The sequence below is a fragment of the Brenneria goodwinii genome (genome assembly GCF_002291445.1).
Classification (GTDB): Bacteria; Pseudomonadota; Gammaproteobacteria; order Enterobacterales; family Enterobacteriaceae; genus Brenneria; species Brenneria goodwinii.
Window position 1 is genome coordinate 4548636 of sequence record NZ_CP014137.1, and the last position, 57671, is coordinate 4606306.

Consider the following 57671-nt stretch of genomic DNA (forward strand, 5'->3'; position numbering starts at 1 on the left):
CGAAGAATGTTATCACGGGAGACACACGGCGGGTGCTAACGTCCGTCGTGAAGAGGGAAACAACCCAGACCGCCAGCTAAGGTCCCAAAGTCATGGTTAAGTGGGAAACGATGTGGGAAGGCCCAGACAGCCAGGATGTTGGCTTAGAAGCAGCCATCATTTAAAGAAAGCGTAATAGCTCACTGGTCGAGTCGGCCTGCGCGGAAGATGTAACGGGGCTAAACCATGCACCGAAGCTGCGGCAGCGAACGTATCACCCAAGACAATTTGGCAATGTGGAATGACGATTGATGGCGCGAAGCGACATCAATGCGTTTTACAAAGTCGAGTTGGCTTAGGGATACGTTCGTTGGGTAGGGGAGCGTTCTGTAAGCCGTTGAAGGTGGCCTGTGAGGGCTGCTGGAGGTATCAGAAGTGCGAATGCTGACATAAGTAACGATAATGCGGGTGAAAAACCCGCACGCCGGAAGACCAAGGGTTCCTGTCCAACGTTAATCGGGGCAGGGTGAGTCGACCCCTAAGGCGAGGCCGAAAGGCGTAGTCGATGGGAAACGGGTTAATATTCCCGTACTGGTTGTTACTGCGAAGGGGGGACGGAGAAAGCTAGGTTGGCCGGGCGACGGTTGTCCCGGTTTAAGCGTGCAGGTGGGTGTTTTTGGTAAATCCGGAACACTGTTAACACTGAGGCGTGATGACGAGTCACTACGGTGATGAAGTAACCGATGCTACGCTTCCAGGAAAAGCCTCTAAGCACCAGGTAACAATCAATCGTACCCCAAACCGACACAGGTGGTCAGGTAGAGAATACTCAGGCGCTTGAGAGAACTCGGGTGAAGGAACTAGGCAAAATGGTGCCGTAACTTCGGGAGAAGGCACGCTGGATTTGGTGAAGTCCCTCGCGGACGGAGCTGAGACCAGTCGCAGATACCAGCTGGCTGCAACTGTTTAATAAAAACACAGCACTGTGCAAACACGAAAGTGGACGTATACGGTGTGACGCCTGCCCGGTGCCGGAAGGTTAATTGATGGGGTAAGCCTTCGGGCGAAGCTCTTGATCGAAGCCCCGGTAAACGGCGGCCGTAACTATAACGGTCCTAAGGTAGCGAAATTCCTTGTCGGGTAAGTTCCGACCTGCACGAATGGCGTAATGATGGCCAGGCTGTCTCCACCCGAGACTCAGTGAAATTGAACTCGCTGTGAAGATGCAGTGTACCCGCGGCAAGACGGAAAGACCCCGTGAACCTTTACTATAGCTTGACACTGAACCTTGAGCCTTGATGTGTAGGATAGGTGGGAGGCTTTGAAGTGTGGACGCCAGTCTGCATGGAGCCAACCTTGAAATACCACCCTTTAATGTTTGATGTTCTAACGTGGGCCCCTGAGCGGGGTTGCGGACAGTGTCTGGTGGGTAGTTTGACTGGGGCGGTCTCCTCCCAAAGAGTAACGGAGGAGCACGAAGGTTAGCTAATCCTGGTCGGACATCAGGAGGTTAGTGCAAAGGCATAAGCTAGCTTGACTGCGAGAGTGACGGCTCGAGCAGGTGCGAAAGCAGGTCTTAGTGATCCGGTGGTTCTGCATGGAAGGGCCATCGCTCAACGGATAAAAGGTACTCCGGGGATAACAGGCTGATACCGCCCAAGAGTTCATATCGACGGCGGTGTTTGGCACCTCGATGTCGGCTCATCACATCCTGGGGCTGAAGTAGGTCCCAAGGGTATGGCTGTTCGCCATTTAAAGTGGTACGCGAGCTGGGTTTAGAACGTCGTGAGACAGTTCGGTCCCTATCTGCCGTGGGCGTTGGAAGATTGAGAGGGGTTGCTCCTAGTACGAGAGGACCGGAGTGAACGCACCACTGGTGTACGGGTTGTGATGCCAATTGCATTGCCCGGTAGCTAAGTGCGGAAGAGATAACCGCTGAAAGCATCTAAGCGGGAAACTTGCCTCGAGATGAGTCTTCCCTGGGACTTCGAGTCCCCAGAAGGGCCGTTGAAGACGACGACGTAGATAGGCCGGGTGTGTAAGCGCAGCGATGCGTTGAGCTAACCGGTACTAATGACCCGAGAGGCTTAACCTTACAACACCGAAGGTGTTTTAGAGACGACGAAGATATTTTAGCTTGTTCAAAGATTGGTTCTGATGGTTGCAGAGAAAACTGCGACGGTTGGGATAAAACAGAATTTGCCTGGCGGCGATAGCGCGGTGGTCCCACCTGACCCCATGCCGAACTCAGAAGTGAAACGCCGAAGCGCCGATGGTAGTGTGGGGTCTCCCCATGTGAGAGTAGGGAACTGCCAGGCATCAAACACGGATTATCGGATTGACCTTCGATAGTCGACGGATCCCGGAAGTGGATCTGAGCAGTGGAAAGCTGGCCCTGAGGGGCGGTATCAGGAAGATACACGTAACAGAATCGGTGGAGCGGTAGTTCAGTTGGTTAGAATACCTGCCTGTCACGCAGGGGGTCGCGGGTTCGAGTCCCGTCCGTTCCGCCACCCTATTTAGGGGCGTAGTTCAATTGGTAGAGCACCGGTCTCCAAAACCGGGTGTTGGGAGTTCGAGTCTCTCCGCCCCTGCCAGATAAAAACCCTTCATATACTAATGAAGGGTTTTTTTTCGTCTTGATTTTTCTTTTCACGCCTTTGTTTTTCCTCCTGATCGTTTCCCGATTAGCTATCTATTCATATCAGTCCAATATCTATATTTATATTCGCCATATTTTTTAATTTAAGAAATAGGCTGAAAATTTTATTTAGGTATGAATCAGATTTATTTATTGCCTGATATTGTCAATCTAAATTCAGATCTTAGAACAAGCGCCAATGATAATATGTTATATGACAGGTTCTTATGATATTGATATCAACAGTCACTCCTTTTTATTAAGCGGAAGGGGTGATGAGTCTGGCGGATACGCTCGTTTAGACGGGGGTTCTAGCCGAATAGGAATGAGACAATGGTGCTCTTGCGGAAGGGAACGATAGTTTAACGCTATCATTCGTCTGGGTATTTACGCGCATCTGAAGAATATATTTAACGATGTCACAACCAATCCTATAAATATTAGGCATATTTAATCCCCAAGCGCTTCTTCGGTACAACAGAACGTCAATTTTTATCGAGGCCATCCGTTGAAATGCATTTATTTATACTTGTCATACTTCAAGTTGCCTATGCGTTGGCTGCATTACTCGGTCCTTCCCTGGACCTCGCCCCGTTGGGGCCAGCGCAGGCGCTGTTCAAAACGTCATACGTTTTGTCCTGCAACTCGAATTATTTAGAGTATATTGGCCGTGGATCAATCCGTTTTGGCATTTTTTAAACAGCGTAATCATTAATATGATGGCTGCTGGATTGCGAAAAATATTAAGCACGTTCTGGTCGGTCAGGCGTGCTTAGCTAATGGTATCAATACAAACTATGCGGTGATCATGATCGGTGTTTTTAGCAATTGTCGGATCAGCGCCTGCTGATCGCTATTTTGTAACCAAACGGCATAAAACGGGCGCACGACGGGCTGTGTATCTTCCAGAACCTTCAACTGCGTGTATTGTTGCGCCCAATGACTGGGTAAAAACGCGCAGCCGCCGGTTGTTTCAAGTAGTTGACGGGTCAGATGTGCTGAGGTTGTTATCAGCACCGGAACCATATCGCTGACTAGCAAACGGCTTTCCTGCTGATGAAAGTCTGCCCCCCATTCCAGCTTGATATAAGGCAATTTTTGCACGGCCTCGTTACTCACCGTGGTAAACAGCGACAGTGAGAAATTACCGAGTAGCTGACTCGCGAGCTCGTCCATTTTGGGCTGTTCTGTGGTGATAAGCAGATCCAACTGACGTTCGTGAAGTTGTTTTACCAGTGAATGGCGTAGCGCGATGCGTGCTTCCAGTTGCAGCATTGGCCGTTGTTTATAGAGCGCCTGTAGCCACGGTGTCAGATACGTTTCCCACAGTGAGGCGGTCGCCCCAATTGAAAGAAGGCTATGCTGCTGCGATCGAACAACCTCTTTTTTTGCCAATTGCCAGGTGCCGATTAGATTTTCCGCATAGGGTAAAAGTCGTTCTCCTGCTGGCGTCAGGCGGATATTATTGCGATGACGGGTGAATAAATTTGCACCGAGTTGGTTCTCTAACTGACGAATGCGAAAACTGACGGCAGACTGTGTCAGGTAGAGCGATTCCGCGGCTCGACCGAAGTGTCTTGTCCTGCTGACTTCCAGAAAGGTTTTCAGTAATTCGGTATCCACGCCTATCTCCAAAAATTTTTGTCGTAATGATTTAAATGTTTTGTTTTACACATTGTCAAGCCTATCTAATACTCCGCGCCATAAACAGCACGACCATAAGAGACTTAGGAGCGTGTAAGATGGCGGAAAGCTTCTCTACCAATAATCGTTTTTTCGATAACAAGTTTTACCCACGTGGTTTTTCCCGGCACGGCGACTTTACCATTAAAGAAGCGCAACTGCTGGAACGCCATGGTTATGCTTTTAACGAACTTGATCTGGGTAAACGTCAGCCAGTCACTGAGGAAGAGGTCCAGTTTGTCGCAATGTGTCGTGGCGAACGTAAGGCTGAAACGGACATGGAAAAAATATGGTCTAAGTATATGGATCGTATTCGTCGTCCTAAACGCTTCCACACATTGTCTGGCGGTAAGCCGCAAATGGACGCTGTGGAAGAGTACATCGAAAGTGACGATTAATAAAAACGGGGCGTAAGCCCCATTTTTATTTCGGGCTTGGCTCTGTCCGTCTTCATTGCAGGTTTTTGTGAAGCCGTATGAGCAGTCGGTCCATACATCGGTAGCTAAGAGCTTCTGCAAGATGTGCTCTGTGTATATTCGCTTGCCCGCTAAGGTCGGCGATGGTTCGGGCCACCTTCAGTATCCTGTGCCAGGCCCGCACGGATAACCCCAGTTTGCTCATCACTTCTTCCAGATAGGCCGCGTCATCCGCTGATAGCCGGCAATATTTTTCTACCTCGTTGGGCCTCAACCGTGCGTTAATTTTATTGGCTCGTTCAAGTTGTCTCTGTCGGGCGGAGAAAACACGTTCTCTGACGATCGCGCTGCTTTCCCCATGGCAAACCTGCTGACGCAATATACCTGGCGGCAGCAAAGGCACCTCGATAGAAATATCAAAACGATCCAGAAACGGGCCGGAAAGTTTGCTGAGATAACGTAAGATCTGCTGTGCCGGCAGGCGGTTATGAATGCCCTGATAATGGCCGGAGGGGCTGGGGTTCATTGCCGCAACCAACTGAAATCTGGCGGGGTAGCAAACTTTTGCCCGGGCGCGGGAGATAATGATCTCTCCTGACTCCAGCGGTTCGCGGAGTGAATCCAAAACGCGCCGTTCAAATTCGGGTAACTCATCAAGAAACAGCACGCCGTTGTGCGCCAGAGAAATTTCCCCGGGCTTAGGCAGAGAGCCGCCGCCGACCAGCGCCGTCATCGATGCGCTATGATGTGGCGCTCTGAATGGACGGGTACGCCATCGCGTCATGGTGGCATCGATATTTATCAGGCTATTGATTGCCGCGCTTTCCAACGCTTCTTCATCGCTCAGCGGCGGCATCAGATTGCCAAGCCGGCTGGCTAACATGGTTTTTCCCGTTCCCGGCGGACCGAGTAACAGCAGGTTATGTCCACCGGCCGCGGTAATCTCCAATGCCCGCTTGGCCTGTTCCTGACCGATAATTTCTTTCAGGTCGAGTATATCGTCGTCGACCTGTTCTTCCTGTTGATCGCTGCTGCAACGGCGCAGCTCTTCCTCACCTTGCAGAAATGCACAAACCTGCAGCAGGTGTTCGGCCATTAGGGCTTCTCCCTGAGGGATCAGCGTCATTTCCTGTCTGTTATCTTCCGGCAGGATTAACTGTCGGCCTGATTTTATGGCTTCCAGCGCGGCGGGAATTGCGCCGTTGACGGCCCGTAGCGTGCCTGAGAGGCCCAATTCGCCGAGAAACTCATAGTGGGTTAACCTTTCCCCTTTTATCTGCTCTGAAGCGGCGAGAATGGCTAAGGCGATGGGGAGATCATAACGTCCGCCCTCTTTGGGAAGATCGGCCGGAGCCAGATTGACCGTAATACGTTTGGCCGGAAATGAGAAACCGCAATTGATGAGTGCGCTGCGCACACGATCGCGTGCCTCTTTGACGGTAGTTTCAGGCAATCCAACCAGCGTGAGGGCGGGTAATCCGCTGCTGATATGTACCTCAATGGATACCTCCGGCGCCTGCACGCCGATCGTTGCCCGAGTATAGGTAACTGCCAGTGACATACTGTTCCCCTTTTGCTAAGGGGGGAATGATGCGTAATAACGGGCGAACAGTGGATGAACGGATGGCACTTTTGCGTGTCTGTTTCGAATAAATATTTTATTTATCAGCTCATTGCTTAATGAGTGCGTAGCTTGTCGCAAAACGGGATAGTGGCACGGCGCCGTGCTTATCAAGCGGACGCCGCCGCCTCTGCGGCGCAATCCTGATTTGGCATCTACATCTTGCAGAGCAAGCTGATATAATCATCATCGGCACCACCCCGGTTGGGTCATGACGCACGCTACCAGCGTAACCGTGTTATCATTAGTATGCTAATCAATCGCTGAACCGTTCAGATTCCCCGATTGTAACGAAATTCATCAGAATACCTGCTACCTGATGATTATATTCTACTTTTTGGTCGTTCTTATTCTGCCTGACAGAAAAACACCGAAAAAATTGTTGTCATATCATGCCTGATTGTGATAACTCTGTAGATATTCATTCGGCATTAGATTAGTGAACACTCAATTTATGAAAGCCTTCTCCCTAGTGATTAGCCTAGTCGTGATTAGCGTGGTGGTGATTATTATCCCACCGTGCGGGGCAGCACTTGGACGACGAATGGCTTAAATCAAGCCCGAATTCAAGAAAACCCCCGCACCGAAAGGTCGGGGGTTTTTTGTTGGGTAGAATCTATAACGTAAGGGAACAGATGATGGTTAGTCGTGCAACATTCTGTTATTCCCGCAACAAGAAGTTGGGGAAATAACGATGACAGGGGCTCAGTGGGTGGTACAAGCGTTGCGGGCGCAGGGAGTGGAGACCGTGTTTGGTTATCCCGGAGGCGCGATCATGCCGGTCTATGATGCACTGTATGACGGCGGAGTAGAGCATCTATTGTGTCGTCACGAGCAGGGGGCTGCAATGGCGGCAATCGGCTATGCCCGTGCAACCGGCAACGTCGGGGTGTGCATTGCGACATCCGGCCCTGGCGCGACAAACCTGATCACCGGGTTGGCCGATGCATTGCTGGATTCTGTTCCTATCGTGGCTATCACCGGTCAGGTGGGTTCCGCGCTTATCGGTACGGATGCCTTTCAGGAGATTGACGTGTTAGGCCTGTCTCTGGCCTGTACCAAGCACAGCTTTCTGGTTGAGTCATTGGAGTCGCTGCCTGAAGTGATGGCCGAGGCGTTCGCGATCGCCAGCAGTGGTCGTCCGGGCCCAGTGCTGGTTGATATTCCCAAAGATATTCAGTTAGCTGAGGGGGATTTCACACCGAATTTCGCGCCCGTTGATACCCACTTTGATTTGCCCGAACAAGCGATTGCACTGGCGCGGGAAATGCTGGCAAAAGCGCAGAAGCCGATATTGTACGTCGGCGGCGGCGTTGGCATGGCGCGGGCGGTTCCGGCGTTGCGTGCGTTTATCGCCACGACTGAAATACCGTCCGTTGCGACGTTGAAAGGGTTGGGAAGCGTGGATGCCAATCATCCCTATTATCTAGGTATGATTGGAATGCACGGTACGAAAGCCGCAAATCTGATGGTGCAGGAGTGCGATCTGTTGATTGCCGTCGGCGCCCGTTTTGACGACAGAGTTACCGGCAAGCTGAATACGTTTGCGCCGCATGCCGGCGTTATTCATATGGATATCGACCCCGCTGAAATGAGCAAGCTGCGTCAGGCTAATGTTGAGCTGCAAGGGGATCTGAACGCGTTGCTACCGGCGTTGCAACAGCCGCTGAACATCGAAGCATGGCAGCAACAGGCGGTGATGATGAAAGCCGAATACCCATGGCGTTATGACCATCCCGGACAGGCAATTTATGCGCCTGCATTACTGAAGGCCATCTCCGATCGCAAAACGGCGAATACGGTGGTGACGACGGATGTCGGTCAGCACCAAATGTGGACGGCTCAGCATATGACGTTCACCCGCCCTGAGAATTTTATCACCTCCAGCGGCCTGGGCACCATGGGATTCGGCGTGCCCGCCGCCGTGGGAGCCCAGGTTGCCCGGCCTGATGATATGGTGATCTGTATTTCGGGTGACGGCTCTTTTATGATGAACATTCAAGAGTTGGGCACCATCAAGCGAAAACGGTTGCCGCTGAAGATTGTTCTGCTGGATAACCAACGATTAGGCATGGTTCGACAGTGGCAACAGCTGTTTTTTGATGAACGCTATAGTGAAACCAACCTCTCTGATAATCCCGATTTCCTCACGCTGGCAAGCGCCTTTGATATCCCAGGCCAGCGTATCAGCCGTAAAGACCAGATCGACGACGCGCTAGACGCCCTGTTTAACAGCGACGGGCCATACCTGCTGCATGTTTCCATTGATGAATACGAGAATGTCTGGCCGCTGGTGCCGCCCGGCGCCGGTAATGAAACGATGCTGGATAAAACAGAATAATAGCTGGAGAAAATAGAATGACACACCATCGGCTTTCGATTCAGGCCCGCTTTCGCCCAGAGATTCTGGAACGTGTATTGCGCATCGCCCGTCACCGTGGTTTCCGGGTCTGCGCCATGAACATGGTGCAGAGCACCAATACCAACGATCACATCAATATTGAACTGACCGTTGCCAGTCATCGTCCGATAGATTCATTGTCGGCGCAGTTGAGTAAACTGCTGGATATTGCTTATGTTGAAATTCAGCCAATGACAACATCTCAGCAGTTCAGCGCCTAACATACAGAGTAAGGAAAATAAAGAATGACAAGTAAAGCCGACTACATTTGGTTTAACGGGGAAATGGTTCCATGGGCCGATGCCAAAGTTCACGTTATGTCTCACGCCTTGCATTACGGCACTTCCGTATTTGAAGGTATTCGTTGCTATAACACGAATAACGGACCGGCGGTGTTCCGTCATCGTGAACATATGCAGCGTCTGCACGACTCGGCCAAAATCTATCGTATGCCGTTGCAGCAGAGCGTTGATGAACTGATGGAAGCCTGCCGTGAGACAATACGTAAAAATAGTCTGACCGGCGCCTATATCCGTCCGCTGGTATTCGTCGGCGATGTCGGCATGGGCGTTAACCCGCCGGACGGCTACAAACCGGATGTGATCATTGCGGCTTTCCCATGGGGCGCCTATCTGGGCGAAGACGCGCTGGATCAGGGGATTGATGCCATGGTGTCGTCGTGGCACCGAGCCGCCGCGAATACCATTCCTACCGCCGCGAAAGCGGGCGGGAACTATCTGTCCTCTCTGTTGGTCGGCAGTGAAGCCCGTCGTCATGGCTATCAGGAAGGGATTGCGCTGGATGTGCATGGCTACGTGTCCGAAGGCGCGGGCGAAAACCTGTTTGAAGTGAAAGACGGTATTCTTTTCACGCCGCCGTTTACCTCTTCCGCGCTACCGGGTATTACGCGCGATGCCATCATCAAGCTGGCGAAAACATTAGGTCTTGAGATCCGTGAACAGGTGTTGTCGCGTGAATCGCTGTATCTGGCTGACGAAGTATTCATGTCCGGCACCGCGGCCGAAATCACGCCGGTTCGCAGCGTCGACGGTATTCAGGTCGGTATCGGCAAATGCGGGCCGGTAACCAAAAAACTACAACAGGCATTTTTCGGCCTGTTTACCGGCGAAACAGAAGATAAATGGGGCTGGCTGGATCCGGTTAACCGTTAATCGGCCCATTATGACAGACAGATTCTGGTGACGGCGCGCTTTGCCGTCACCCATTAAGTTAATACTGGAGTAACAAGAGTATGCCTAAGTACCGTTCAGCCACAACCACGCACGGCCGTAACATGGCCGGCGCCCGAGCCTTGTGGCGAGCCACCGGAATGACCGACGACGATTTTGGCAAGCCGATTATCGCGGTGGTTAACTCATTCACCCAGTTCGTACCGGGTCATGTGCATTTGCGCGATATGGGCAAATTGGTTGCCGAGCAAATCGAAGCCTCCGGCGGCGTGGCGAAAGAGTTCAATACTATTGCGGTTGATGACGGTATCGCTATGGGGCATGGCGGCATGCTCTATTCTCTGCCTTCACGTGAACTGATTGCCGATTCGGTTGAGTACATGGTGAACGCGCACTGCGCCGACGCCATGGTGTGCATTTCCAACTGCGACAAAATCACCCCGGGAATGATGATGGCCGCGCTGCGGCTGAACATTCCGGTGATTTTCGTATCCGGCGGTCCGATGGAAGCGGGCAAAACCAAGCTGTCCGATCAGCTGATCAAGCTGGATCTGGTCGATGCCATGATCCAGGGGGCGAACCCAAACGTCAGCGATGCCGATAGCGAACAGATTGAACGTTCCGCCTGCCCGACCTGCGGCTCCTGTTCCGGAATGTTTACCGCCAACTCCATGAACTGCCTGACCGAGGCGCTGGGCCTGTCGCTGCCGGGCAACGGTTCACTGCTGGCGACCCACGCCGATCGTAAAAATCTGTTTCTGGAAGCCGGTACGCGCATCGTCGAATTGACCAAACGCTACTACGAACAAGATGATGAAAGCGCGTTGCCGCGCAGCATTGCCACCAAGGCGGCGTTTGAGAATGCCATGACGCTGGATATCGCCATGGGCGGATCGACTAATACCGTTCTGCATCTGCTGGCTTCGGCGCAGGAAGGGGAGATCGATTTCGCTATGGAAGATATCGACCGTCTGTCACGTAAAGTTCCCCACCTGTGCAAGGTTGCGCCGAGCACGCAGAAATACCATATGGAAGACGTGCACCGCGCCGGCGGGGTGATCGGCATTCTGGGCGAACTGGATCGCGCCGGCCTGCTGCATCGTGACGTGCGCAACGTGCTGGGCAAGAGCCTGCCGGAAACCATCGAAGCATATGATGTGATGGTGACGAAAGACGACGGCGTGAAACGCATGTACTCCGCCGGTCCTGCCGGTATCCGCACCACGCAGGCGTTTTCTCAGAGCTGCCGCTGGGATTCGCTGGATGTCGACCGTCAGGAAGGCTGTATTCGCTCCCGTGAGTTTGCCTATAGTCAGGACGGCGGTTTGGCGGTGTTGTACGGCAATCTGGCGGAAGACGGCTGTATCGTGAAAACGGCGGGTGTGGACAAAGGCAGCCTGGTTTTCCGCGGCCCGGCGAAAGTTTATGAAAGCCAGGATGATGCGGTTGAAGCGATTCTGGGCGGCAAGGTCGTGGCCGGCGACGTGGTGGTCATTCGTTACGAAGGGCCGAAGGGCGGTCCGGGCATGCAGGAAATGTTGTATCCCACCAGCTTCCTGAAATCGATGGGATTGGGCAAGGCCTGTGCGCTGATCACCGACGGTCGTTTCTCCGGCGGAACATCCGGTTTGTCCATCGGCCATGCTTCTCCCGAAGCCGCCAGCGGCGGACTCATCGGGCTGGTGGAAGATGGGGATATGGTCGCTATTGATATTCCTGGGCGCAGCATCGCCTTGGAAGTGCCGGAAAATGAACTGGCAAGCCGTCGTGAAGCCGAACTGGCGCGGGGCGATGCGGCCTGGACGCCGCGTAATCGCAACCGTCCGGTCTCTTTTGCGCTGCGCGCTTATGCCAGCCTGGCAACCAGCGCCGATAAAGGCGCCGTCCGTGACAAGAGTAAGCTGGGAGGCTAACCATGGCTGTGTCGCAACCACTTCCCTCCGCTCCCTGCGGGGCGGAGTATCTGCGGGCGATCCTGCGTTCGCCGGTTTATGAAGTCACGCAGGTTACGCCGCTGGAGAAGATGGACAAACTTTCTTCACGGCTGGGTAATGTCATTTTGGTGAAACGTGAGGATCGGCATGCGGTGCACAGCTTTAAGCTGCGCGGCGCGTACGCGATGATGGCCGGGCTGAGCGATGAGCAGAAATCCCACGGCGTGATAACCGCTTCCGCCGGCAACCACGCGCAGGGCGTGGCGCTTTCCGCCAGTAAACTGGGCATTAACTCACTGATCGTCATGCCGGTGGCGACGGCCGATATCAAAGTCGACGCGGTGCGCGGCTTTGGCGGCGAGGTGCTGCTGCATGGCGCGAACTTCGACGAGGCGAAAGCCAAAGCCATTGAACTGTCGCAGCAGCAGAACATGACGTTTTTGCCGCCGTTCGATCACCCGGCGGTTATCGCCGGGCAGGGTACGCTGGCGATGGAACTGTTGCAGCAGGACGCGCATCTGGACCGGGTATTTGTGCCGGTCGGCGGCGGAGGGCTGGCGGCAGGGGTCGCCGTGCTGATCAAACAGCTGATGCCGCAGATTAAAGTTATCGGGGTAGAAGCGGAAGACTCCGCCTGCCTGCGCGCCGCGCTGGATGCCGGTCATCCGGTCGATCTGGCGCGGGTGGGGCTGTTTGCCGAAGGCGTGGCGGTTAAGCGCGTCGGCGACGAGACGTTCCGCCTGTGCCGGGAATATCTGGACGACGTGATCACCGTCGACAGCGACGCCATCTGTGCGGCGGTCAAAGACCTGTTTGAAGATGTGCGTGCGATCGCCGAGCCTTCCGGCGCGTTGGCGCTGGCGGGAATGAAGAAATACATCCAGCAGCATCAGATTCAGGGCGAACGCCTGGCGCACGTGCTGTCCGGCGCCAACGTCAACTTCCACGGTCTGCGCTATGTTTCCGAACGCTGTGAACTGGGCGAACAGCGGGAAGCTCTGCTGGCGGTGACGATCCCGGAGAAAAAGGGCAGTTTTCTCAAGTTTTGCCAACTGCTGGGCGGCCGATCCGTTACCGAATTCAACTATCGCTATGCGAATGAAAAAGATGCCTGCATTTTTGCCGGCGTGCGGCTGACGCGCGGTCATGCCGAGCGTGACGAGATCATCGCCGAGCTGTCTGCGGGCGGCTATGAGGTTGTGGATCTGTCCGATGACGAAATGGCCAAGCTGCATGTGCGTTATATGGTGGGAGGACGGCCTTCAAAAGCACTGCGGGAAAGGCTGTATAGCTTTGAATTTCCTGAATCGCCGGGCGCGCTGTTGAAATTCCTGCATACGCTGGGTACGCATTGGAATATTTCCCTATTCCACTATCGCAGCCACGGTACGGATTTCGGCCGGGTATTGGCTGCGTTCGAGCTGGAAGAGCGCGATCCGGAGTTTGAGAAACATCTGCACGATCTGGGCTATGAGTGCCATGATGAGACTAATAACCCGTCATTTCGTTTCTTTCTGGCAGGCTAGCTTTTGACGCGTTGCCGAACCGCGTTCCCGGTGGTGTTTCACTGGCGGGAGCGCTATCTTTATGTCATTCGATGGGCAACACTGATGATGTAAAACGATGGCAACGCATTTTAATGGTTTTTCCCAGCAGGGATTGACGTTTCTCCAACAGGTTCGTCAGCAGAATGATAAAGGGTGGTTTGACGAGCACCGCCAGGTTTATGAAGAGCAACTGCTGTCGCCATTTCGTGCGCTGGTGGATGCGTTGAGTCTGACCATGTTGCCGATCGACGATCGGTTTGAAACCCGCCCGGCAATCGGCAAAACGCTGTCCCGTATTCACCGCGATACCCGTTTTTCCCACGATAAATCACGCTATCGCAGCCAGATGTGGCTGACCTTCAAACGCACGCGTAAAGACTGGACGGATGCGCCATCCTATTTTTTTGAGATCGCTCCGGATTTTTGGCGTTATGGTTTGGGCTATTACTGCGCAACGCGTAACACGATGGAACTGTTCCGCCAAACGGTGCGCGGCAACCCGCAGCAATTCCTTGCCGTCGCCAACTGCTTACAGGATAGGTTCGTACTGGAAGGGGAAAGTTACAAACGCCCGCTGATTAAAGATCTGCCGGCGGAGTTGGCCGACTGGTATAACCGTAAATCTTTCGCCGCTATTCATACCAGCCAGGATATGGAGCCGCTTTTCTCCGGTGATTTGGTCACGACGCTGGCGCAGGGGTTTACCCAGCTTGAGCCGCTTTACCACTACCTGATGAATATCGAAACCATGAAAAAAGCCGCGCAGGAAACGGAGGCATCGGGCCCGCGCATACTCTCTGCGGATAAATGGTTTGAACGGTAGGCGGGGAGTCATGCCGATCGTTTAAGAAACGAAATCCCGAAACGCCTTTTCAACCGCAAAAGACAGGGGCGCGGCATCGCGTCAGTGCGTTTGGCGGTAAGCCCAGGGAGACTGAGGATAGGAATGACGCCACAGGCCCAGCCGCTGTTGGCGAGCCGCGTTTTCATGGCGCATTAATTCATGGTTGTCGCGGTGGTATTTGTATACCCATGCCTGACCATTGCGCAGCAGATTGACGTTGATATTGCGGTTCCGGTAATAGACCGTTCCCAGGTAGCGATCGTACCGATCTTTTTCATCATATCGTACCGTCACCCATCTCCCGCCGACTTGCCTGTCCAGCGCCCGACGAGACTCCTTACCATAAGGCTGGTGATATTCCGGCGCATCGATGCCCAGCATGCGGATACGATAGTTGGTGCCGTTGTGTCGCACCACGATGGTGTCGCCATCAACGACTTTTACCACCTTGCCGCCGATGGTAGCCGCCAGCGCGGGGACGGAGAGCAACAGCATCATCACTGCCAATAAATACGATTTCATCAATACTTCCCTGTAACGCGATTCGGCCGCCGCATGGCGAGAGGAAAATATCACGATTTATCCTGTAATGTTTCCCAGAATGCCGCGATAAGCGGTTCACTGAGGCGTTTTTTCTGCACGCAGACACCCAGCTCAAAAGGCTCCATGCCTTGTTCGGCAAATATGGAGACGCGGTTGCGTACCGGTTCAGGACTGTTTTCCAGCACCACATCCGGAATAAGCGCGATGCCGCAGCCTAGCGCGACCATGGACACCATCGCCTCATGGCCTGATACGGTGGCGTAGATTTGCGGGTTGGTGAGATGCTGGCGGCGAAACCAGAGATCGATACGCTTACGCACCGGGCCGTGTTCCGGCAGGACGAAAGGGATCTGCGTCCAGTCAGGATTCGGCTGTCTGACCTGAGTCTGAACCGGGCAAGGCAACGCCGGAACGATCAGCACCAGCGGGATTTGACCTATCGGCATGAAATCGACGCTGGCGGGCAGCGTTTCCGGGTGTCCGGCGATGCCCAGATCGGCATCGTTGGACTGTACTTTTTCAACGGCATCGGCGGCATCGCCGGTCGTCAGTTTGATTTCCACCAGCGGATGCTCGGCGCGGAAACGATCCAGAATCGGCGGTAAGTGGCTGTAAGCGGCGGTGACGGAGCAAAAAATCCGCAGTTCGCCGCTTAACGACGGCCCACGTTGGCCAATGGCGTGTCTTAGCTGTTGGTATTGCAGCAGCGTTTGCTGGGCGAACAGCTTCAGATGTTCTCCCGTATCGGTTAGCCGTACGGTGCGGTTATCGCGCAGGAATAGCGTTTGGCCGATTTCACCCTCCAGCCGTTGAATTTGGCGCGATAGCGTAGAAGGACTGATGTGCATCGCCTTGGCCGTGTGGCCAAAATGCCGGCTTTCCGCCAAATGCAGAAATAATTTGAGATCACGTAAATCCATGCGATGCGGGCCTCGTTTTTATCTTGCGGATCTTGCAATATGACGTTGTTAATATATCAATTTAAGCAACGCTTTTCCTGTCATATCATGGTGAAATAATAGCTTCCCGATAGTGGGAAACCTTCCTCTGAATAACAGACAAACAAAACATCATACGGAGTACCACATGGCTAACTATTTCAACACATTGAACCTGCGTCAGCAGCTGGCGCAATTGGGTCAGTGTCGTTTTATGGGACGTGACGAATTCGCCGATGAAGCGGGTTACCTGAAAGGTAAAAAAGTGGTGATCGTCGGCTGTGGCGCACAGGGCCTGAACCAAGGGCTGAACATGCGTGATTCCGGTCTGGATATCGCTTATGCATTGCGTCAGGAAGCGATCGCCGAAAAACGCGCGTCATGGCGTAAAGCAACCGAAAATGGTTTTACGGTCGGCACCTATGAAGAACTGATCCCGCAGGCGGATTTGGTGGTTAACTTGACGCCGGACAAACAGCACTCCGCCGTCGTCAAGGCCGTTCAGCCGTTGATGAAACAAGGCGCCGCGCTGGGCTACTCTCATGGTTTCAACATTGTTGAAGTGGGCGAGCAAATCCGTAAAGACATCACCGTGGTGATGGTGGCGCCGAAATGCCCGGGCACGGAAGTGCGTGAAGAGTACAAACGCGGATTCGGCGTGCCGACGCTGATCGCGGTTCACCCGGAAAATGATCCGAAAGGCGAAGGCATGGCGATTGCCAAAGCCTGGGCGGCGGCAACCGGCGGTCACCGCGCCGGCGTTCTGCAATCCTCTTTCGTCGCCGAAGTGAAGTCCGACCTGATGGGCGAACAGACTATCCTGTGCGGTATGCTGCAGGCCGGTTCTCTGCTGTGCTTCGACAAACTGGTCGCTGACGGCGCCGATGCCGCCTATGCGGAAAAACTGGTTCAGTTCGGTTGGGAAACCGTTACCGAAGCGCTGAAGCAAGGCGGCATCACCCTGATGATGGACCGTTTGTCCAACCCGGCTAAACTGCGCGCCTATGCGCTGTCCGAACAGCTGAAATCCATTATGGCGCCGCTGTTCCAGAAACACATGGATGACATTATTTCTGGTGAATTCTCCAGCGGTATGATGGCCGACTGGGCGAACGACGACGTTAAATTGCTGACCTGGCGTGAAGAAACCGGCAAAACCGCCTTTGAAAATGCGCCGCAGTTTGACGGGAAAATCTCTGAACAGGAATACTTTGATAACGGCGTGCTGATGATCGCTATGGCGAAAGCCGGGGTTGAACTGGCGTTCGAAACCATGGTCAGCTCGGGCATCATTGAAGAGTCCGCCTATTATGAATCTCTGCATGAACTGCCGCTGATTGCGAACACCATCGCGCGTAAGCGTCTGTATGAGATGAACGTGGTTATCTCCGACACCGCCGAATACGGTAACTACCTGTTCGCCAACGCGGCAGTACCGTTGCTGAAAGAGAAGTTCATGTCTTCTCTGCAGCCGGGCGATTTAGGTAAAGCGGTTGCGGCGACCGCAGTGGATAACGCGCAACTGCGTGATGTCAATGAAGCCATCCGCAACCATCCGATCGAAGCCGTTGGCCGCAAACTGCGTGGCTACATGACCGATATGAAACGTATCGCCGTCGCGGGTTAATCTAGCGTCAGGCTATAGCGAAAAAAGCACAGCTCCGCTGTGCCTGAGTTTGATGACAAACCTTCCCAAACCCGTCATTCCCGCCTACTACTGCGGGAATGACAGCGCTAGAGCCGTGAAGGATGACAGAGGTATATTAGGGGCTTTGTCAGCAGTCAGAGGCCGTGTAAACGGCCTTTTTTATGTATTGAATTTGTGAGATTCATCAGTGACAGACCATAAAATGGCAGGCCAGATTGACTGCCGTATCACTGCCTGTCACAGCGCAGCCGCAATGGCTTTCCCTGCTGTTTCCGTATTGCCTTTGCCGCCCAAATCCCGGGTAAGGGGCGCCTGTTCCGGTCCCTGCGACAGTACCGTTTCAATCGCCTGCAACACCGCCGCTCCCGCTGCGGGATATCCCAGATGTTCCAACATCATGCCGCCACACCAGATCTGCCCGATGGGATTCGCCAGTCCTTTACCGGCAATATCGGGAGCAGAACCATGGACCGGCTCAAACAGGCTGGGGAAATTTCGTTCCGGATTAATATTGGCTGAAGGGGCGATACCGATGGTTCCAGTGCAGGCGGGACCTAAATCAGACAGGATGTCTCCGAACAAATTGCTGGCGACCACGACGTCAAACCAATCGGGGTGCAGAACAAAATTGGCGGTCAGGATATCGATGTGAAATTTATCGACTTTGATTTCCGGATACTGTTTTGCCATCTCGGCTACCCGTCCGTCCCAGTAAGGCATAGTAATCGCAATGCCGTTGGATTTTGTGGCGGAAGTCAGATGCTTTTTCGGGCGTTTCATTGCCAGTTCGTAGGCGAACTTAAGGATTCGATCGACACCGACGCGCGTCATCACCGTTTCCTGAATGACAATTTCACGGTCGGTGCCGGCGAACATGGCGCCGCCGACGCTGGAGTATTCTCCCTCGGTATTTTCCCGCACCACATAGAAGTCAATGTCGCCTGGGTTGCGTCCGGCCAGTGGCGCTTTGACGCCAGGCATTAATCGACAGGGACGCAGGTTGACGTATTGATCGAATTCCCGGCGAAATTGTAGTAGCGATCCCCATAAAGAGATGTGGTCTGGCACGATATCCGGCCAGCCGACCGCGCCGAAGTAGATCGCATCGTAATGGCTCAGGGTTGCAAACCAGTCATCCGGCAGCATTTTTCCATGCTTCAGGTAATAGTCGGCGCTGGCGAAATCAAACCAGTCCCATTGTATGGCGATACCAAATTTTTCTGCGGCGCGCTGTATGACGCGCACGCCTTCAGGCATCACTTCTTTGCCAATGCCATCACCGGGGATCACGGCGATTCTGTGTTTTTTTCCGGACATCGGGGATTCCTTTTTTCACTGTAGGGGGAGAATTGAGTGTATTTCCTTGGCAAATGGTGAACAATTGGCCTAAATGGCAAGGCATTGTTGAATTTAAGAGAAGAATCTATGTCGACGGTTAACGATTTATTCTTTTTCAGCCGGATTGCGGCCTCAGGTAGCCTGACCGCCGTCGCTCGCGAACTGGGGCTCTCTCTGCCTGCGGTCAGCAAGCGGCTGACGCAATTGGAAAAACGTCTTGGCGTACAGTTGATACAGCGGACTACCCGGCGTTTGGATCTCACGGCGGAAGGGATGCTTTACGCTGAGGGCGCGTTGCCGATACTGAAAGAGATTGCTGAACTGGAAAGCGCGGTGGCTAAAAATCAGCGCTCGCTCTGCGGCAAGCTCAGCGTGAATGCCTCTTTCGGGTTTGGTCGTCGGTATGTGGCGCCGCTGATTTCGTCTTTTTCACGGTTACATCCCGGTCTTGAGGTTCAGCTTCAGCTCTCCAGTCAGCCAATCAATCTGCTGGATGCCGCCATTGATATTGATATCCGCGTTGGCGAGCCGCCTGATTCGCGTCTGATTGCGCGAAAGTTGCTGGATAATCCCCGTATTTTGTGTGCGTCGCCAGCTTATATTGACCGTGTCGGTACGCCGCAGACCGTCGCCGATTTGTCCGTCCATAACTGCATTGTGCTGAGACAATATGAAAGTGACTATGCGTTATGGCGTTTCTATCGGTCGGGCAAAGAGTTTACCCATAAAGTTTATGGCAGCCTGTCGAGTAACGACGGTGAGGTAATCATGCATTACGCACTGGATGGACATGGGATTATTCTACGCTCGTTCTGGGATGTGCGAGAGTACCTTGAACGGGGGGAATTGATTGCGTTGCTGACTGATTTTGAGATACCGGCGGCCGATATTCACGCGGTTTACCAGCAACGACGGCACGTGCCGGCCAGAATCACGGCGTTCATTGATTATTTAACTGAGCATCTGGTATGAAAAAGGTGAGTCTGGAACGTTCACCCAGCGCCGCGGGTCCGCCATCCGATCGCTTGAAACGCTGAAATTTCACCCGAAAATCACCTTTTTTATCGGCGAGAACGGTTCCGGAAAATCCACGCTGCTGGAATCGCTTGCGGTGTCGATGGGGTTTAATCCTGAAGGCGGCACAAAAAACTTCAACCACGATCTTCCAGTTCAGCGAAGAGGGTATTCAGCAGGTGGCCTATGAGGAGACGGAGCATTATCAGATCACCCGTTTGTTCCTGAATAACCCTGAACGAATGCTCCGGAAACTGATGGCGGAATAAAGGATGAATATAAACCGATGGATACGCCGCATTCCATAACAGTAACGCAACGCCTGTGTTCTTCTTTATTGTTTTGATTTTATTGCTTGGATAGGGATAAAAAATGAAATGTTTGAATTGCGATAACGATGCGCTAAAAGAATCTGGCCTGTGCCTGGAATGCGAGAAAATGGAGATGCGGAAAATAAACGGTATTTTATATCTTCCCGCATTGGGACTGATTCTGTCTCTGATCCTGGCGCCGTTTTCTCTATTTTCTATTGTCAGAGCGATGGTTATTCATTTTCAACAAACCGGGTTTATTGGCTATTTCGGCTTATTTGTCGTGTTTTGCCAGTTTGTTTCCCTTTTGATGGCGCTATTCGCCGCGCTGACTTTGTTGTTAACGTATTTCTGACTCAATTTCAGCCAGTGAGACAATCCGGCGTTCCGACGCCGCCCGGGTTGCCGCTTCCGTCATCATTTGCGCGCGTAATCCGTCATAAACGCCGGGAACCGGTGCGGCATCAGGCTGACCATAATCACGCACAAACAGAGTAAACGCCTGAATGGCTGCCGCATAGCTTGGCGCCATACGAATCATCGGATCTTTGGGCAGTCCTTCCGTCAGGATTTTGTCGTCAAAGATACGCATGACGCTGCCTTCGGTAATGCGTGACGATTCTGCCAATCCACCCGTACCGAATATTTCAATGCGATCGTCAAAACCATAAACGGCGCGACGCGCGTTATCGATTTGACAAAGCGCGCCGCTGGCGGTGCGCAACGTCACCATTGCCGTATCCACGTCGTGGGCTTTTCAGTCAGCGTCGATGCCAGCGGTTTTTCGCAATAGACCTTTTTCCCTGCCCGTACAGCGGTGAGCATCAATGGGCAATGGGTTTCCGTTGAGGAGGCGATGATGACGGCGTCAGTATAATCGGCCGCAATCAGCGTTTCTGCGTGAGGCAGGACTTGCGCGTTATGTTCGGCGGCGATCTCTTCAGCACGCGTAGACAGCCATTCGGTACTTACCAGCCATGGGGAGGAGGAGATCGTCATCTTTTTTGTGCCTTGTCATCCTTGGCGACCACCCTCGCGGGCCGTCGCCGGAGCAATATCAGAAATTTCTCCCGGAAATTTTGTGTCCGCCACCATTACAATACTTTTTCCAGAAAGGTCTGCGTCCGCGGATCCTGCGGATTATCAAAAAATGCCTGAGGAGTATTGCTTTCGACAATTTTTCCCTTGTCCGTGAAATAAATTCGATCCGCGACTTCGCGGGCAAAGCGCATTTCATGAGTCACCAGAATACAGGTCATGCCGTCACGGGCGACATCCTGAATGGTGGTTAACACCTCTTTGACCATTTCAGGGTCAAGCGCGGCGGTGACTTCATCAAACATCATGACTTCCGGGTTCATACATAGCGCGCGGGCAATCGCGACACGCTGTTGCTGTCCACCGGAAAGCTCGCCCGGATAGGCGCTGGCTTTGTTGCTCAGATGGACTTTGGCCAGCAGTTCACGAGCGCGGGCTTCCACTTCCCGTACCGGCTGTTTCAATACCTGCGTCGGTGCCATCATGATATTTTCCAGCACGGTACGATGGGGAAACAGGTTGTAGCTTTGGAAAACCATGCCGACTTTGCGTCTGAGCGCCAGTGCATCCAGTTTTGGATCGTTGACTTCAATCCCACCGACGTTAATCGAGCCCGAGTTGACTGGCGCCAGCGCATTAATGCAGCGCAACAACGTCGATTTTCCCGAGCCTGACGGACCGATGATGCAAACAATTTCCGAACGGGCGACGGACAGCGAAATGCCGGTTAGCACCTCTACCTTGCCAAAGGATTTATGGACATCGGTCAGGATTATCTGAGCAGGCGAAGTATGCGTATCAGTCATCAGCGGATTCCAAATTGCCACGCCCGTTCCAGGCGGCGTGAAAACAGCGAGATAGGAAAAACAAAGGCAAAGAAAAGCACTAACGTAATGCCGTAAGCGGGCAGGATCAGCCCCGGACGGGTTTCCGTCGTCAGAATGGTTTGCGTCACCGTCATGACTTCCTGTACGCCGACCACATTGGCTAATGATGTCGCCATTACAACCGAGCAGTAAAGGTTCATGGTTGGGGGCACCATCTGGCGTATTGCCTGCGGCAAGATAATCTTGAGCGTGGTTCGCACGGTGCCGAATGCGAGGGCGGCGGCAGCCTCCCACTGGGTCGTCGGGATGGATTTCAGACCACCCCGCACGATCTCCGAGGTATAGCCGCTAACCGGGATCGCCAGCGCCACCACGGCTTTCATCCAGTCGGGAAAGCTGAACCAGTTGCCGACGATTTTAATCTCGAACGGCAGCAGGAACATCACGTAAAACATGATCACCAGCCAGGGGCTGTTACGAAAAAACAGGGTCAGAAAGCGGGCCGGCAGGCGAATCACGGCCAGATTCGCCATCTGTGCCGCGCCCAGCAGCGTACCTGCCAGCATGCCGATAATCATGCTCAGAATGGAAATCAACAGATTCAGACCGAATCCCTTCAGGATCAGCGGTAGCCAGGGCAGCAATATGGCCAGTGCGCTTCCCGGTGGGAAAATTGACTCTACGATATTCATTGTCCAAGCCCCGGCACTTTTAACCAATGCTCAAGCAGTTTCACCAGCAGGGTGAAAACGCCCATTAATCCCAGATAGCTCAGTAGCACCACATTCATCATTTCGACCACGTTAAAATGTTCTGTCCAGATTTCATGTGCGACATACAAGGCTTCAGGCACTGCAATCGCATAGGCAAGCGCAGTGCTTTTGACTATCTGCGCCATATTGTTGCCCAGAGCGGGCAGACTGGTGCGAAACGCCAGGGGCAAAACAATGTGGATCATGGCCTTGGTGCGATCGTAGCCGAGCGATTCTGCTGCTTCGAGGGTGCTACGCGGTACGGCTTCAATGCCGGCGCGCAGGATCTCGGTGACGAAAGCGCCATATTGCAAGGACAGCGCGATAACGACGAACTGAAACGGTGAGACCAACGGCAATTCACCGTTCGGCCCGTAGGTAGAGAGATGAAAATAGGAGCCAATACCAAAAAACAGAAAATAGAGCTGCGCCAGCCCCGGCGTATTACGAAAGAACTCGACATATGACGTAACCAGCCAGCGCAAGGGGCGCAGGCTGGACTGTTTGAGAAAAATGCAGATGAACCCAATGAGCATCGATCCGATTAGCGACCAGACCGCCAGTTCGGCGGCAATGGTCAGCCCGGTAAAATATTTTTTGGCTTCCCAGGCGTTGTAAAATACCGAGAAGTTCCAGTTGGTTTGCTCATGAAGGGTCTTAAACCAGTCTGCAATCAATGCCATCATCAGCGTTATGACTTGTTGGCTTCAGCATTGGCTTTTATTGCAAACGGCGCAGGCGTTAACCCCCACTTTTTCGCCAGCTCGATGATGGTGCCTTTCTTGTTCCAGTCTTTGATCACATCGGAAATGAAGTGCGTAAACTGGGGCTCATTGAAACGAACCGCCAGACCCCAGGGCCCTTCGGTGAAGGGAGCCAGATCCTGAATAATGTAATCTTTCCAGACGCCGTCTTTATCATTCAGGAAGCGAGCCTGTAGGTAGCTGTCATCGGAAACCAGCGCAGTACAGCGGCCATCACGCAGTGATTGATCGACTTCCTGCTGAGTCTGAAACGCGACGATATTGGCTCCAAATTTCTGCTCCAACGGGACGTTCCAGCTCGATCCCTGATTGCTACAGATGGCTTTTCCTTTTACGTCTTCCCAATTGGAGAAGGTCACGCCTTTTTTGGTCAGCAGTGCCGGGCCTGCTGCGTAATAGTAAGGTTCAACAAATTGAACCAGCTTTTTACGTTCTTCGCTGACGGTCAGTGAGGTAAACAGAATGTCGCATTTACCCTGTTGCAGGAATTGCACCCGGTTGGCCGGTAGTACGGGGATCAAATCAACTTTAATGTCTTTACCCAGTTGGGTGGACAAACGTTGGGTAAAATCGTTGAGCAGATCAATGTGCAGACCTTTTGCGGTTCCTGACGATTCAAGGAAGGCCAGCGGTGGATTATTTACGTTGGAACAGACCGAAATAACTCCGCGATCGGCGATTTTTTCCAGTACGTCAGCGTGAGCCATGTTGGGAAGAAATGACGTAGCGAGCGCAACATTCCCCAAGGTCATCAGAGAACTCAGTATTGTTTTTGACATATGATCAATTTACCTTATTTAAGATCAGAGCCTCTGATATATTTCCCTGGTGAGGCAGTCTGTGAATAATGAGGAATTTAGAGGGGATTGCCGTTTCGTGTCAATAAAATCAACATTCAATTAAGTTGTATATATATCAACTTTATGAATAAGCCCATCAAATCGAGAGGATGAAAACTTGAAAACCCGTAGCGCTCAGCCGGTATCAGATATGGTTGAGGGGAAAGCTCGTACTGAAAGCGTGAAAGGGGAACTCAAGACGCTGACTAAAGGTTTGGCTGTTCTTGATTTACTGACGAAAAACCAGATGGTGCGTACCAGCGATGTGGCGGATGTCCTCGCCATTGATAAGAGCAGTGCGTCACGGATTCTGCAAACGCTGACTCAGGCTGGTTATGCGCAAGCCGGGGAACGGCGCAGCTTTGTGCTGGGGCCGAAACTGGCTGACCGCCCTAATATGAGCCGCTCGCGTAAAAGCCTGAGAGTCTGCGCCAGACCCGTGCTGGAGCGTTTATTTGATCGTACCGGCGAAGCGGTGCATCTGTCGATTCTGGCGGATGAACATGTCTTGTATCTGGATACGATCGAGTCCCGATACTCTCTGAGGGTTGATAGCCGACCCGGTACGCTGGCCCCTCTTGCTTATACTGCAATTGGTCGTGTCTTTTTGGCGCTGGCTGGTGCGCCGTTGCCCGATGAACTGCATGCGCAAACTGAACGTACCATTACCGATCCCGTACTTTTTCAGGCTGAGTTGCAGAATATCGTACAACAAGGATATGCATTGCATGATGAAGAGTTTCATCTTGGTATTCGCGGGGCTGCGGCGCCACTGCGTGACAGAAATGGTTATGTGATTGGGGCTGTTGGCGTTTCCGGACCGACAGTACGTATTCACAGTGAGGATCTGAACGCGCTGGGTATACTGGTGCGTGACGAAGCCGCCAGGTTTGTGATGGCGTAGCGCGTTGGTGGGGGGCGTTAGCCGAATCAGAATAGGATGTTTGATGACAAACCCATGGCGGTAAGATCGAGGTACGCGGGGAGAGGCGTTCCTGTGGGAACCTCATCCCCGTGTTTCCTCTAAATTTGGTTTGGTTAATAGTTTGGATATTGCTGTATATGAAAAATTAAATATAGTTGTTGATTTAGGGATGGGTTGCGGCAGACTGATACATGGATTTGGATCAGCGGCCAGCCCGTCAACGAGAACACGACCTATCATGAAAACTGAAACGAAGGTTATCCATGCCGGACGTCATCCAGAAGATTTTCTCGGCACGGTAAATACGCCGGTTTATCGCACCTCAACGGTAATTTGCGATTCAATGGCCGAGTGGGAGAGTAAACAGCGACAGCAAACCACGTTCGACGAGCCCGAATTGTTTTATGGCCGCCATGGCACCCCGACCAGCAAGACGTTGCAGGACGCGATTGCAGCACTGGAGGGCGGCTATAAATCGTTTGTGTATCCTTCAGGTGTTTCCGCCTGCGCCACCGCTATCCTGGCCTTTGCCTCCGCGGACGATCATGTGTTGGTGCCTGATAATGTCTACGGTCCGGTTCGGCAAATAGCCGGTTCTATTCTGAAAAGATTTCGTATCAACGTTGAATTTTACGATCCCGCGCTAGGTGCGGATATTGAGAAATTATTTCGACCCGAAACCCGTGTGGTCTATACGGAGTCGCCGGGATCGATGACCTTTGAAATGCAGGATATTCCCGCCATCGCGGCCGTGGCGCATCGCCATGACGCCGTGGTGGTTATGGATAATACCTGGGCCAGTCCGCTTTATTTTCAACCCTTTACTAAAGGAGTGGATATTTCTGTTCAGGCGGCGACGAAATATATTGTCGGCCATTCCGATGTCATGATGGGGATGATTACCGCAACGCAAGCCACCTATCAGCGCCTGAAAGAAACTACGCATGAGCTGGGGTTGCTCGCCAGCCCTGATGATTGTTATCTGGCCCAGCGCGGCCTGCGCACGCTGCATGTTCGGCTGGAGCGACATTGGAAAACCGGCATTCGTCTGGCTGAATTTCTTGCCCGTCAGCCGGAAGTGGCTCGCGTGATGCACCCTGTATTGCCTGGCGATCCGGGACATGCGCTGTGGAAGCGTGATTTCACTGGCGCTTCGGGTCTGTTCGCTTTTGAATTTCGACCGGAGCTAAGTGCGAAGCGCACCGCGTTTGTCGAAGCGCTCACCCTGTTCTGTATTGGCGGTTCATGGGGCGGCTATGAAAGCCTGATCCTGCCGTTGAATCCGGTCCGCTCGCTTCACTCTGACGTACATTCTGGAACGCTGGTGCGTATTCACGCCGGTCTTGAAAGTGTGGACGATCTGCTGGCCGATTTGGAGCAGGCTTTTGTCCTGATCCGACAGTCTTAGTTATGTCAACCTGCGTCATCACGTCTGCCGATGAGCCTTCTTAATAGAGATGAATACTATGCGAATCATTGCCTGCGGCGATTTACTTTTTTCCAGTCGTAATCTGGCCAAACGGTTGGACAAAAGAATCGTTGACCAACTTTCTGCTGCGGATGCGGTTTTCGCCAATGCGGAGTTTTGCTGCCCGAAACCGACGACTCCCCCTGCCGCCGGCCGCGGCTATATCACATCGGTAAAGCCTGCGACGCTGGATGAATTTGTCGATCTCAATATCAAACTGGTTTCGTTTGCCAATAATCATACGGGTGATTTTGGCTGGGAAGGGGTGATCGATACGATCGAAGCCGCGGAAGAAAGAGGGCTGATTCATTGCGGCGTGGGGCGTAATCTTGATGATGCCAGAGCTGCCCGGTTCTTCGACACCCCGAAAGGACGCGTCGGCGTGGTTGCTGTCAGCAGTACCCGCTCTGAAGTCTTTGCCGCCAGCGTGGCGGGGGGCAGCGCGGTCGCGCGGCCGGGACTGAATCCGCTGCGCTGGGGGCGTTCCTATGTATTGCCTGACCAGGAGTTCGCACAGTTGCAGAATATTACCGAGTTGCTTGGGGTGGCCGCCAGCAACCGTGAAGGGGCGCGCATTGAAGTCATGGCGGATCAAGGCCCTGACAGCTTCAAATTTGGTTCACTCTTTGAAAGTTCGGTGCAAATAGAACGCGGCGAACGCGCGTATGTTCGTACCTATATGAATGAAGGAGACTGTGAAGCTATTTTGAAAAGCGTGCGCGATGCGGCTTATCGTTCCGATGTCGCTATCGTCAGCCTGCACACTCATGAGGGCGAAGGCGATGGCTGGTATGCGCCGTATCCGCCTGCGTTTATCGAAGAGTTTGCCCGACGGGCAATTGATGCGGGCGCATCAGCGGTTGTTGGTCACGGCGCGCACTTCCTGCGCGGGGTGGAGATTTATAAAAATCGTCCGATTTTCTACAACCTGGGCAGTTTGCTGATGGAGTTTGAAGCCGGCGAGTCCATTATCGCTCCGGAAATGTACGCGGCTTACGGCTATGATCTGGACTCGCGTCCTGCCGATTTGCATCAGGCACGGGCAAAAGACCTCGAAGGCAACTTCGTCGGTTTTAACGCTGAACCCCGTTTCTCCAGGAACTGTATCGCCATTCTGGATTATGAATCAGGCGCGTTGCAGTTCAGACTATTGCCGATCGATCTTGGTATGAACCGCGAGCGTTCGCTTGACCGCGGGTTGCCAAGGTTGGTTTCAGCAGAGATAGGTCATGAAATTGCAGCCGACCTGACACGGATGAGTGAGCGATACGGCACGGTATTACACTATGATGAGGCGCTGGGTACGATATCGATTGAAACCATCACAGATAACTTAATTTAAAATTCGCCGTTGCGACGTAATCGCCAGCCTGAATCAGGTCGTCCCGTATTTTTTCAATACGGGCTGAAAATGGAATAGCATTAGTGTGGATTGGGGCTTTGTCGTCAGCCCCTTTTTCATCGTCCGGTTTGCCTCTAAATGGATTTGAATTCCGCTTCTGCCTTATGGAAACGTTCAGTTACCGAGGTTGACGGCGCTTTTCCCATCAGGCTGACGACAAGGATAGTCAGGCAGTTAAACAGGAAACCGGGAATAATTTCATATAGCCCCAGCCAGCCATAATGTTTCCAGATAAGCACGGTGGCCGCACCGACAATCATCCCGAGCAGCGCGCCGTTACGTGTCATACGCGGCCAGAGCAGCGATATCAGAATAACCGGCCCAAAGGCCGCGCCGAAACCGGCCCAGGCATAGCTTACCAGACCCAGTACCCGGTTTTCCGGGTCGGCGGACAAGGCGATGGCAATGGCGGCCACCAGCAGCACCATGGCTCTGCCAACCCAGACCAGTTCTTTCTGGCTGGCATTTTTACGCAGGAAGGGTTTGTATAAATCCTCGGTGATGGCGCTGGAGCACACCAGCAACTGGCAGCTCAGGGTGCTCATTACCGCCGCCAGAATCGCAGACAACAGCACGCCGGCAATCCACGGGTTGAATAACAGCATTGAGAGTTCGATAAACACACGTTCGCTGTTGTGCGAAACGCTGCCCGCCTGTTCAGGATTGTTACTGAAATAGGCGATGCCGAAGAAACCCACGGTCACCGCACCGGCCAGACACAAGACCATCCAGGTCATGCTGATACGCCGAGCGCTGCGAATGGTTCGATGAGAGTCGGCCGCCATAAAGCGGGCGAGAATATGCGGTTGGCCGAAATAGCCCAGCCCCCACCCCATCAGCGAAATGATGGCGACGAAGTTTAACCCTTTGAACATATCCAGATTGGCGGGATTTTTCGCTTCAATCACTATGAGCGAACTATCAATCCCGCCCAGCGACAGGATCACCATTATCGGCGTCAGGAGCAGCGCGAAAATCATCAGGCTGGCCTGGACGGTATCGGTCCAGCTTACGGCCAGAAAACCGCCGATAAAGGTATAGGCGATAGTGGCGGCGGCGCCTGCCCACAATGCGGCGCCATAGCTCATGTCAAAAGTGCTTTCAAACAGACGGGCGCCGGCGACGACGCCGGATGCGCAATAAATGGTGAAAAAGATTAGAATGACCAGGGCGGAGATGACGCGCAGTAACCTGCTGGTGTCTTCAAAACGGTGGGTAAAATAATCGGGCAGCGTCAGCGCGTTATGGTTGATTTCGGTGTGAACGCGCAGGCGGCCGGCAACCCAGAGCCAGTTAAAGTAAGCGCCGATGGTCAGGCCGATCGCGATCCAGCTTTCCGAAATACCGGAAATGAAAATGGCGCCGGGTAACCCCATCAATAGCCAGCCGCTCATGTCCGATGCGCCGGCGGAGAGCGCGGTGACCAGGCTCCCCATTCTGCGGCCGCCCAGAATATAATCACCAAAGTTGTTGGTCGCCCGGTAAGCAAACAGACCGATGAGTACCATCCCGAAGATATACACCAGAAAAGTCACCAGCATAGGTGTGCTCATTGTCATTTAACTCTCCACTTTCATTATTATTTATACCCACGCTATGGTGCGATAGACCCTGAGTCTCCACGCTGGACGATCGAACCGGCCATTTTAACGCTCGCGAGCGCCTTGAAAGCGGCGCCGGGGCGTCTGGGAGTATCGCGGTCGATCTCCAGCCAAATTAAAGCGGAAGAGATTATGCCGCAATCTCAGGAAGAAGAAACCTATCAACCGTTCCTGATGTTCGCTGAACCGCTCTCGGCCATCCGATCGGCGCCATGTCGGACCGCTTTTCGGTGGCGAACGGCGGTCTGGAAAGGGCGTGGGCGGACAGGCGTGAGAAGGGCGCTGCTGGCCGAGCGGCATCCATGTGCGCAGGAAAGCGTGGCGATAGGATGAAACCTTCCCCTCGTCGGGGGAAGGCCGGGAGGATATCCCTAATTACGGTATAACACTTTAATCAGGTGGTAACCGAACTGGGTTTTCACCGGTCCAATGGGTTTCAGCAACTCGCAGGAAAATACCGCTTTATCAAAGGAGGGAACCATGTCGCCTTTACGGAATTCGCCTAAATCACCACCGTTGCGCTTTGACGGACAGGTTGAATATTTCTGCGCCATCTGCTGAAAATCTGCGCCTTGTTCCAACTCAGCCAGGATGTCGTTGGCCTGTTGCTCGGTATCCACCAGAATATGGAGTGCTGCTGCGGTATTTGCCATTTGATTACCTTTTTTACGATATTCCCTTCATTTCCAAATTGCCGGAGTTCTCATTCCTGCAACGTGAAAGCGATTGGGAGGAGATAAGCCTGCGTGCAATGTAACACCTGCAAAGCCGGATGTGGACCGCGGCGTGCGTTTAAGAAGCGAAATCCGCGATAAAGATCGCCATGGCTTTCTGCTACAATCGCCTCCTGTTTTATGATTGAGTCTTGCCGTTATGCGTCTAAACTCCAGCCAACAACATGCTGTCGAATTTGTTACTGGCCCCTGTCTGGTACTGGCGGGCGCCGGTTCAGGCAAGACGCGCGTCATTACCAATAAGATTGCCCATCTGATTCGCCAGTGCGGCTATCAGCCGCGGCATATCGCCGCGGTGACCTTTACCAATAAGGCCGCCCGCGAGATGAAAGAACGCGTCGCGCACACGCTGGGGCGGAAAGAAACCCGCGGGCTGACGATAGCAACCTTCCATACGCTGGGGCTGGAGATCATCAAGCGTGAATATGCAGCGCTGGGAATGAAGGCCAACTTCTCGCTATTTGACGATCAGGATCAGATGGCGCTGTTGAAGGAGTTGACCGAACAGTGGCTGGAGAACGACAAGACGCTGTTGCAGCAGTTAACCTCAACGATCTCGAACTGGAAAAACGATCTGATCGATCCCTCCGGTGCGGCGGCGGTGGCGCGTTCCGAGCGTGACCGGCTGTTTGCGCACTGCTACGCGCTGTATCACGATCATCTGCGCGCCTGTAACGTGCTGGATTTCGACGATCTCATCCTGCTGCCGACGCTGCTACTGAAGCGCAACGATGAAGTGCGCGAACGCTGGCAGAACCGCCTGCGCTATCTGCTGGTGGATGAATATCAGGATACCAATACCAGTCAGTATGAACTGGTTAAATCGCTGGTGGGCAGCCGCGCTCGCTTCACGGTGGTCGGGGACGACGACCAGTCGATTTATTCCTGGCGCGGCGCGCGACCGCAGAATCTGGTGCTGTTGCAGCAGGACTTTCCGGCGCTGGAGGTAATTAAACTGGAGCAGAACTATCGTTCCTCCGGACGTATTCTGAAAGCCGCCAATATCCTGATCGCCAATAACCCGCACGTTTTTGAAAAGCGCCTTTTCTCTGAGCTGAGCTATGGCGATGAGCTAAAAATCATCACCGCCAACAATGAAGACCATGAGGCCGAACGCGTGGTCGGCGAACTGATAGCGCACCATTTTATCAATAAGACCCAGTATGGCGATTACGCCATTTTGTACCGGGGCAATCATCAATCCCGTCTGTTTGAAAAAATGCTGATGCAAAACCGCATTCCCTATCGGATTTCTGGCGGTACTTCATTTTTCTCTCGTCCGGAAATCAAGGATCTGCTGGCCTATCTGCGCGTGTTGACCAACTCGGATGACGACAGCGCCTTTTTGCGGGTCGTCAACACGCCCAAGCGTGAGATTGGCCCGGCGACATTAAAGAAACTGGGGGAATGGGCCAATCAGCGCAATAAAAGCCTGTTCAACGCCAGCTTTGATTTGGGATTGAGCCAGTCCCTGACCGGGCGCGGGCTGGAATCTTTGCAGCGCTTTACTCAGTGGATGGCCGATGTCGCCCGGTTGGCCGAACGCGAGCCGGTCGCCGCGGTGCGGGATCTGATCCACGGGCTGGATTACGAAAGCTGGCTATATGAAACCTCCCCCAGTGCCAAAGCCGCCGAAATGCGGATGAAAAACGTCAATCAGCTTTTTAGCTGGATGACGGAAATGCTGGAAGGATCGGATCTGGATGAGCCGATGACGCTGACCCAGGTGGTCACGCGTTTTACCCTGCGGGATATGATGGAGCGGGGGGAAAATGAGGAAGAGCTGGATCAGGTGCAGCTTATGACGTTGCATGCGTCAAAAGGTCTGGAATTTCCTTATGTTTTTTTGGTGGGCATGGAAGAAGGGCTGTTGCCGCACCAGAGCAGCATTGATGAAGACAACGTTGACGAGGAACGGCGTCTGGCGTACGTCGGCATTACCCGTGCGCAGCGCGAGCTGACCTTTACCCTATGCAGAGAGCGGCGTCAGTACGGCGAACTGGTGCGCCCGGAGCCCAGCCGCTTCCTGCTTGAACTGCCGCAGGATGACGTGGTGTGGGAAACGGAACGCAAAGTGGTCAGCGCGCAGGAGCGAATGCAAAAAGGGCAAAGCCATCTGGCGAATATCCGCGCGCAACTGGCCAAAGCGAAGGACGCCGACAAGTAGCCAGGGCAGAGCGTCTGCCCTGAACCATATCATTGATTTACGACTTCCCCATTCACGCTCACATTTTCCGTCGCGCTAAAGTTCCACGGCGTTTCCCCGTCACGCAGCCGGCTGAACACGACGTCATCGAACTGGCTGTCGCGCAAGTCGCTGATAGACGCGGGTGGCACGTTATCCAGCCTGACGTTAACGAAACGGATTTTACTGTGCCAGGCGTTTTTCGCACTATCGCCTTTAATGTCAATCGACGGCGATGGGCCGGTTGTTCCCTGTACCGTGACATTTTTGATGAGGAAATTACGAAACTCAGCGGGGGTTTTTGACGGTGGATAGTCGATCTTGGCGTTAGGGTCGGAGTAGCTTAGGGTAATCACCACCGCCTGTTTGGCGATATCCTTCATGGCGTTGTTTCGGAACAGGATATTGCGCGCGCCTCCGCCGATATCGGTGGCGCTTTTCGCCCGTAAACCGACATCGGTCAGATACATGACGTTGTTTTCCGCGACGATATTCTCAATCCAGGCGCCGGTGTGGCTGCCCGTCACGATCGCGCCATGTCCCATACGAAAGTAGTTATTGAAAAGCCAGGCGCCGTTCATGGATTCCTGCTGGCCGGCTTTTTCTCCCGTACCGGCGGCAAAGTTAATGCTGTCATCGCCGGTGTCGAAAAAATTATTGAATACCATAACGTTTTTGCTGTTGCCGAATTCTATGCCATCGCCATTGTTGGCATCATAGGTTTGATGGATCAAACCGTTGGCAACCACATTATGGTTTTCCAGATTCATGATGCCGTGAAAAGCTGGGTTACGCACGGTAAAATCGGCCAGATAGACATTCTCTACGCCGCGTAAGGTGATTAGGCTGGAACGGCGCTGTCCGTAGGCGGTTTTAAGATCCATTCCGCCGGCGACGGCCTGCGCGACCTGATTTTTAGCCAGGATGCCGTCTTCATGTACCTTGCTGTTTTTACTGGCGGCATATTGTGGCAATTCCTTGTCCAGTTCGTCTTTGATTTCGCCTTTTTCGCTACGCTTCCAGCCGTTGCCGTCGATCATGCCTTTACCGACAATACGAATATTGCGAAAAGTACCGGGATGTGAACTGTCGGCATCAATGGCATTGATTAATGATGCCGGGCGTTCGCTGGTGGAGTACGGATAGAGATGATAACCGGCCGGATAGTCGGCGGGATTATCCGAGCCCAGCAGAATCGCGCCGTCTTCCAGATTCAGCGTCATATCGCTTTTTAACCAGATTGCGCCGATTTTATACGTCCCGGCGGGAATATCGATTCGGCAGCCGGGTTTACAGGCATCGATGGCCTGTTGGAAGGCGGCGGTATTCAGCGTTTTACCATCCGGCTTCGCGCCAAACGTATTGATATTAATAATCTGCGAGAATTCGGTTGTTTTCGCGCTGACCCGGTTGCTGTCGGCAGACTGCGAGCCGTCCGCATAGACCGCCCTGACGGTGAAATGGTACGACTTATTGGGTTGCAGCTTTTCAACCTTAAAGTTGTGTATCACGATTTTATGATGAAAACCGGTCTTATCGTTGGCGTAAAACGCGTTGATGTACGGTTTGGCCGGTGAGTATCGATCGTTATTTTCACTGGCCAGTCCTAAGGATTTTCCGTCCTGGTAAATGTGATAGTCAATAATGTTGCGTGTGTCTTCGGGGGCTTCCCATACCAGAACGATACTATGATCGTCATAGGCCAGAGTGGGAACCTGAAGGTTTTGCGGCGCGGGTAAGGGCGTTGCGGCGAAAAGGGTCGATGGTGCGGCGATCAGGCTTAACATAACAGCAAATACGCCGGTACGATAACGGGCAGAGGGTCGCATGTTTGTCCTTAATTATTAAGTTTGTCGGGTTAATTAACGTGACCGAACAAGTTGCTATCAGAAGAGAATTTTTATAATTGGAACGATGTTTTATAAAAATACATCCATCGTTTTTATTTTAACAGGAAGAGGATCACAGAACGGAGAATGGTCTTCAATACGGCAGGTTAAACGGACGGCCGAGAGAACCGCCCGCAGAACATTACAAGGTGTTTTCTTTTAGGATCAACGGCCAATGAACATAGCTTTGCCAGCGGCTTTCCTGTTCCAGATTTTCCGCCCGCAGCGGATGTTGAGCCATCCAGCCGGCAGGCAGAATAACGGTCAGGCTTTCTCCTTCGGCCTGCAGACGGACAGCGGGAAGCGTGTCGTCACGACGACGACTGGCAAAAATAATCGCCAGCCGCAGTAAGCGGCATAAACGCTGCGCCTGTATCGCCGGCAACGCATTTTGCTGATTTAACGGCATCAGATCGACAGGATTGCTCTGGTTTTGCAGCAGCGTGGCTAACAGTTTCTTTTGTGCGGGAGTAAAGCCGGGGAGGTCGCTATTGCGGATCAGGTAGGCGGCATGCTGCGGTGACTGGCGAAAATCGATGCTCAGACCAATTTCATGAACCTGACAGGCATTGTGCAGCAGCTCGCGACATCGGTTGTCCAACCGCCAGCTTTGGGCAACCTGCTGGAGAAAGCTGTCGGCCAGCGAACCCACCCGTTCAGCCTGTTCGATATCCAACAGATAGCGGCGCTGCAAATTGTGCAGCGTACGGTGACGGATGTCCTGTTCAATCGGCAGGTGCAGCATGCCATACACCAAACCCTCGCGCAGCGCGCCGCCGGCCAGCGTCATGGTTTTGATGTCGAGCGCCTGAAAAACCGCCAACAGAATGGCCAATCCGCTGGGGAATACCAGCGCGCGTTCCAGGGTAAGCCCTTCGATTTCAAGCTCTTCCAGCTTACTGCACTGGATGGCGTGCTGTTTCAACTGCTGAAGTTTTTCCAGGGTAATATATTCATCCATCCCCTGGGCGACCATGATTTCCTGCAACGCCTGTACGGTGCCCGAGGCGCCGACACAGATCTGCCACCCTTGTTCACGCAGCGGACTCGCAACCGAACGCACCATTTCGCGGGCGGCCTGTTCGGCGCGCTCAAAATTTCCAGCTTCCAAATTGCGATCGCTGAAGTAGCGCTCCAGCCAGGTTACGCACCCCATCGGTAAACTGAAAAGCTGTGTGGCCTGTGCGCCGGTGCCGGTAGCCAGTTCGGTGCTGCCGCCGCCGATATCGACCACCAGACGTTTTTCCGGGCCGCCAGTGGTATGGGCAACGCCCTGATAAATCAGTCTGGCCTCTTCTTCACCGCTGATAACCTGCACCGGCAATCCCAGTATCTGACTGGCCTGTCGCAGAAATTCGTCTGCATTAGCGGCCAGCCGTAAAGTCGCGGTGGCGACGACGCGCACCTGCTCCGGAGGGATATCCTGCAACCGTTCTGAAAAAAGGCGCAGGCACTGCCAGCCTCGCTGCATCGCTTCCTGCGATAACCGGTTTTGCTTATCCAGCCCGGCGGCAAGGCGGACTTTTCGCTTTATTTTTGCCAGCGTCTGAATACTTCCGGCGGCTTCCCGGACCACCAGCATATGGAAACTGTTGGAGCCGAGATCGATGGCGGCATAAAGTGAAGAAGAGCTTAACATTTGCGGTCAACCCTGCCGTTTACGATTAGTGCGCGGCGCTCCGCTGCGGCGCGGCGTATTATGCCTGCGCGTGCTGTTATTGGAGCGAGGCGGGCGCGTTAAACGTTTTGGTGCCGGTAAATCGTTAAGCAGAGCATCGCTATTGTATTTACTGACCGGAATATGGTGGCCGATATAGGTCTCGATGGCCGGTAAGTTCAGCGCATACTCCTCGCAGGCGAGGCTGATGGAGAAACCGCTTTCGCCCGCGCGGCCGGTACGGCCGATACGGTGGACATAGTCTTCGCAATCGTCCGGCAGGTCGTAGTTGAATACGTGAGTGACGGATGGAATATGCAGGCCGCGCGCCGCGACGTCCGTCGCCACCAGAATGTCCAGATTGCCGTGGGTGAAATCATCCAGAATGCGCAGACGTTTCTTCTGCGCCACGTCGCCGGTTAACAGGCCGACGCGATGGCCGTCAGCGGCTAAATGACCCCAGACGTCTTCACAACGGTGTTTGGTATTGGCGAAAATAATGCAGCGATCGGGCCACTCTTCCTCAAGCAGTGTCTGTAACAGGCGCATTTTTTCTTCATTAGAGGGATAAAACAGCTCTTCTTTAATACGGTGTCCGGTTTTTTGTTCCGGTTCGACCTCCACGTACTCCGCATTATTCATTTGCTCAAAGGCAAGCTCGCGTACGCGATAGGAAAGCGTGGCGGAAAAGAGCATATTCAGGCGCTGCGTTACCGGCGGCATGCGGCGGAACAGCCAGCGAATATCTTTGATAAAGCCGAGATCGTACATGCGATCGGCCTCATCCAGCACCACAACCTGGATCGCGCCCAGATTAATGTGGTTTTGCTTGGCGTAGTCGATCAGACGGCCTGTGGTGCCGACCAGAATATCGACGCCGCTTTCCAGCACCTTGAGCTGTTTGTCATAACCATCGCCGCCGTAGGCCAGGCCGAGTTTTAAACCCGTCAGGCGGGAAAGCGCTTCCGCATCGGAGTGAATCTGCACGGCTAATTCACGGGTGGGCGCCATGATTAACGCGCGAGGTTGATTGACCTGACGCTCTGCGCTGGCAGGGTGTGAAAGCAAATAATGGAAAGTAGACGCGAGAAAAGCCAGCGTCTTGCCAGTACCGGTTTGCGCCTGACCTGCTATATCCCGCCCTGACAAAACCAGGGGCAGTGTTAACGCCTGAATAGGCGTACAGTTATGAAATCCTTTACTTTCAAGGGCTTCTATAACCTGCGGGTGCAGGGCGAAGTCGGAAAACTTCTGTTCAGTTAAGTGTGTTTTGCTCATAGTGTGGTAGAATATCAGCTAACTATTGCTTTACGAAAGCGTATCCAGTGAAATAAAGTCAACCTTGTTGTTGGTTAATCTACATCAACAAGGTAGATATACCCCTCATCTTTCAAGTTGCAGGCGTGTTGGTTGCCTTCTCTACCCTGGTCGCTTACTTGAGAAGCGCCTGAGGATCCGTTTGGTTGCCGCCTTCCCGCACCTTGAAACCTATTGGGTATAGAGATAATCCTGTGGAGTAAAACATGAGCGATAAAATTATTCACCTGACTGACGGCAGTTTCGATGCGCAAGTGTTGCAAGCTGAGGGCGTAACCCTGGTTGATTTCTGGGCTGAGTGGTGTGGTCCCTGTAAAATGATCGCTCCTATTCTGGATGAAATTGCTGAAGAGTTTGCCGGTAAACTGACCGTTGCCAAGCTCAACATTGATGAAAATCCGGCGACTGCGCCGAAATACGGCATTCGCGGCATTCCAACGTTGTTGCTGTTCAAGAATGGCGAAGTGGCGGCCACCAAAGTGGGCGCGTTGTCTAAAGGTCAACTGAAAGAGTTCCTGACCGCCAATCTGTAAATTTCCGGGGGCGGCGAACGGACAATGAGTAATTCTCATATTCACCGCTTGCCGCCCGTCAGGAAGCGTGCTAGATTCTTCAACACTGCATATCGTACTTACCTATGTTTAAGCTTTTAAGCCCTTTAAGCTTAAGCCTGAAAGTTTGAGTCTAAAGCATTACTCTGTGTCAAAATCGGAAAGCCATTGATTTACAAAAATGTTCGTTATCTGGTTTGGGCAATCTAATAGTTTTAAAATAATTTGTTTTATGTGCTTTCGATCCCTTGCCATCGTTTTGTGCAGAGTCCGCACGCCTTAAGTGTGAAGCAAGACGAATACCTGGTGATTGGAGGTTGTTATAGAGGCATGGATGACCCTGCCATACCATTCACGTTAATAGTTCGAGATTTACCCCGAGTTTAAGAACCCACCATTATGAATCTTACCGAATTAAAGAATACGCCAGTTTCTGAGTTGATTACTCTTGGCGAAAGTATGGGGCTGGAAAACCTGGCCCGCATGCGCAAACAGGATATTATTTTCGCGATCCTGAAGCAGCATGCAAAGAGTGGCGAAGACATTTTCGGCGATGGCGTGCTGGAAATATTGCAGGATGGATTTGGTTTCCTCCGTTCTGCAGACAGTTCCTACCTCGCCGGTCCCGATGATATCTACGTTTCTCCCAGCCAAATCCGCCGTTTTAACCTTCGCACCGGTGACACCATTTCCGGCAAAATTCGTCCGCCGAAAGAAGGTGAACGCTATTTTGCTCTGTTGAAGGTTAATGAAGTCAACTACGACAAACCCGAGAATGCTCGCAGCAAAATCCTGTTTGAAAACTTGACGCCGCTGCATGCGAACTCCCGCCTGCGTATGGAACGCGGTAATGGCTCGACAGAGGACTTGACCGCTCGCGTACTGGATCTGGCATCGCCGATTGGTCGTGGACAGCGTGGTCTGATTGTCGCACCGCCGAAAGCGGGTAAAACCATGCTGCTGCAGAACATTGCGCAAAGCATCGCGTACAACCATCCCGATTGCGTGCTGATGGTGCTGCTGATTGACGAACGTCCTGAAGAAGTTACCGAGATGCAGCGTCTGGTTAAGGGCGAAGTGGTCGCGTCTACCTTTGATGAACCGGCTTCGCGCCATGTTCAGGTTGCTGAAATGGTAATCGAAAAGGCAAAACGCCTGGTTGAGCATAAAAAAGACGTCATTATTCTGCTGGACTCCATCACACGTCTGGCACGTGCCTATAACACCGTCGTGCCATCATCCGGTAAAGTGTTGACGGGTGGTGTGGACGCCAACGCCCTGCATCGTCCCAAACGTTTCTTCGGCGCCGCGCGTAACGTTGAAGAAGGCGGTAGTTTGACGATCATCGCCACCGCGTTGGTGGATACCGGCTCCAAAATGGATGAAGTGATTTACGAAGAGTTCAAAGGCACCGGTAATATGGAGCTGCACCTCGCGCGGAAGATTGCTGAAAAACGTGTATTCCCGGCTATCGACTACAACCGTTCCGGTACACGTAAAGAAGAGTTGCTGACGACATCAGAAGAGCTACAGAAAATGTGGATTTTGCGTAAAATCATCCACCCAATGGGCGAGATTGACGCGATGGAGTTCCTGATCAATAAGTTGGCGATGACCAAAACCAACGATGAATTCTTCGATATGATGAAGCGTTCATAAGTCACGGATGAACTCGGGGAACGCCACGCTGGGTCGTGGCGTTTTTTTTTATACCTATAATTTATCTACCCAATAAATTTCAAGGCAGGGTTAATGCAGCTGCAACTTGAGAGATGATGGGGATAAAATGATTAGCCGAAGCGTTAATCGCATAAACAGCGTTCCTCATACTATTGCCCGCTTGATGGAGGGGTAGTGCCGGTAGTTCGATGGTGAGCTGGCGCATACCGATGCGGCAGATAGGATTGAAGGCGTTAACCGAGCGTATATTAAGCACCACAGCGAGGCCAGAAGCTGTGAACGGTGAATTTACTCACGATGAGTACCGAATTATTAATTATTTTTTTGTTTTCTCTAGGTTTCCTGTTTTTTGCTCGTCAGGTTGCGAGAATAATAGGGCTTGTTGATCGCCCCAATTATCGTAAGCGGCATCGCGGACTCATCCCCCTGGTCGGCGGTATCTCGGTGTACGCCGGAATCTGCTTTACTTACCTGATCACCGATCAATACATTCCCAATTTCCGGCTTTATCTGTTTTGCGCCGGCGTGTTGGTTTTTGTCGGCGCACTGGACGATCGCTTTGATATCAGCGTAAAAATCCGCGCCGTCGTGCAGGCCTGCGTCGCGATTATCATGATGGCATTCGCCGGTCTCACTCTGCATAGTTTCGGGCATATTTTGGGGCCGTGGCAGATGCAACTGGGCCCGTTTGGTTATCTGGTGACGTTGTTTGCCGTCTGGGCCGCGATCAATGCATTCAATATGGTGGATGGTATTGATGGACTGCTGGGCGGATTGTCCTGTGTTTCCTTCGGCGCAATGGGCATATTGCTGTATCTGAGCGGTCACGCCAATCTGGCGCTCTGGTGTTTTGCCATGATCGCCGCCATCATTCCTTACATCCTGCTTAACCTTGGCGTTTTCGGTAAACGTTATAAAGTTTTCATGGGGGATGCGGGAAGTACCATGATTGGCTTTACCGCGATTTGGATCCTGATTCAAACCACGCAGGGGAATCAGCACCCGATTAATCCGGTTACTGCCTTGTGGATTATCGCTATTCCTCTGATTGATATGATTGCAATCATGTATCGTCGCCTGCGTAAAGGGTTGAGCCCGTTTTCTCCCGATCGCCAGCACATTCACCATTTAATGATGCGGGCGGGTTTTACTTCCCGGCAGGCTTTTGTTCTTATTACGTTGGCGGCGGCACTGCTGGCCGCGTTCGGCGTCTTAGGAGAATATCTCTCATTTGTTCCCGAATGGGCCATGTTGGCATTATTTTTGCTAACATTCTTGCTGTATGGCTACTGCCTTAAGCGTGCGTGGCGAGTGGCGCGTTTTGTTAAGCGCATCAAGCGTCGCATACGTGCCGATGAGCGAAAGTAGTGGTCTTGACCAAATAATTTTGGGGAAGTAATGAAATCAGAGAACCTATCCACCGCAAGCGCGTCAGTCGACAATGAACTGGATATCCGCGGTTTATTTTGCACACTGTGGCGTGGCAAGATCTGGATCCTGTCTATTGCCTGCTTGTTTAGTCTTGCCGCGCTACTCTACTCTTATCTGGTAAAACAGGAATGGAGCGCGACGGCAATCACCGATCGGCCAACGGTAAACATGCTGGGCGGATACTATTCGCAGCAGCAGTTTCTGCGCAATCTGGATGCCAATTCATTTTCCACTCCACAGTCTGAGCTGCCGGCGATCTCTGCTGTGGCGTATGATGAGTTCATCATGCAACTGGCGGCCTACGATACGCGCCGCGATTTCTGGCTGCAGAGCGATTATTATAAACAGCGTCAGGAAGGGGATGACAACGCGGATTCCGCCCTGCTTGATGAACTGGTGAATAATATTCAGTTTACGCCGCATGACGATGCCAAGAAGACCAATGACGGCGTAAAACTGGTGGCGGAAACGCCGGCTGATGCCAATACGTTGCTGCGCCAGTATGTCAAATTCGCCAGCCAGCGCGCCGCCAGCCATCTTAATGAAGAGATTAGCGGCGCATGGGCGGCCAGAACCATTTTCATTAAGTCGCAGATTAAACGGCAGGAAGCGGTGGCGAAGGCGGTGTATGAACGCGATCTGCACAGCGTTGAACTGGCGTTGAAAATTGCGCAGCAACAGGATATCAACCGTAGTCAAACGGACACGCCGGCGGATGAATTGCCGGCATCCGAAATGTTTTTGCTGGGAAGGCCGATGCTCCAGGCGCGTTTGGAGTCATTACAGTCCAGCGGCCCACACTATGATCTTGACTACGATCAGAACCGCGCCATGTTGGCGACCTTGAATGTAGGACCAACGCTCGACGTCAATTTTCAGACCTACCGTTATTTGCGTACGCCGGAAGAGCCGGTCAGGCGCGATAGTCCGCGCCGGGCTTTTTTGATGGTTATGTGGGGCGCCATCGGCGTGTTAGTGGGCGCGGGTGTTGCTTTGGTTCGTCGTCCTCGCTTATCAGTTGGTTGATTAGCGTCCGATTCGCAGTAAGTACAATCTGCGTCTAACTTGATTAAAGAGATTCACTGTGAAAGTGTTGACTGTTTTCGGCACCCGGCCGGAGGCCATCAAGATGGCTCCGCTGGTCCGTGTTTTGGCTCAGGATGAAGCCTTTGAATCAAGAATTTGCGTAACGGCCCAGCATCGGGAAATGCTCGATCAGGTGTTGCGTTTGTTCGATATTACTCCTGATTATGACCTGAACATCATGCAGCCAGGCCAGTCACTCAGTGAAATATCCAGTCGGATCCTGAGAGGCCTGGAGCCCGTGATGGCGGAGTTTAAGCCTGATTTGGTGCTGGTTCACGGTGATACCACCACCACATTGACGGCCAGCCTGGCCGCGTTTTATCAACGTATTCCGGTCGGACATGTCGAGGCCGGGCTACGTACCGGCAATCTGTACTCGCCCTGGCCGGAAGAAGCCAACCGTAAGTTGACCGGACACCTGGCGATGTTTCATTTCGCGCCGACGGAGAACTCCCGCCAGAATCTGCTGCGCGAGCATTTATCGGATCGGCATATTTTCGTTACCGGGAATACGGTGATAGATGCGCTGTTCTGGGTACGGGATCGCATCGTTAACGATGCGCAACTGCGCCGCAGTCTGGATGAAAAGTACGCCTTTCTGGATACCAGCAAAAAACTGATTCTGGTTACCGGACACCGGCGTGAAAGTTTTGGCCGGGGCTTTGAGCGCATATGCAGCGCGCTGGCGGATATCGCTCGGCGTCACCCGGAGGTGCAGATTGTTTATCCGGTGCATCTTAACCCGAACGTCAGCGAGCCGGTGAACCGGATCCTGAGTCAGATTGATAATGTGATGCTCATCGCGCCGCAGGATTACCTGCCTTTTGTTTATCTGATGAACCGTTCTTATATGATCCTGACGGATTCGGGGGGGATTCAGGAAGAGGCGCCGTCGCTGGGCAAGCCGGTACTGGTTATGCGCGATACCACCGAACGCCCCGAGGCGGTGGCAGCGGGCACGGTCAAACTGGTGGGTACGGATGTGGTAAAAATTGTCGATACCGTCTCTCAGCTACTGACGGATGAAAATGCATATCAGACCATGAGCCGGGCGCATAATCCTTATGGTGACGGTCATGCCTGCCAGCGTATTGTCGATGCGATCAAAAATTATCAAAAGAACCATCAGGTGACACCATGAGTTTTGACACTATTTCGGTTATTGGGCTGGGTTATATCGGTTTACCGACCGCGGCCGCCTTTGCTTCACGCAAGAAGAACGTGATCGGCATCGACGTGAATAAACAGACGGTAGAGACCATTAACCGGGGTGAAATCCACATTGTTGAGCCGGATCTGGACACATTGGTCAAAGTCGCGGTCGAAAACGGCTATTTACGGGCGCTGAGCAAGCCGGTGGCGGCGGATGCTTTTTTGATTGCCGTGCCGACGCCGTTCAAAGGCGACCACGAGCCGGATATGGCCTATGTGCAGGCGGCGGCGGAGTCTATTGCGCCCGTCCTGAAGCGCGGCGACTTGATTATTCTGGAGTCGACTTCGCCCGTCGGGACAACCGAGCAAATGGCCGAGTGGCTGGCGCAGGCGCGGACGGATTTAACCTTTCCGCAGCAGGCGGGCGAAGCCGCCGATATCAATATCGCTTACTGTCCGGAACGCGTGCTGCCGGGGCGGGTGGTGGTTGAACTGATTAAAAACGATCGGGTGATCGGCGGGATGACGCCGGTCTGTTCTGCGCGCGCGAGCGAACTGTACAACATCTTTCTTGAAGGTGAGTGTGTGGTTACTAACTCACGCACCGCCGAAATGTGCAAGCTAACGGAAAACAGCTTTCGTGACGTCAATATCGCCTTCGCCAATGAACTGTCGCTGATCTGTGCGGAACAAAATATTAACGTATGGGAACTTGTCCGATTGGCAAACCGCCATCCACGCGTCAATATTCTGCAACCCGGCCCTGGCGTCGGCGGACACTGCATTGCGGTTGACCCCTGGTTTATCGTTGCGCAGAATCCGCAGCAGGCGCGGCTGATTCATACGGCCAGGCTGGTAAACGATGGCAAACCGCTATGGGTTGTCGATCGGGTAAAAACGGCCGTCGCGGATTATCTGGCCCAGGCGGATAAACGCGCCAGCGAAGTGACGATTGCCTGCTTTGGTCTGGCGTTTAAGCCGGATATTGACGATTTGCGTGAAAGCCCGGCGGTGGAAATCACGGAAATGATCGCACAGTGGAACGCGGGCGCCACGCTGGTGGTGGAACCTAACGTCAGGCAACTGCCGGCGGCATTGATGGGGCGGGTGGCGTTGGTTGATATCGACGCCGCGCTGCGGGATGCCGATGTGCTGGTCATGCTGGTCGATCACCGTCAGTTCAAAGCCGTTGATCCCGAAGATATTAAACAAAACTGGGTTGTTGATACAAAAGGAGTATGGCGTTGAAACGTATTCTAATCACCGGTGGGGCCGGGTTTATTGGTTCGGCTTTAGTCAGGCATATTATTACCGAGACGCCAAACAGCGTGGTCGTGGTGGATAAACTCACCTATGCCGGGAACTTAGCTTCTTTGGCTCCGGTAGCAGACAGCGCGCGTTTCGCTTTTGAACAAGTTGATATTTGCGATCGTGCGGCGTTGGATAAGGTGTTTGCCGACTATCAGCCAGCCATGGTGATGCACCTGGCGGCGGAAAGTCACGTCGATCGTTCCATCGACGGCCCCGCAGCGTTCATTGAAACCAATATAGTGGGTACTTACTCTCTACTGGAAGCCGCCCGTCATTACTGGCAAGGCATGGAAACCGCGGAAAAAGCGGCGTTCCGTTTCCATCATATTTCCACGGACGAAGTGTTCGGCGATCTGCACGGTACGGACGATCTGTTTACCGAAACCACGCCTTATGCGCCCAGCAGTCCTTATTCGGCCTCCAAAGCGTCGAGCGATCACCTGGTTCGCGCCTGGCTGCGCACCTATGGACTGCCGACCATCATCACCAACTGTTCCAATAACTACGGCCCTTATCACTTCCCTGAGAAGCTGATCCCGCTGGTTATTCTGAATGCCGTTGCGGGTAAACCGCTGCCGGTGTATGGCGATGGCGCGCAGATCCGCGACTGGCTGTTCGTCGAAGATCACGCCCGCGCGCTGTATAAAGTGGTGACGGAAGGCGTCGTTGGGGAAACCTACAATATTGGCGGTCATAACGAACGCAAAAATATCGAAGTGGTGCAGACGATCTGTGATTTGCTGGAAGAGTTGGCGCCGAATAAACCGGCGGGCGTGCGGCACTATCGCGATTTGATCACCTATGTTAAGGATCGTCCCGGTCACGATATGCGCTACGCTATTGATGCCGGCAAAATTGAACGCGAGCTTGGCTGGCGTCCGCAGGAAACGTTTGAAAGCGGGATGAAAAAAACCGTGAGCTGGTATCTGAATAATGAAAAATGGTGGCGCAGCGTGCAGGATGGATCTTATACCGGCGAACGTTTAGGCCTGGATAACTAATCAGGTTCTTCGCCGTTGTGAGCGTGCATACCGGGCAAGTATTCCCTGCATCTTGAAATCTATTGGGTAGATGACAGATATGACGCTTTCTGTAGCAACACGCTCGCCAGCACGCATCCATGCCGATATTGAACCGCTGGATTGGGAAAGCCGTTTTTTCAGTCTTGCCAGCGGCAAGCTGAATTTTTCACCGGCGGCGCCCGCGCTCACGTTGGACAGGCTGAATGGCTTTGCGCTGACGCAGGCAAAAATAGCGGCGGATAATATGCCGTTGGCCGATGCGCTGGCGGATTTTGGTTTTCGTCTGGCTGAGGGGGAGGTCGATCTCTGCCTGTCGCTGGACGACGCGCCGGAGGATGCCGTTTCGCTTCAGCCGCGTATTGCCGACCGTGCCGATATCCCGGCGCTGCGCGACGCCGCGTCACAGGTTTTCGCGCTGAGCCGTTTTCGCACGCCCTGGTATCAGCCTGAAGACAGCGGACGATTTTATGCCCAGTGGGTGGAAAATGCCGTGCGCGGCACCTTTGATCATCAGTGTCTGTTGATTGAAAGCGCCGTCGGGCAACCGTTGGGGTGGGTGACGTTGCGTCAGTTGAATCAATCAGAAGCCCGTATCGGACTGCTGGCGGTCTGGCCGGGCGCTACGGCGCGCGGCATCGGTTCACGGCTGATGTCGGCGGCGGAAATGTGGTGCCGGCAGCGGGGCGTGCAACGTTTATGGGTCGCGACACAGACAGGCAATGTGGCGGCTCTTCGTCTTTATCTCCGTCGCGGTGCCAGAGTTGAGAGCGCGGCCTATTGGTTATACAGGTGATCACATGATTCCGTTTAATGCGCCACCGATCGTGGGAACTGAACTCGATTATATGCAGGCCGCCATGAGCAGCGGCAAACTGTGCGGCGACGGGGGTTTTACCCGTCGCTGCCAGCAGTGGCTGGAGCACTATTCCGGCAGCGCCAAAGTGCTACTGACGCCATCCTGCACCGCGTCGCTGGAAATGGCGGCGATTTTGCTGGATATCAAACCCGGCGATGAAATCATTATGCCGAGTTACACGTTTGTCTCCACCGCCAATGCCTTTGTGCTGCGCGGCGCCCACATCGTGTTTGTCGATATTCGACCGGACACCATGAATATCGATGAAACGAAAATCGAAGCGGCGATTACGGATAAAACCCGCGTTATCGTTCCGGTTCACTATGCCGGCGTGGCCTGCGAGATGGATGCCATCATGGCGCTGGCGAAGAAGTATGACCTGTTTGTCGTCGAAGATGCCGCGCAGGGCATGATGTCCAGCTATAAGGGCCGGGCGCTGGGCGCCATCGGTCATATCGGCTGTTTCAGCTTTCATGAAACCAAAAACTATACCTCTGGCGGCGAGGGCGGCGCGACGCTGATTAACGACCCGCGACTGATTGACCGGGCGGAAATCGTGCGGGAAAAAGGCACCAACCGCAGTCAGTTCTTCCGCGGCCAGGTAGACAAATATACCTGGCGCGATATCGGCTCCAGCTATTTAATGGCGGATATTCAGGCCGCTTATCTGTGGGCGCAGTTGGAGGCGGCAAAGCAGATTAACGATCGCCGTTTACGCCTGTGGAAAAACTATCAGACAGCCTTCAAACCGCTGGCGGATGCAGGACGCATCGCCTTGCCGTCGGTGCCGGCAAACTGTGTTCACAACGCGCATATGTTTTATATCAAGCTGCGCGATGCGCAAGATCGCTCCGCATTCATCAGCCATATGAAAGAAGCCGAGATCCTGACGGTATTTCACTATATTCCGCTGCATAGTTGTCCCGCCGGGATCAATTTCGGCCATTTTTCAGGCGACGATCGCTACACCACGCAGGAGAGCGAACGTCTGGTGCGGCTGCCGCTGTTCTATAACCTGACTGACGTTAATCAACGTACGGTAATCAATAGCATCCTGAGTTTCTTTTCCTGATATGTCGTTGGCGAAAGCATCAATATGGACGGCTGGCTCTACGCTGATAAAAATCGGCGTGGGGCTGGTGGTCGTCAAACTGCTGGCGGTGGCGTTCGGTCCGGGCGGCGTCGGGCAGGCGGGAAATTTTCGCCAACTTATCACGGTGTTGGGCGTATTGTCCGGCGCGGGGATTTTTAACGGCGTCACCAAATATGTTGCGGAATATCATCAACAACCGGAGCGGCTGAAACCGCTGCTGGGCACCGCTGTTGCGCTGGTGCTGGGGTTTTCCTTGCTGCTGGCCGTAGTGTTTGTGTTTGCCGCCGCGCCAATAGCCAATGCGCTGTTCGGGCATGAGGAATACCGCGATGTTATCCGCGCGCTGGCGTTTATCCAGATGGGTATCGCCTATGCCAATCTGTTTCTGGCGATCTTAAAGGGTTACCGCGATGCGGTGGGAAATGCTTTAGCGGTGATCGGCGGCAGCCTGATTGGTTTGGTCGCCTACTGGCTGTGCTTTATGCTGGGCGGATACGCCGGCGCGTTGGCCGGGTTGGCGTTGGTGCCCGCGCTGGTGGTATTACCGGCGGTAGTGCTGATGCTGCGGCGCACGCCGTTGTCCCTGCGGGCATTAAAACCAGCCTGGGATAACGCCATTGCCGGACATCTGGGCAAATTTACCCTGATGGCGCTGATGACGGCGGTAACGCTGCCGGTGGCCTATATCATGATGCGTAATCTGCTGGCGGAACACTATAGCTGGGGCGATGTCGGCATTTGGCAGGGCGTCAGCACGATTTCGGATGCCTACCTGCAGTTCATTACCGCGTCGTTCACCGTTTATCTGTTGCCGACGCTGTCGCGCCTGACGGATAAAAGCGCGCTTTCTCGGGAAATTGTCCGCTCGCTGAAATTTGTGCTGCCCGTCGTGGCGGGCGTCAGTTTTTGCGTCTGGCTGCTGCGCGATGTCGCCATCTGGCTGCTGTTTTCCCGCGAGTTTATCGCCATGAGAGAGCTGTTCGCCTGGCAACTGGTGGGCGATGTGATGAAAGTGGGCGCTTACGTTTTTGGTTATCTGGTAATTGCCAAGGCCGCGCTGCGCTTTTATCTGCTTACCGAAGTCAGCCAGTTCTTATTGCTCACGGGGTTTGCGCACTGGCTGATTCCCATGAATGGCGCGCTGGGCGCCGCGCAGGCTTATATGGCAACCTATCTGGTCTATTTTTTGCTTTGTTGTAGCGTATTCATTATTTACCGTAGGCGAGCATGACGACACTGATTCATGTCCTGGGAGCGGATATCCCACATCATAACCAGACGGTTTTGCGTTTCTTTAACGATACGCTGGCGGCTGAATTACCGGAGCGGCAGGTGCGGAATTTTATGCTGGTTGCTCGTGACGCGCCGGCACAGGCCGATTTCCCCGCGCTGAATATTGCAACCTATGCGGATAAAAAAACGCTGGCTCAGGCGGTGATCGCCAAAGCCAGGGCCGATCGAAACATGCGCTTCTTTCTGCACGGGCAGTTTAATCCCACGCTGTGGCTGGCATTGCTGAGCGGCGCCATTAAGCCTGCGCAGGTTTACTGGCATGTCTGGGGCGCGGACTTATATGAAGAGGCCGGTAGCCTGAAATATCGGCTGTTCTATCTGTTGCGGCGTATTGCCCAAAAGCGCATCGGGCATGTGTTCGCGACACGGGGCGATCTGGCTTATTATCAGCAGCGGCATCGCCGCGTGCCTACGTCGTTGCTTTACTTCCCGACGCGGATGGATCCGGATTTAACCGGGCTGGAGGTGAAGAAGCCGTTGGCGGGACCGATGACGATCCTGGTCGGCAACTCCGGCGATCGCACCAACCGTCATCAGGAGGCGTTGCGCGCCATTCATAAACAGTTCGGCGCCAATGTGCGGGTGATTGTGCCTATGGGATATCCTGTGAATAACGGGCATTATATTGAGCAGGTAGAGAAACAAGGGCTGGCGCTGTTTGGCATTAAAAATTTTCAACTGTTGAAAGAGCAATTGGCGTTTGGCGACTACCTGAATATGCTGCGCACCTGTGATTTAGGTTACTTTATTTTTGACCGTCAGCAGGGCATCGGGACGCTGTGCCTGTTGATTCAGTTCGGCGTTCCCTTTGTTATCAGCCGCCAGAATCCGTTCTGGCAGGATCTTACGGAACAACATCTGCCGGTGCTGTTTTATGGCGATAGCCTGGATGAGGCATTGGTTCGCGAGGCTCAGCGCCAGTTGGCCACCGTTGATAAGCATCAGATCGCGTTCTTTAACCCCAATTATCTGCAAGGTTGGCGTCAGGCTCTGGCGCTGGCGGTGGGAGAACCAACATGACACTGGGACAATTTGGTGGCTTGTTAGTGGTTTACCTCTTTTCCGTTATTTTTATCCTGACGCTGACCTGGCAGGAGTTTCGGCGTGTGCGTTTTAACTTCAACGTCTTGTTCTCGCTGCTTTATTTATTGACGTTCTACTTCGGTTTTCCGTTTACCTGCATACTGGCGTTTCGTTTCGGCGTCGATCTGGTTCCCGTTCCCTATTTGCTGCAGGCGCTGCTTTCCGCCACGGCGTTTTACGCTATCTACTATGTTAGTTATAAAACCCGTTTACGCAAAACAACCGCATCATCCCGTCCGCCGTTGCTGACCATCAATCGGGTGGAGGCCAATCTGACCTGGATACTGCTGGCGCTGATAGCGATAGCCACCGTCAGCCTATTTTTTCTCAATAACGGTTTTTTGCTGTTTAAATTACGCTCTTATAGCCAGATTTTTTCCAGTGAAGTGTCCGGCGTGGCGTTGAAACGCTTTTTCTACTTCTTTATTCCCGCCATGCTGGTGGTGTATTTCCTGCGGCAAACGCCGCGGGCCTGGTTGCTGTTTCTCATCGGCACGCTGGCGTTCGGCATGCTGACCTATATCATTGTCGGCGGCACCCGGGCGAATATCATTATCGCGTTTGCCCTGTTTCTGTTTATCGGCATCGTGCGCAGGTGGATCACCCTGTGGATGCTGGCCGCGGCGGGCATCTTCGGCGTGGTGGGCATGTTCTGGCTGGCGCTTAAGCGTTATGGCATGGACGTCAGCGGTGACGAGGCGTTTTATACCTTCCTGTATCTGACCCGCGACACCTTCTCTCCCTGGGAGAATCTGGCGCTGTTGTGGCAGAACTACGATAAGATCGAATTTCAGGGATTGGCGCCGATTGTCCGTGATTTCTATGTGTTTATTCCCTCCTGGCTATGGCCTGGCCGCCCTAATCTGGTATTGAACAGCGCCAACTACTTTACCTGGGAAGTGTTGAACAATCATTCCGGGCTGGCGATTTCCCCAACGTTATTAGGTTCGCTGGTGGTGATGGGCGGCGTGCTGTTTATTCCATTCGGCGCGATTGCCGTGGGGTTGATCATCAAATGGTTCGACTGGGTTTACGACTTGGGTAAAAACAGCCCTAATCGTTACAAGGCCGCTATTCTGCAAGCATTTTGTTTCGGGGCGGTATTCAATATCATTGTGCTGGCGCGCGAAGGGGTTGATGCTTTTGTCTCCCGCGTGGTGTTCTTCTGCCTGATCTTTGGGCTGTGTCTGCTGGTCGCAAAACTGTTGTACTGGCTGTTGGAAAGCGCCGGGTTGATCCGGCAACGTTTATTAAGGGCCCGGCCCAACGTCGTTCCCCCTGCGCCCACATCACCTACGCGCGGCGTGCTGTAACAGGATTTAACATGCAAGCAAAAGAGCCTATTCCCACCTATTCGATCCGCGGCTTTTCTATTTGTGGTTTTCGTCATATGGCGCAATTTGTCGATCGCCTGTTCAGCGGCGATCGGGTCGCCACGGGGACGCTGGTCGCCATCAATGCTGAAAAGGTGTTGGCGGCGGAGAAAGATGCGGCGCTGCGAACATTGCTGGATGAGGCTGAATATAAGTATGCAGACGGCATCAGCATCGTTCGCTCGATCCGCCGTAAGTATCCTCAGGCGGCCGTGACCCGGATTGCCGGGGCGGATTTATGGGAAGCGTTAATGCAACGCGCGGGCGAAAAGGGCACGCCGGTTTTTTTGGTGGGCGCGAAGCCGGACGTGCTTGCGCAGACGGAGGCCAAATTGCGGACACGGTGGAAGGTGAATATTGTCGGCAGTCAGGACGGCTATTTCGCGCCGGCGCAGTGTGATGCCTTGTTTGCGCGGATCCGGACCAGCGGCGCGCAAATTGTTACCGTGGCGATGGGGTCGCCCCGGCAGGAAATTCTGATGAGGGACTGCCGCCGGTATTATCCCGATGCGCTCTATATGGGCGTTGGCGGAACCTATGATGTTTTTACCGGCCATGTGAAACGGGCGCCGCTGGTTTGGCAGAATGCGGGACTGGAGTGGCTTTACCGTTTATTGGAGCAGCCCAGCCGAATCACTCGTCAGCTTAAACTACTGAAATATCTTGCTTATCACTACAGCGGGCGCCTGTAGCCCGCCTTGCTCGCCAGACGTCAAGGTGTTATTCCACCCCGCATTATTGTATCTTCACGACCGCTAATATAACGAAAGCGCTCTCTGGCCCTATGATGAGCGCCGGATGACCCATAACAACAATAACCGGTAATAAAATAAACAACCGGAGCAAATACAACACATCAAGACAGAGGATTTATGGCAGAAGATACAAAACAGGGCAAACTCCATCGGGGTTTGGAGGCAAGACATATTGAGCTGATTGCGTTGGGCGGAACCATCGGCGTTGGATTATTTATGGGGGCCGCCAGTGCGTTGAAGTGGGCCGGACCATCGGTTCTGCTGGCTTACATCACCGCCGGGATATTTGTTTTCTTTATTATGCGGTCGATGGGGGAAATGTTGTATACAGAGCCGGTCGCCGGTTCTTTTGCGGTTTATGCCCATAAGTATATGAATCCCTTTTTTGGCTACCTCACCGCCTGGGGCTACTGGTTTATGTGGATGGCGGTCGGCATTTCCGAAATTACGGCGATTGGCGTCTATGTCCAGTTCTGGTTTCCCGAACTGCCGCAGTGGATACCGGCGATAGCCGCGGTCGTTTTGGTAGCGGTAGCCAATCTGGCTGCGGTGCGGCTGTACGGCGAAATCGAATTCTGGTTTGCCATGATTAAAATCACCACCATCATCGCCATGATTGTCGTTGGTCTGGGCGTGATTTTCTTTGGCTTCGGCAACCACGGGCAGGCAACGGGTTTTGCCAATCTAACGGCGCACGGCGGTTTCCTGGCCGGCGGCTGGAAAGGGTTACTGTTTGCGCTGTGTCTGGTCGTGGCGTCTTACCAGGGGGTTGAACTGGTCGGGATCACGGCGGGGGAAGCGAAGAATCCGCAGGTGACGCTGAAACGCGCCATCAACAATATCTTGTGGCGCATCCTGATTTTCTATGTCGGGGCGATATTTGTTATCGTGACGATTTTCCCGTGGAATGAAATCGGCACTTCCGGCAGCCCGTTTGTGCTGACCTTTGCGAAAATCGGCATCACCGCCGCGGCGGGAATCATTAACTTTGTGGTGTTGACCGCCGCGTTGTCCGGCTGCAACAGCGGCATGTACAGCTGCGGGCGTATGCTCTATTCACTGGCGAACAACCGTCAACTTCCGGCGTGGCTGGGAAAAGTGACGGCCAGCGGCGTACCGGTGGGCGGCGTCACGATCTCGATTCTCTGCCTGATGGCGGGCTCGTTGCTTAACTACATTCTGCCTAATCCGGAGAAGGTGTTTGTTTATGTCTATAGCGCCAGCGTGTTGCCCGGTATGATCCCGTGGTTTGTGGTGCTGATCAGCCAGATTCGTTTCCGTGAGCAGCATCGCGCCGCGCTGGCCGCACATCCGTTCAAATCGGTGCTATTCCCCTGGGTGAACTACCTGACCATGGCGTTCCTGCTGTGTGTTCTGGTGGGGATGTATATCAACATCGATACCCGGATGTCGCTGGTAGTCGGTATGGTATTTTTGGCTTTCGTCAGTCTTTGCTATTTTGTCCTGGGATTGGGCAGAAAACAGGCGATGATAGGGGCTAAATCGTAGCATCTGAGGGAGGGGAATACGGATTTGTACGTTATTTGACTTGAAATGAGCAAAGCATAAGCAAACGCATCATTTCGATAAAAAAGCACTAGACAGGCAACCGTTAAATCCGTAGTATCCCCTCCCGCAACGGCGCATAGCGCCCGTAGCTCAGCTGGATAGAGCGCTGCCCTCCGGAGGCAGAGGTCTCAGGTTCGAATCCTGTCGGGCGCACCACTAAGTTGTGTGCAAGAGCTGCGGTGGTACATTTACCCCGTAAAAGTAGGTAGTACCGCGTCAAAATAGTAGCAAAAAAAGCAGTAAAGCGTGGTGTATGGTGGCTATAGCTCAGTTGGTAGAGCCCTGGATTGTGATTCCAGTTGTCGTGGGTTCGAGTCCCATTAGCCACCCCAGATTTAGATGTTTGTGAGTTATGCGAAGGTGGCGGAATTGGTAGACGCGCTAGCTTCAGGTGTTAGTGTCTTAACGGACGTGAGGGTTCAAGTCCCTCTCTTCGCACCACACAAACAAAGCATTAATGATGCTTAAGTAATAAGACAGTATATTCGGCGAGTAGCGCAGCTTGGTAGCGCAACTGGTTTGGGACCAGTGGGTCGGAGGTTCGAATCCTCTCTCGCCGACCAAATTCAAAGGAAGCATATCGAAAGATGTGCTTTTTTTTCGTCCATCTTTTAATCCTGCATCATAATTTTCACCGTTGAATCGTCGTGATCGGCTGCTTATCCCCGGAAATCCTTGGTCTTACCGTTAAGATTACTAGCCCGCAGATGACTCGCTATGCATCAGATGTCATTCGCGCAGATAGCGGCAGATGGGGTAATCTTAACGGCGGAATAGATGCCTGTGAAAATAAGCAACGCCGTTAAACAGGGCGGATGGAGAAGTATTAATGAAAGTCGCACCTCAACATGAGCCCTTGGCTCAGTTTATTCAGGCGTTCCGCCACGATCTGCATCGGCACCCTGAATTATCCAATCAGGAATTTGAAACCACCCGGAAAATCAGGGAGGTCTTAGAGAAAGAAGGCATTCGCATCCTTGAACTGCCGCTGAAAACCGGCCTGGTGGCCGAAGTCGGCGGACGGCAGGATGGGCCGCTGGTGGTTGTTCGCTCGGATATTGATGCGCTGCCGATTGAAGAAGAGTCCGGCGTGGAGTATAGCTCAGCCAGCCAGGGCGTGATGCACGCCTGCGGGCATGATTTTCATGCTTCCGCCGCGCTGGGGGCCGCTATTTTGTTGAAGAAAATAGAACCCGAATTAAAGGGCTGCGTGCGTATTCTGTTCCAGGCGGCCGAGGAAACGGGATTGGGCGCGCCGAATGTTATCGCCAGCGGAGCGCTGGACGATGCGGCGGCGATTTTCGGCATTCACAACGATCCAACGCTGCCGGTTGGGGTGGTCGGCGGCAAAGATGGCGCGCTGACGGCGGGCGTAGACCGCTTCGAAATCAACATTGCGGCGAAAGGCTGTCATGCGGCGAAACCGCATGAAGGGAACGATCCTATCATTATTCTGGGGCAGATCATTGCTACCGTTCAAACCATTATCAGCCGTACCGTGCCCTCCGAGAATAACGCCGTGGTATCGATCACGCAGGTGCACAGCGGCAGTACCTGGAATGTGATTCCCGATACCGCCTATGTGGAAGGCACCGTCAGAACCTTCAGTCAGGCTATGCGTGAGCTGATTGAGCAACGCTTCCGGCAGATCGTCGCGGGCATAGCCGGCACGTTCGGCGCTGAAATCGAGTTGATCTGGCATGCCGGTCCGCCCTCGGTGGTCAACACCGCGCAGTGGGTTGATTTTGCGCTGCAGGTGGCGGAGGAGGAGGGATTCGAGGCGCGGCGCATTGAGGCCAGCCCGATCGGCGAAGATTTTGCCTTTTACCAGCAGACGCTGCCGGGCACTTTCATGATGGTGGGATCCGGCGGCCCGTATGCGCTGCATCATCCCAAATTCCGCGTGGATGACCGCGCGCTGTTCCCTACGGCTCACTATCTTTACCAGATGGCGAAGCAAAGTCTGGAGCGGCTAACGTCCCGTTGAGAGCATATGCCATGCCGGTTAAATACCGGCCTTCATCCGCAGTGCCGTCGTGAAAAAGAGACAGATAATTCACTGATAACCAAGGAATTCACGCTGTCATCTTTATTTTGTCTCCGATGGGCGACAATCCGGCTATCGTTAATGGATCAGGATCTGCTCAAGGAATTGACGGGTGCGCGGATGTTTGGGTTGATTGAAAAAGGTTTGCGGCGGCGCTGATTCGATCACGCTGCCATCGGCCATCAGGATCACGTTGTCGGCTACCGTCTTGGCAAAGCCCATTTCGTGCGTGACCACAATCATGGTCATGCCGCTTTCCGCCAGATCGAGCATGACGTCCAGCACTTCTTTAATCATTTCCGGATCGAGCGCCGAAGTCGGTTCGTCAAACAGCATGATTTCCGGTTGCATACACAATGCGCGCGCAATCGCCACGCGTTGCTGCTGTCCGCCCGAGAGCTGCAGCGGAAACTTATGCGCCTGATTGGCGATATGCACTTTTTCCAGATAGTGCATCGCCAGTTCGGTGGCCTGCTGTTTTTTCATTTGCTTGACCAGCGTCGGGCCGATAATCAGGTTGTCCAGTACGCTCAGATGCGGAAACAGATTGAACTGCTGGAACAGCATGCCGATGCTCAGCCGGATCCGGTTGATATTTTTGATGTTGTCATTCATCTCAATACCGTTCACCCATATCTGCCCCTGATGATGCTCTTCCAGCCGGTTAATGCAGCGGATCAGCGTCGATTTGCCTGAACCGGAGGGGCCGCAGATCACCACGCGCTCCCCTTTGGCCACGTTCAGCGATACGTTGTTCAGCGCCTGAAACCCGCCGTACCATTTGCTGACGGATTTGATTTCAATCACCGGCTCGGTGGAAAGTGAACTACTCATGACAAAGCTCCGTGGTTAGGCGTTTCAGGGTTGCGGACGGCATCAATGCGTTTTTCTACCCACAACGCATAGCGGGAAAGCAAAAAGCCGAAGAACAGATAAATGAACGAAATAAACAGATAGGTTTCAATGTAGTAACGGCGCCAGAGCGGATCCTGCATCACCGAACTGGTGGCGGTCAGAATATCGAACAGGCCGATAATAATGACGAAAGAGGTATTCTTCATGGCAGCGATGATGTGATTGGTCATCGCAGGCAGGCAGATGCGCAACGCCTGCGGCAGAATGATTTTCGTGGTGGTGTGCCAGTAATTCAGGTTGAGCACCGCCGCGGCTTCGTACTGTCCGCGCGGCACGGATTGCAGGCCGCCGCGAATCACTTCCGCCTGATAGCAGGCGAAGAACAGCGCGATGCCGATGATAATACGCAGGAGTTTATTGACTTCCATACCGGCGGGCAGAAACAGCGGGAAGACATTGACGGCCACAAACAGGATGGTAATCAGCGGCACGCCGCGCAAGCCTTCAATAAAAATCACCGACAGACTGCGCAGGAAAGGCAGCGGCGAACGGCGGCCAAGCGCCAGCAGCACGGAAAACGGCATCCCGATAACCACCGTTCCGCTAAACAGCAGAATGGTCAGCGGCAGGCCGCCCCATTCAGATGAAGGAACATAAGATAGCCCGAAAATACCGCCGCTCATCAAAATAGCCATAACGCTGGTGGACAGCAGCCATAACGGCAACAAAATACGCGAATGCCAGAAGCGCGGCATCAGCGACAGGCCGAGCGTCAGGAACCAGACCACCATGGCGATAATTAACCGCCAGTGCTGATCGTAAGGATAGATGCCAAATAAGATCGGCCGGTGTTTCTCGCCAATCACCGCCCAGCAGGCGCCCGCGGCGACCCGGCATACTTGCGGATCGCTGGTGTGCCAGACGGCATCGATAATTCCCCAGCGCAGCAGTTTATCGCCGACGGTCAGCAATAGCACGGCCAGCAATAGGGTCAGGATCGTTTGCGGCAGGCTGCTGAACAGGTTGCTGCGCATCCAGCGCCAGGCGATGAACAGCCTGGGGCTTAGC

50 protein-coding genes, 6 tRNA genes and 2 rRNA genes (2 of these 58 cut by a window edge) are annotated in these 57671 nt (G+C 53.4%); 40 read left to right on the forward strand and 18 right to left on the reverse strand.

Going from position 1 to position 57671, the window contains the following annotated elements; genetic code table 11:
- The 4 genes from ACN28R_RS20155 to ACN28R_RS20170 all read left to right on the forward strand — a co-directional run.
- Window positions 1–2074, forward strand: a 23S ribosomal RNA gene (locus ACN28R_RS20155); it begins 923 nt to the left of the window's first position.
- A gap of 107 nt (window positions 2075–2181) precedes the next feature.
- Window positions 2182–2297 (forward strand): 5S ribosomal RNA (rrf, locus tag ACN28R_RS20160).
- A gap of 118 nt (window positions 2298–2415) precedes the next feature.
- Window positions 2416–2492 (forward strand) — tRNA-Asp (locus ACN28R_RS20165).
- Between the two features lie 8 nt (window positions 2493–2500).
- Window positions 2501–2576, forward strand: a tRNA-Trp gene (locus tag ACN28R_RS20170).
- A gap of 839 nt (window positions 2577–3415) precedes the next feature.
- On the opposite strand, the gene hdfR is transcribed toward ACN28R_RS20170, so the two are convergent.
- Complete coding sequence (gene hdfR, locus ACN28R_RS20175) at window positions 3416–4243, reverse strand: HTH-type transcriptional regulator HdfR (protein WP_048637056.1); 828 nt, start codon at window positions 4241–4243, stop codon at window positions 3416–3418.
- Between the two features lie 119 nt (window positions 4244–4362).
- On the opposite strand from hdfR, the gene ACN28R_RS20180 reads away from it, so the two are divergent.
- Window positions 4363–4701: a MaoP family protein gene (locus ACN28R_RS20180; RefSeq protein ID WP_048637057.1), complete on the forward strand. Its 339-nt coding sequence runs from the start codon at window positions 4363–4365 to the stop codon at window positions 4699–4701.
- Window positions 4702–4753: 52 nt separating this feature from the next.
- On the opposite strand, the gene ACN28R_RS20185 is transcribed toward ACN28R_RS20180, so the two are convergent.
- Window positions 4754–6280, reverse strand: coding sequence for a YifB family Mg chelatase-like AAA ATPase (locus ACN28R_RS20185; protein ID WP_048637058.1), 1527 nt, complete (start codon window positions 6278–6280; stop codon window positions 4754–4756).
- 514 nt (window positions 6281–6794) lie between these two features.
- On the opposite strand from ACN28R_RS20185, the gene ilvL reads away from it, so the two are divergent.
- The 7 genes from ilvL (at window position 6795) to ACN28R_RS20220 (ending at window position 14235) form a co-directional block, all read left to right on the forward strand.
- A complete protein-coding gene (gene ilvL, locus ACN28R_RS20190; protein WP_071778504.1) occupies window positions 6795–6893 on the forward strand; it encodes an ilv operon leader peptide in 99 nt (32 codons plus the stop codon).
- 141 nt (window positions 6894–7034) lie between these two features.
- A complete protein-coding gene (ilvG, locus tag ACN28R_RS20195) occupies window positions 7035–8681 on the forward strand; it encodes an acetolactate synthase 2 catalytic subunit (RefSeq protein ID WP_048637059.1) in 1647 nt (548 codons plus the stop codon).
- Between the two features lie 17 nt (window positions 8682–8698).
- A complete protein-coding gene (ilvM, locus tag ACN28R_RS20200; RefSeq protein ID WP_048637060.1) occupies window positions 8699–8962 on the forward strand; it encodes an acetolactate synthase 2 small subunit in 264 nt (87 codons plus the stop codon).
- 24 nt (window positions 8963–8986) lie between these two features.
- Window positions 8987–9913, forward strand: a complete 927-nt coding sequence (locus tag ACN28R_RS20205; protein WP_048637061.1) for a branched-chain amino acid transaminase — start codon at window positions 8987–8989, stop codon at window positions 9911–9913.
- 80 nt (window positions 9914–9993) lie between these two features.
- Window positions 9994–11844: a dihydroxy-acid dehydratase gene (gene ilvD, locus ACN28R_RS20210; RefSeq protein ID WP_048637062.1), complete on the forward strand. Its 1851-nt coding sequence runs from the start codon at window positions 9994–9996 to the stop codon at window positions 11842–11844.
- Between the two features lie 2 nt (window positions 11845–11846).
- A complete protein-coding gene (gene ilvA / locus ACN28R_RS20215; RefSeq protein WP_048637063.1) occupies window positions 11847–13391 on the forward strand; it encodes a threonine ammonia-lyase, biosynthetic in 1545 nt (514 codons plus the stop codon).
- 97 nt (window positions 13392–13488) lie between these two features.
- Window positions 13489–14235 (forward strand): DUF2461 domain-containing protein, encoded by a 747-nt coding sequence (locus tag ACN28R_RS20220; RefSeq protein ID WP_048637064.1) that lies wholly within the window; start codon window positions 13489–13491, stop codon window positions 14233–14235.
- Window positions 14236–14316: 81 nt separating this feature from the next.
- Here ACN28R_RS20220 and ACN28R_RS20225 read toward each other — a convergent pair whose 3' ends face one another.
- Together ACN28R_RS20225 and ilvY are read right to left on the reverse strand one after the other, a co-directional pair.
- Entirely contained in the window at window positions 14317–14778 is a 462-nt protein-coding gene (locus tag ACN28R_RS20225) for a thermonuclease family protein (protein ID WP_072065933.1), read from the reverse strand.
- A gap of 50 nt (window positions 14779–14828) precedes the next feature.
- Entirely contained in the window at window positions 14829–15719 is an 891-nt protein-coding gene (gene ilvY / locus ACN28R_RS20230; protein ID WP_048637066.1) for an HTH-type transcriptional activator IlvY, read from the reverse strand.
- Window positions 15720–15885: 166 nt separating this feature from the next.
- Between ilvY and ilvC the strand changes: the two genes are divergently transcribed.
- Window positions 15886–17364: a ketol-acid reductoisomerase gene (ilvC, locus tag ACN28R_RS20235; RefSeq protein ID WP_048637067.1), complete on the forward strand. Its 1479-nt coding sequence runs from the start codon at window positions 15886–15888 to the stop codon at window positions 17362–17364.
- A 258-nt stretch (window positions 17365–17622) separates the two neighbouring features.
- Here ilvC and ACN28R_RS20240 read toward each other — a convergent pair whose 3' ends face one another.
- On the reverse strand, window positions 17623–18702 hold the full coding sequence (locus ACN28R_RS20240; protein WP_048637068.1) for a tartrate dehydrogenase: 1080 nt from the start codon (window positions 18700–18702) through the stop codon (window positions 17623–17625).
- A gap of 108 nt (window positions 18703–18810) precedes the next feature.
- On the opposite strand from ACN28R_RS20240, the gene ACN28R_RS20245 reads away from it, so the two are divergent.
- From ACN28R_RS20245 to ACN28R_RS20255, 3 genes are all read left to right on the forward strand, one after another.
- Window positions 18811–19695, forward strand: a complete 885-nt coding sequence (locus tag ACN28R_RS20245) for a LysR family transcriptional regulator (RefSeq protein WP_095835324.1) — start codon at window positions 18811–18813, stop codon at window positions 19693–19695.
- 91 nt (window positions 19696–19786) lie between these two features.
- On the forward strand, window positions 19787–19927 hold the full coding sequence (locus ACN28R_RS23870) for a hypothetical protein (protein ID WP_231604302.1): 141 nt from the start codon (window positions 19787–19789) through the stop codon (window positions 19925–19927).
- Window positions 19928–20109: 182 nt separating this feature from the next.
- Window positions 20110–20403, forward strand: a complete 294-nt coding sequence (locus ACN28R_RS20255; protein WP_053085517.1) for a DUF2569 family protein — start codon at window positions 20110–20112, stop codon at window positions 20401–20403.
- Here ACN28R_RS20255 and ACN28R_RS20260 read toward each other — a convergent pair.
- The 6 genes from ACN28R_RS20260 to ACN28R_RS20285 all read right to left on the reverse strand — a co-directional run bounded on the left by ACN28R_RS20260 (window position 20389) and on the right by ACN28R_RS20285 (window position 24208).
- The gene (locus ACN28R_RS20260) at window positions 20389–20781 is read right to left on the reverse strand and encodes a Gfo/Idh/MocA family oxidoreductase (protein ID WP_236840157.1); all 393 of its coding nucleotides are present in this window, start codon (window positions 20779–20781) and stop codon (window positions 20389–20391) included. The genes ACN28R_RS20255 and ACN28R_RS20260 overlap by 15 nt on opposite strands.
- The gene (locus ACN28R_RS20265; RefSeq protein ID WP_236840158.1) at window positions 20775–21047 is read right to left on the reverse strand and encodes a Gfo/Idh/MocA family oxidoreductase; all 273 of its coding nucleotides are present in this window, start codon (window positions 21045–21047) and stop codon (window positions 20775–20777) included. The genes ACN28R_RS20260 and ACN28R_RS20265 overlap by 7 nt, the downstream gene beginning before the upstream one ends.
- 95 nt (window positions 21048–21142) lie before the next feature.
- A complete protein-coding gene (locus ACN28R_RS20270; RefSeq protein WP_048637071.1) occupies window positions 21143–21892 on the reverse strand; it encodes an amino acid ABC transporter ATP-binding protein in 750 nt (249 codons plus the stop codon).
- Entirely contained in the window at window positions 21892–22605 is a 714-nt protein-coding gene (locus ACN28R_RS20275; RefSeq protein WP_048637072.1) for an amino acid ABC transporter permease, read from the reverse strand. Before ACN28R_RS20275 ends, ACN28R_RS20270 begins: the two co-directional genes overlap by 1 nt.
- Complete coding sequence (locus ACN28R_RS20280; RefSeq protein ID WP_095835325.1) at window positions 22602–23351, reverse strand: amino acid ABC transporter permease; 750 nt, start codon at window positions 23349–23351, stop codon at window positions 22602–22604. The genes ACN28R_RS20275 and ACN28R_RS20280 overlap by 4 nt, the downstream gene beginning before the upstream one ends.
- 5 nt (window positions 23352–23356) lie before the next feature.
- Window positions 23357–24208, reverse strand: coding sequence for a transporter substrate-binding domain-containing protein (locus tag ACN28R_RS20285; protein ID WP_236840159.1), 852 nt, complete (start codon window positions 24206–24208; stop codon window positions 23357–23359).
- 178 nt (window positions 24209–24386) lie between these two features.
- On the opposite strand from ACN28R_RS20285, the gene ACN28R_RS20290 reads away from it, so the two are divergent.
- From ACN28R_RS20290 to ACN28R_RS20300, 3 genes are all read left to right on the forward strand, one after another.
- Window positions 24387–25172 carry an IclR family transcriptional regulator gene (locus ACN28R_RS20290; RefSeq protein ID WP_048637075.1) on the forward strand — a complete coding sequence of 262 codons (786 nt, stop codon included), beginning with the start codon at window positions 24387–24389 and terminating at the stop codon, window positions 25170–25172.
- A 259-nt stretch (window positions 25173–25431) separates the two neighbouring features.
- Window positions 25432–26601: a cystathionine beta-lyase gene (gene metC, locus ACN28R_RS20295; protein ID WP_048637076.1), complete on the forward strand. Its 1170-nt coding sequence runs from the start codon at window positions 25432–25434 to the stop codon at window positions 26599–26601.
- A gap of 58 nt (window positions 26602–26659) precedes the next feature.
- Window positions 26660–28003, forward strand: a complete 1344-nt coding sequence (locus ACN28R_RS20300; RefSeq protein ID WP_048637077.1) for a CapA family protein — start codon at window positions 26660–26662, stop codon at window positions 28001–28003.
- Between the two features lie 134 nt (window positions 28004–28137).
- Here ACN28R_RS20300 and putP read toward each other — a convergent pair whose 3' ends face one another.
- The gene (gene putP, locus ACN28R_RS20305) at window positions 28138–29622 is read right to left on the reverse strand and encodes a sodium/proline symporter PutP (RefSeq protein ID WP_048637078.1); all 1485 of its coding nucleotides are present in this window, start codon (window positions 29620–29622) and stop codon (window positions 28138–28140) included.
- A 174-nt stretch (window positions 29623–29796) separates the two neighbouring features.
- Here putP and ACN28R_RS20310 point away from each other — a divergent pair, with 174 nt between their 5' ends.
- Window positions 29797–29997, forward strand: coding sequence for a hypothetical protein (locus tag ACN28R_RS20310; protein WP_095835327.1), 201 nt, complete (start codon window positions 29797–29799; stop codon window positions 29995–29997).
- 38 nt (window positions 29998–30035) lie between these two features.
- Here the strand turns inward: ACN28R_RS20310 and ppiC are convergent, their stop codons facing one another.
- Window positions 30036–30317, reverse strand: a complete 282-nt coding sequence (ppiC, locus tag ACN28R_RS20315) for a peptidylprolyl isomerase PpiC (protein ID WP_048637080.1) — start codon at window positions 30315–30317, stop codon at window positions 30036–30038.
- A gap of 220 nt (window positions 30318–30537) precedes the next feature.
- Between ppiC and rep the strand changes: the two genes are divergently transcribed.
- Window positions 30538–32565: a DNA helicase Rep gene (gene rep / locus ACN28R_RS20320; protein WP_095835328.1), complete on the forward strand. Its 2028-nt coding sequence runs from the start codon at window positions 30538–30540 to the stop codon at window positions 32563–32565.
- 29 nt (window positions 32566–32594) lie between these two features.
- Here rep and ACN28R_RS20325 read toward each other — a convergent pair whose 3' ends face one another.
- The 3 genes from ACN28R_RS20325 to rhlB all read right to left on the reverse strand — a co-directional run bounded on the left by ACN28R_RS20325 (window position 32595) and on the right by rhlB (window position 37407).
- Window positions 32595–34412: a glycosyl hydrolase family 28 protein gene (locus ACN28R_RS20325; RefSeq protein WP_095835329.1), complete on the reverse strand. Its 1818-nt coding sequence runs from the start codon at window positions 34410–34412 to the stop codon at window positions 32595–32597.
- A gap of 202 nt (window positions 34413–34614) precedes the next feature.
- Complete coding sequence (ppx, locus tag ACN28R_RS20330; protein WP_095835330.1) at window positions 34615–36111, reverse strand: exopolyphosphatase; 1497 nt, start codon at window positions 36109–36111, stop codon at window positions 34615–34617.
- A 6-nt stretch (window positions 36112–36117) separates the two neighbouring features.
- A complete protein-coding gene (gene rhlB / locus ACN28R_RS20335; RefSeq protein WP_048637084.1) occupies window positions 36118–37407 on the reverse strand; it encodes an ATP-dependent RNA helicase RhlB in 1290 nt (429 codons plus the stop codon).
- A 245-nt stretch (window positions 37408–37652) separates the two neighbouring features.
- Between rhlB and trxA the strand changes: the two genes are divergently transcribed.
- From trxA to ACN28R_RS20430, 19 genes are all read left to right on the forward strand, one after another.
- A complete protein-coding gene (gene trxA / locus ACN28R_RS20340) occupies window positions 37653–37979 on the forward strand; it encodes a thioredoxin TrxA (protein ID WP_048637085.1) in 327 nt (108 codons plus the stop codon).
- 417 nt (window positions 37980–38396) lie between these two features.
- Window positions 38397–39656, forward strand: coding sequence for a transcription termination factor Rho (gene rho / locus ACN28R_RS20345; protein ID WP_048637086.1), 1260 nt, complete (start codon window positions 38397–38399; stop codon window positions 39654–39656).
- A gap of 303 nt (window positions 39657–39959) precedes the next feature.
- On the forward strand, window positions 39960–41045 hold the full coding sequence (gene wecA / locus ACN28R_RS20350) for a UDP-N-acetylglucosamine--undecaprenyl-phosphate N-acetylglucosaminephosphotransferase (RefSeq protein WP_095835331.1): 1086 nt from the start codon (window positions 39960–39962) through the stop codon (window positions 41043–41045).
- Between the two features lie 30 nt (window positions 41046–41075).
- Window positions 41076–42134 carry an ECA polysaccharide chain length modulation protein gene (gene wzzE / locus ACN28R_RS20355; RefSeq protein ID WP_095835332.1) on the forward strand — a complete coding sequence of 353 codons (1059 nt, stop codon included), beginning with the start codon at window positions 41076–41078 and terminating at the stop codon, window positions 42132–42134.
- Between the two features lie 58 nt (window positions 42135–42192).
- Window positions 42193–43335, forward strand: coding sequence for a non-hydrolyzing UDP-N-acetylglucosamine 2-epimerase (gene wecB / locus ACN28R_RS20360; protein ID WP_048637089.1), 1143 nt, complete (start codon window positions 42193–42195; stop codon window positions 43333–43335).
- A complete protein-coding gene (wecC, locus tag ACN28R_RS20365; RefSeq protein WP_048637090.1) occupies window positions 43332–44594 on the forward strand; it encodes a UDP-N-acetyl-D-mannosamine dehydrogenase in 1263 nt (420 codons plus the stop codon). Before wecB ends, wecC begins: the two co-directional genes overlap by 4 nt.
- Window positions 44585–45658, forward strand: a complete 1074-nt coding sequence (gene rffG, locus ACN28R_RS20370; RefSeq protein WP_183096766.1) for a dTDP-glucose 4,6-dehydratase — start codon at window positions 44585–44587, stop codon at window positions 45656–45658. The genes wecC and rffG overlap by 10 nt, the downstream gene beginning before the upstream one ends.
- A 70-nt stretch (window positions 45659–45728) precedes the next feature.
- Window positions 45729–46472 carry a dTDP-4-amino-4,6-dideoxy-D-galactose acyltransferase gene (gene rffC, locus ACN28R_RS20375; protein WP_095835333.1) on the forward strand — a complete coding sequence of 248 codons (744 nt, stop codon included), beginning with the start codon at window positions 45729–45731 and terminating at the stop codon, window positions 46470–46472.
- A gap of 4 nt (window positions 46473–46476) precedes the next feature.
- Window positions 46477–47607 (forward strand): dTDP-4-amino-4,6-dideoxygalactose transaminase, encoded by a 1131-nt coding sequence (gene rffA, locus ACN28R_RS20380; RefSeq protein ID WP_048637091.1) that lies wholly within the window; start codon window positions 46477–46479, stop codon window positions 47605–47607.
- 1 nt (window position 47608) lies between these two features.
- Complete coding sequence (gene wzxE, locus ACN28R_RS20385) at window positions 47609–48859, forward strand: lipid III flippase WzxE (RefSeq protein ID WP_095835334.1); 1251 nt, start codon at window positions 47609–47611, stop codon at window positions 48857–48859.
- On the forward strand, window positions 48856–49941 hold the full coding sequence (locus tag ACN28R_RS20390) for a TDP-N-acetylfucosamine:lipid II N-acetylfucosaminyltransferase (protein ID WP_095835335.1): 1086 nt from the start codon (window positions 48856–48858) through the stop codon (window positions 49939–49941). The genes wzxE and ACN28R_RS20390 overlap by 4 nt, the downstream gene beginning before the upstream one ends.
- Window positions 49938–51317 carry an ECA oligosaccharide polymerase gene (wzyE, locus tag ACN28R_RS20395; RefSeq protein WP_095835336.1) on the forward strand — a complete coding sequence of 460 codons (1380 nt, stop codon included), beginning with the start codon at window positions 49938–49940 and terminating at the stop codon, window positions 51315–51317. Before ACN28R_RS20390 ends, wzyE begins: the two co-directional genes overlap by 4 nt.
- A gap of 11 nt (window positions 51318–51328) precedes the next feature.
- Entirely contained in the window at window positions 51329–52069 is a 741-nt protein-coding gene (gene wecG, locus ACN28R_RS20400) for a lipopolysaccharide N-acetylmannosaminouronosyltransferase (RefSeq protein WP_095835337.1), read from the forward strand.
- A gap of 180 nt (window positions 52070–52249) precedes the next feature.
- On the forward strand, window positions 52250–53641 hold the full coding sequence (gene thrP / locus ACN28R_RS20405; protein WP_095835338.1) for a bifunctional threonine/serine APC transporter ThrP: 1392 nt from the start codon (window positions 52250–52252) through the stop codon (window positions 53639–53641).
- A 139-nt stretch (window positions 53642–53780) separates the two neighbouring features.
- Window positions 53781–53857, forward strand: a tRNA-Arg gene (locus ACN28R_RS20410).
- A 100-nt stretch (window positions 53858–53957) separates the two neighbouring features.
- Window positions 53958–54033, forward strand: a tRNA-His gene (locus ACN28R_RS20415).
- Between the two features lie 22 nt (window positions 54034–54055).
- Window positions 54056–54142, forward strand: a tRNA-Leu gene (locus tag ACN28R_RS20420).
- A 45-nt stretch (window positions 54143–54187) separates the two neighbouring features.
- Window positions 54188–54264: transfer RNA gene (locus ACN28R_RS20425), tRNA-Pro, on the forward strand.
- A gap of 266 nt (window positions 54265–54530) precedes the next feature.
- Window positions 54531–55688, forward strand: a complete 1158-nt coding sequence (locus tag ACN28R_RS20430; RefSeq protein ID WP_048637097.1) for an amidohydrolase — start codon at window positions 54531–54533, stop codon at window positions 55686–55688.
- A 138-nt stretch (window positions 55689–55826) separates the two neighbouring features.
- Here ACN28R_RS20430 and ACN28R_RS20435 read toward each other — a convergent pair whose 3' ends face one another.
- Together ACN28R_RS20435 and ACN28R_RS20440 are read right to left on the reverse strand one after the other, a co-directional pair.
- Complete coding sequence (locus tag ACN28R_RS20435) at window positions 55827–56582, reverse strand: amino acid ABC transporter ATP-binding protein (RefSeq protein ID WP_048637098.1); 756 nt, start codon at window positions 56580–56582, stop codon at window positions 55827–55829.
- Window positions 56579–57671, reverse strand: the 3' portion of a protein-coding gene (locus tag ACN28R_RS20440) for an amino acid ABC transporter permease (RefSeq protein WP_048637099.1). It continues 29 nt past the right edge of the window; 1093 of the gene's 1122 nt are visible here — the last part of the coding sequence; its start codon lies off the right edge, out of view; it ends in the stop codon at window positions 56579–56581. Before ACN28R_RS20440 ends, ACN28R_RS20435 begins: the two co-directional genes overlap by 4 nt.

Bases quoted from the DNA above. Each gene is read 5' to 3' on its own strand.
- ACN28R_RS20180 (WP_048637057.1), top strand. From the start codon at position 4,363: ATGGCGGAAAGCTTCTCTACCAATAATCGTTTTTTCGATAACAAGTTT.
- ACN28R_RS20185 (WP_048637058.1), bottom strand. From the start codon at position 6,280: ATGTCACTGGCAGTTACCTATACTCGGGCAACGATCGGCGTGCAGGCG.
- ilvL (WP_071778504.1), top strand. From the start codon at position 6,795: ATGAAAGCCTTCTCCCTAGTGATTAGCCTAGTCGTGATTAGCGTGGTG.
- ilvG (WP_048637059.1), top strand. From the start codon at position 7,035: ATGACAGGGGCTCAGTGGGTGGTACAAGCGTTGCGGGCGCAGGGAGTG.
- ilvM (WP_048637060.1), top strand. From the start codon at position 8,699: ATGACACACCATCGGCTTTCGATTCAGGCCCGCTTTCGCCCAGAGATT.
- ACN28R_RS20205 (WP_048637061.1), top strand. From the start codon at position 8,987: ATGACAAGTAAAGCCGACTACATTTGGTTTAACGGGGAAATGGTTCCA.
- ilvD (WP_048637062.1), top strand. From the start codon at position 9,994: ATGCCTAAGTACCGTTCAGCCACAACCACGCACGGCCGTAACATGGCC.
- ilvA (WP_048637063.1), top strand. From the start codon at position 11,847: ATGGCTGTGTCGCAACCACTTCCCTCCGCTCCCTGCGGGGCGGAGTAT.
- ACN28R_RS20220 (WP_048637064.1), top strand. From the start codon at position 13,489: ATGGCAACGCATTTTAATGGTTTTTCCCAGCAGGGATTGACGTTTCTC.
- ACN28R_RS20225 (WP_072065933.1), bottom strand. From the start codon at position 14,778: ATGAAATCGTATTTATTGGCAGTGATGATGCTGTTGCTCTCCGTCCCC.
- ilvY (WP_048637066.1), bottom strand. From the start codon at position 15,719: ATGGATTTACGTGATCTCAAATTATTTCTGCATTTGGCGGAAAGCCGG.
- ilvC (WP_048637067.1), top strand. From the start codon at position 15,886: ATGGCTAACTATTTCAACACATTGAACCTGCGTCAGCAGCTGGCGCAA.
- ACN28R_RS20240 (WP_048637068.1), bottom strand. From the start codon at position 18,702: ATGTCCGGAAAAAAACACAGAATCGCCGTGATCCCCGGTGATGGCATT.
- ACN28R_RS20245 (WP_095835324.1), top strand. From the start codon at position 18,811: ATGTCGACGGTTAACGATTTATTCTTTTTCAGCCGGATTGCGGCCTCA.
- ACN28R_RS20255 (WP_053085517.1), top strand. From the start codon at position 20,110: ATGAAATGTTTGAATTGCGATAACGATGCGCTAAAAGAATCTGGCCTG.
- ACN28R_RS20260 (WP_236840157.1), bottom strand. From the start codon at position 20,781: ATGGTGACGTTGCGCACCGCCAGCGGCGCGCTTTGTCAAATCGATAAC.
- ACN28R_RS20265 (WP_236840158.1), bottom strand. From the start codon at position 21,047: ATGACGATCTCCTCCTCCCCATGGCTGGTAAGTACCGAATGGCTGTCT.
- ACN28R_RS20270 (WP_048637071.1), bottom strand. From the start codon at position 21,892: ATGACTGATACGCATACTTCGCCTGCTCAGATAATCCTGACCGATGTC.
- ACN28R_RS20275 (WP_048637072.1), bottom strand. From the start codon at position 22,605: ATGAATATCGTAGAGTCAATTTTCCCACCGGGAAGCGCACTGGCCATA.
- ACN28R_RS20280 (WP_095835325.1), bottom strand. From the start codon at position 23,351: ATGATGGCATTGATTGCAGACTGGTTTAAGACCCTTCATGAGCAAACC.
- ACN28R_RS20285 (WP_236840159.1), bottom strand. From the start codon at position 24,208: ATGTCAAAAACAATACTGAGTTCTCTGATGACCTTGGGGAATGTTGCG.
- metC (WP_048637076.1), top strand. From the start codon at position 25,432: ATGAAAACTGAAACGAAGGTTATCCATGCCGGACGTCATCCAGAAGAT.
- ACN28R_RS20300 (WP_048637077.1), top strand. From the start codon at position 26,660: ATGCGAATCATTGCCTGCGGCGATTTACTTTTTTCCAGTCGTAATCTG.
- putP (WP_048637078.1), bottom strand. From the start codon at position 29,622: ATGACAATGAGCACACCTATGCTGGTGACTTTTCTGGTGTATATCTTC.
- ACN28R_RS20310 (WP_095835327.1), top strand. From the start codon at position 29,797: ATGCCGCAATCTCAGGAAGAAGAAACCTATCAACCGTTCCTGATGTTC.
- ppiC (WP_048637080.1), bottom strand. From the start codon at position 30,317: ATGGCAAATACCGCAGCAGCACTCCATATTCTGGTGGATACCGAGCAA.
- rep (WP_095835328.1), top strand. From the start codon at position 30,538: ATGCGTCTAAACTCCAGCCAACAACATGCTGTCGAATTTGTTACTGGC.
- ACN28R_RS20325 (WP_095835329.1), bottom strand. From the start codon at position 34,412: ATGCGACCCTCTGCCCGTTATCGTACCGGCGTATTTGCTGTTATGTTA.
- ppx (WP_095835330.1), bottom strand. From the start codon at position 36,111: ATGTTAAGCTCTTCTTCACTTTATGCCGCCATCGATCTCGGCTCCAAC.
- rhlB (WP_048637084.1), bottom strand. From the start codon at position 37,407: ATGAGCAAAACACACTTAACTGAACAGAAGTTTTCCGACTTCGCCCTG.
- trxA (WP_048637085.1), top strand. From the start codon at position 37,653: ATGAGCGATAAAATTATTCACCTGACTGACGGCAGTTTCGATGCGCAA.
- rho (WP_048637086.1), top strand. From the start codon at position 38,397: ATGAATCTTACCGAATTAAAGAATACGCCAGTTTCTGAGTTGATTACT.
- wzzE (WP_095835332.1), top strand. From the start codon at position 41,076: ATGAAATCAGAGAACCTATCCACCGCAAGCGCGTCAGTCGACAATGAA.
- wecC (WP_048637090.1), top strand. From the start codon at position 43,332: ATGAGTTTTGACACTATTTCGGTTATTGGGCTGGGTTATATCGGTTTA.
- rffG (WP_183096766.1), top strand. From the start codon at position 44,585: ATGGCGTTGAAACGTATTCTAATCACCGGTGGGGCCGGGTTTATTGGT.
- rffC (WP_095835333.1), top strand. From the start codon at position 45,729: ATGACAGATATGACGCTTTCTGTAGCAACACGCTCGCCAGCACGCATC.
- rffA (WP_048637091.1), top strand. From the start codon at position 46,477: ATGATTCCGTTTAATGCGCCACCGATCGTGGGAACTGAACTCGATTAT.
- wzxE (WP_095835334.1), top strand. From the start codon at position 47,609: ATGTCGTTGGCGAAAGCATCAATATGGACGGCTGGCTCTACGCTGATA.
- ACN28R_RS20390 (WP_095835335.1), top strand. From the start codon at position 48,856: ATGACGACACTGATTCATGTCCTGGGAGCGGATATCCCACATCATAAC.
- wzyE (WP_095835336.1), top strand. From the start codon at position 49,938: ATGACACTGGGACAATTTGGTGGCTTGTTAGTGGTTTACCTCTTTTCC.
- wecG (WP_095835337.1), top strand. From the start codon at position 51,329: ATGCAAGCAAAAGAGCCTATTCCCACCTATTCGATCCGCGGCTTTTCT.
- thrP (WP_095835338.1), top strand. From the start codon at position 52,250: ATGGCAGAAGATACAAAACAGGGCAAACTCCATCGGGGTTTGGAGGCA.
- ACN28R_RS20430 (WP_048637097.1), top strand. From the start codon at position 54,531: ATGAAAGTCGCACCTCAACATGAGCCCTTGGCTCAGTTTATTCAGGCG.
- ACN28R_RS20435 (WP_048637098.1), bottom strand. From the start codon at position 56,582: ATGAGTAGTTCACTTTCCACCGAGCCGGTGATTGAAATCAAATCCGTC.